At 49.1% G+C, this 42,342-nt stretch carries 39 protein-coding genes (1 of these 39 running past the window's edge); 6 read left to right on the plus strand and 33 right to left on the minus strand.

Annotated features, from left to right (window positions below; translation table 11 throughout):
* The 17 genes from A3849_RS15645 to A3849_RS15725 all read right to left on the minus strand — a co-directional run.
* Positions 1 to 596, minus strand: the 5' end (the start) of a protein-coding gene (locus A3849_RS15645; RefSeq protein WP_074112247.1) for a UDP-N-acetylmuramoyl-tripeptide--D-alanyl-D-alanine ligase. Its footprint begins 820 nt before the window's first position; only the first 596 of its 1,416 coding nucleotides appear in the window; the start codon lies at positions 594 to 596; its stop codon lies off the left edge, out of view.
* Entirely contained in the window at positions 593 to 2,080 is a 1,488-nt protein-coding gene (locus A3849_RS15650; RefSeq protein ID WP_074112248.1) for a UDP-N-acetylmuramoyl-L-alanyl-D-glutamate--2,6-diaminopimelate ligase, read from the minus strand. Before A3849_RS15650 ends, A3849_RS15645 begins: the two co-directional genes overlap by 4 nt.
* Before the next feature lie 47 nt (positions 2,081 to 2,127).
* Positions 2,128 to 4,056: a stage V sporulation protein D gene (locus A3849_RS15655; RefSeq protein WP_074112249.1), complete on the minus strand. Its 1,929-nt coding sequence runs from the start codon at positions 4,054 to 4,056 to the stop codon at positions 2,128 to 2,130.
* 94 nt (positions 4,057 to 4,150) lie between these two features.
* Positions 4,151 to 6,382, minus strand: a complete 2,232-nt coding sequence (locus A3849_RS15660; protein ID WP_074112250.1) for a penicillin-binding transpeptidase domain-containing protein — start codon at positions 6,380 to 6,382, stop codon at positions 4,151 to 4,153.
* Positions 6,383 to 6,429: 47 nt separating this feature from the next.
* On the minus strand, positions 6,430 to 6,822 hold the full coding sequence (locus tag A3849_RS15665; RefSeq protein WP_074112251.1) for a hypothetical protein: 393 nt from the start codon (positions 6,820 to 6,822) through the stop codon (positions 6,430 to 6,432).
* Between the two features lie 23 nt (positions 6,823 to 6,845).
* The gene (gene rsmH / locus A3849_RS15670) at positions 6,846 to 7,799 is read right to left on the minus strand and encodes a 16S rRNA (cytosine(1402)-N(4))-methyltransferase RsmH (protein WP_074112252.1); all 954 of its coding nucleotides are present in this window, start codon (positions 7,797 to 7,799) and stop codon (positions 6,846 to 6,848) included.
* Positions 7,800 to 7,839: 40 nt separating this feature from the next.
* Positions 7,840 to 8,277, minus strand: coding sequence for a division/cell wall cluster transcriptional repressor MraZ (gene mraZ / locus A3849_RS15675; RefSeq protein ID WP_020427850.1), 438 nt, complete (start codon positions 8,275 to 8,277; stop codon positions 7,840 to 7,842).
* A gap of 293 nt (positions 8,278 to 8,570) precedes the next feature.
* Entirely contained in the window at positions 8,571 to 9,842 is a 1,272-nt protein-coding gene (locus A3849_RS15680; RefSeq protein WP_074112253.1) for an adenosylhomocysteinase, read from the minus strand.
* A 108-nt stretch (positions 9,843 to 9,950) separates the two neighbouring features.
* On the minus strand, positions 9,951 to 11,582 hold the full coding sequence (gene bshC, locus A3849_RS15685) for a bacillithiol biosynthesis cysteine-adding enzyme BshC (RefSeq protein WP_074112254.1): 1,632 nt from the start codon (positions 11,580 to 11,582) through the stop codon (positions 9,951 to 9,953).
* Positions 11,583 to 11,830: 248 nt separating this feature from the next.
* Positions 11,831 to 12,751 (minus strand): ABC transporter ATP-binding protein, encoded by a 921-nt coding sequence (locus tag A3849_RS15690; protein WP_074112255.1) that lies wholly within the window; start codon positions 12,749 to 12,751, stop codon positions 11,831 to 11,833.
* Entirely contained in the window at positions 12,748 to 13,743 is a 996-nt protein-coding gene (locus A3849_RS15695) for an ABC transporter ATP-binding protein (protein WP_074112256.1), read from the minus strand. Before A3849_RS15695 ends, A3849_RS15690 begins: the two co-directional genes overlap by 4 nt.
* A 12-nt stretch (positions 13,744 to 13,755) precedes the next feature.
* Positions 13,756 to 14,685: an ABC transporter permease gene (locus tag A3849_RS15700; protein WP_074112288.1), complete on the minus strand. Its 930-nt coding sequence runs from the start codon at positions 14,683 to 14,685 to the stop codon at positions 13,756 to 13,758.
* A 21-nt stretch (positions 14,686 to 14,706) separates the two neighbouring features.
* Positions 14,707 to 15,639, minus strand: a complete 933-nt coding sequence (locus A3849_RS15705) for an ABC transporter permease (RefSeq protein WP_074112289.1) — start codon at positions 15,637 to 15,639, stop codon at positions 14,707 to 14,709.
* A 223-nt stretch (positions 15,640 to 15,862) separates the two neighbouring features.
* Positions 15,863 to 17,584 carry a peptide ABC transporter substrate-binding protein gene (locus tag A3849_RS15710; protein ID WP_074112257.1) on the minus strand — a complete coding sequence of 574 codons (1,722 nt, stop codon included), beginning with the start codon at positions 17,582 to 17,584 and terminating at the stop codon, positions 15,863 to 15,865.
* 150 nt (positions 17,585 to 17,734) lie between these two features.
* Positions 17,735 to 18,121, minus strand: coding sequence for a DUF3397 domain-containing protein (locus A3849_RS15715; RefSeq protein ID WP_074112258.1), 387 nt, complete (start codon positions 18,119 to 18,121; stop codon positions 17,735 to 17,737).
* Positions 18,122 to 18,127: 6 nt separating this feature from the next.
* The gene (locus A3849_RS15720; RefSeq protein WP_074112259.1) at positions 18,128 to 19,144 is read right to left on the minus strand and encodes a ketopantoate reductase family protein; all 1,017 of its coding nucleotides are present in this window, start codon (positions 19,142 to 19,144) and stop codon (positions 18,128 to 18,130) included.
* Between the two features lie 106 nt (positions 19,145 to 19,250).
* Positions 19,251 to 19,901: an RsfA family transcriptional regulator gene (locus A3849_RS15725; protein WP_074112260.1), complete on the minus strand. Its 651-nt coding sequence runs from the start codon at positions 19,899 to 19,901 to the stop codon at positions 19,251 to 19,253.
* A gap of 345 nt (positions 19,902 to 20,246) precedes the next feature.
* Here A3849_RS15725 and A3849_RS15730 point away from each other — a divergent pair, with 345 nt between their 5' ends.
* Positions 20,247 to 20,483, plus strand: a complete 237-nt coding sequence (locus tag A3849_RS15730; protein WP_074112261.1) for a DUF2626 family protein — start codon at positions 20,247 to 20,249, stop codon at positions 20,481 to 20,483.
* 168 nt (positions 20,484 to 20,651) lie between these two features.
* Complete coding sequence (locus tag A3849_RS15735) at positions 20,652 to 21,782, plus strand: coiled-coil domain-containing protein (protein WP_074112262.1); 1,131 nt, start codon at positions 20,652 to 20,654, stop codon at positions 21,780 to 21,782.
* Here the strand turns inward: A3849_RS15735 and A3849_RS15740 are convergent.
* Together A3849_RS15740 and A3849_RS15745 are read right to left on the minus strand one after the other, a co-directional pair.
* Complete coding sequence (locus tag A3849_RS15740; RefSeq protein WP_143191830.1) at positions 21,774 to 23,006, minus strand: extracellular solute-binding protein; 1,233 nt, start codon at positions 23,004 to 23,006, stop codon at positions 21,774 to 21,776. The two genes, A3849_RS15735 and A3849_RS15740, sit on opposite strands and share 9 nt — an antisense overlap.
* A gap of 462 nt (positions 23,007 to 23,468) precedes the next feature.
* Positions 23,469 to 24,800 (minus strand): PhoH family protein, encoded by a 1,332-nt coding sequence (locus A3849_RS15745; protein ID WP_074112264.1) that lies wholly within the window; start codon positions 24,798 to 24,800, stop codon positions 23,469 to 23,471.
* Between the two features lie 105 nt (positions 24,801 to 24,905).
* Between A3849_RS15745 and A3849_RS15750 the strand changes: the two genes are divergently transcribed.
* Complete coding sequence (locus A3849_RS15750; RefSeq protein ID WP_074112265.1) at positions 24,906 to 25,496, plus strand: YhcN/YlaJ family sporulation lipoprotein; 591 nt, start codon at positions 24,906 to 24,908, stop codon at positions 25,494 to 25,496.
* Between the two features lie 48 nt (positions 25,497 to 25,544).
* Here the strand turns inward: A3849_RS15750 and A3849_RS15755 are convergent, their stop codons facing one another.
* From A3849_RS15755 to A3849_RS15780, 6 genes are all read right to left on the minus strand, one after another.
* The gene (locus A3849_RS15755; RefSeq protein WP_074112266.1) at positions 25,545 to 26,000 is read right to left on the minus strand and encodes a PNPOx family protein; all 456 of its coding nucleotides are present in this window, start codon (positions 25,998 to 26,000) and stop codon (positions 25,545 to 25,547) included.
* 70 nt (positions 26,001 to 26,070) lie between these two features.
* Positions 26,071 to 27,144 carry an LCP family protein gene (locus A3849_RS15760; RefSeq protein WP_074112267.1) on the minus strand — a complete coding sequence of 358 codons (1,074 nt, stop codon included), beginning with the start codon at positions 27,142 to 27,144 and terminating at the stop codon, positions 26,071 to 26,073.
* Between the two features lie 84 nt (positions 27,145 to 27,228).
* A complete protein-coding gene (locus A3849_RS15765) occupies positions 27,229 to 27,525 on the minus strand; it encodes a YlaH-like family protein (RefSeq protein ID WP_074085676.1) in 297 nt (98 codons plus the stop codon).
* Between the two features lie 197 nt (positions 27,526 to 27,722).
* Positions 27,723 to 29,567, minus strand: a complete 1,845-nt coding sequence (gene typA / locus A3849_RS15770; protein ID WP_074085677.1) for a translational GTPase TypA — start codon at positions 29,565 to 29,567, stop codon at positions 27,723 to 27,725.
* Between the two features lie 253 nt (positions 29,568 to 29,820).
* A complete protein-coding gene (locus A3849_RS15775; protein ID WP_074112268.1) occupies positions 29,821 to 30,333 on the minus strand; it encodes a hypothetical protein in 513 nt (170 codons plus the stop codon).
* A gap of 304 nt (positions 30,334 to 30,637) precedes the next feature.
* Positions 30,638 to 31,297, minus strand: a complete 660-nt coding sequence (locus A3849_RS15780) for a TerC family protein (RefSeq protein WP_074112269.1) — start codon at positions 31,295 to 31,297, stop codon at positions 30,638 to 30,640.
* A gap of 240 nt (positions 31,298 to 31,537) precedes the next feature.
* Between A3849_RS15780 and A3849_RS15785 the strand changes: the two genes are divergently transcribed.
* The gene (locus A3849_RS15785) at positions 31,538 to 32,233 is read left to right on the plus strand and encodes a TerC family protein (RefSeq protein WP_074112270.1); all 696 of its coding nucleotides are present in this window, start codon (positions 31,538 to 31,540) and stop codon (positions 32,231 to 32,233) included.
* A gap of 88 nt (positions 32,234 to 32,321) precedes the next feature.
* Here A3849_RS15785 and thiI read toward each other — a convergent pair whose 3' ends face one another.
* From thiI to A3849_RS15815, 6 genes are all read right to left on the minus strand, one after another.
* Entirely contained in the window at positions 32,322 to 33,575 is a 1,254-nt protein-coding gene (gene thiI / locus A3849_RS15790; RefSeq protein WP_074112290.1) for a tRNA uracil 4-sulfurtransferase ThiI, read from the minus strand.
* A gap of 48 nt (positions 33,576 to 33,623) precedes the next feature.
* On the minus strand, positions 33,624 to 34,775 hold the full coding sequence (locus A3849_RS15795) for a cysteine desulfurase family protein (RefSeq protein WP_074112271.1): 1,152 nt from the start codon (positions 34,773 to 34,775) through the stop codon (positions 33,624 to 33,626).
* Between the two features lie 130 nt (positions 34,776 to 34,905).
* Entirely contained in the window at positions 34,906 to 35,622 is a 717-nt protein-coding gene (locus A3849_RS15800; protein WP_074112272.1) for a lytic transglycosylase domain-containing protein, read from the minus strand.
* Between the two features lie 186 nt (positions 35,623 to 35,808).
* A complete protein-coding gene (locus A3849_RS15805) occupies positions 35,809 to 36,219 on the minus strand; it encodes a hypothetical protein (RefSeq protein WP_074112273.1) in 411 nt (136 codons plus the stop codon).
* A gap of 12 nt (positions 36,220 to 36,231) precedes the next feature.
* Complete coding sequence (locus tag A3849_RS15810) at positions 36,232 to 36,519, minus strand: DUF1540 domain-containing protein (RefSeq protein WP_372237769.1); 288 nt, start codon at positions 36,517 to 36,519, stop codon at positions 36,232 to 36,234.
* A 143-nt stretch (positions 36,520 to 36,662) separates the two neighbouring features.
* Entirely contained in the window at positions 36,663 to 37,160 is a 498-nt protein-coding gene (locus A3849_RS15815) for a YpuI family protein (RefSeq protein WP_074112274.1), read from the minus strand.
* A gap of 203 nt (positions 37,161 to 37,363) precedes the next feature.
* Here A3849_RS15815 and A3849_RS15820 point away from each other — a divergent pair, with 203 nt between their 5' ends.
* Positions 37,364 to 39,247, plus strand: coding sequence for a S8 family peptidase (locus tag A3849_RS15820; protein ID WP_074112275.1), 1,884 nt, complete (start codon positions 37,364 to 37,366; stop codon positions 39,245 to 39,247).
* Here A3849_RS15820 and pdxR read toward each other — a convergent pair.
* The gene (pdxR, locus tag A3849_RS15825; RefSeq protein WP_074112276.1) at positions 39,244 to 40,683 is read right to left on the minus strand and encodes a MocR-like pyridoxine biosynthesis transcription factor PdxR; all 1,440 of its coding nucleotides are present in this window, start codon (positions 40,681 to 40,683) and stop codon (positions 39,244 to 39,246) included. The genes A3849_RS15820 and pdxR overlap by 4 nt on opposite strands.
* Positions 40,684 to 40,780: 97 nt before the next feature.
* Between pdxR and A3849_RS15830 the strand changes: the two genes are divergently transcribed.
* Positions 40,781 to 42,016, plus strand: a complete 1,236-nt coding sequence (locus A3849_RS15830; RefSeq protein ID WP_074112277.1) for an aminotransferase-like domain-containing protein — start codon at positions 40,781 to 40,783, stop codon at positions 42,014 to 42,016.
* 119 nt (positions 42,017 to 42,135) lie between these two features.
* Here A3849_RS15830 and A3849_RS15835 read toward each other — a convergent pair.
* Positions 42,136 to 42,342 (minus strand): transposase (locus tag A3849_RS15835; protein ID WP_178382711.1); only part of this gene is annotated, 207 nt, incomplete at its 5' end.

Below are 42,342 nucleotides of genomic sequence, written 5' to 3' on the forward strand. Positions count from 1 at the left end.
CCGAGCTGCAGCAAATGGGATTCGCCCACATTGGTAATGACCGCCACATCAGGCGGCGCTAAAGAGGCAAGGAGGGCAATCTCTCCCCGTGAGCTCATCCCCATCTCCAGTACAGCGATCTGAACATCCTCACTCATGGAGAGAATCGTGAGCGGCAGACCGATATGGTTGTTGAAGTTCCCTGCAGTTTTATGGACTTTGTATTGTCCCTCCAGCAGGGCTGTAATCATATCCTTCGTAGTTGTCTTTCCGTTGCTGCCGGTGACGGCGACCACCTGTGGAGCAATTTGGCACAAATATGCGGAAGACAGCTTCTGCAGTGCAGCCAGAGTATCATCCACCAGGATCACACCGTCCCCCGTAGGGGCAACTCCCCTATCCCTCTGCCACAAGGTAGCGGCGGCACCCGCCGCCAAAGATGCCACACTGTAGTCATGTCCGTCAAAATGTTCCCCTACCAGCGGAACGAACAGGCAGGCAGGCGTAATTTTGCGGGAGTCGGTAACGACTCCCGCAATTTTCTTATCCATATCGTAAGCGGAGGACAGTTCCCCCCCGCACATGGCAGCGATGTTTCGCAGCGTTCTTGTAATCAATAGCTTCGGCCCCTTATAACTTCTTTGGCGACGACGCGGTCATCAAAATCATGAACCACTCCGCCGATCAGTTGATAGGTCTCGTGACCTTTCCCCGCAATCAATACTACATCGCTGGGGCTTGCCATTTCAATAGCTTTTCTAATCGCTTCCCTGCGGTCTACAATCATTTCATAGTGGTCCTGTGCCACTCCATCCTCCCGCAACCCTGCTTCAATGTCCTGAAGGATAAGCTGGGGATCCTCAGTGCGTGGATTGTCGGAGGTTACGAAGACATGGTCGCTGTATTTCGCAGCAATTTTACCCATCAGCGGGCGTTTGGTCGTATCTCTGTCGCCACCGCAGCCGAAGACGGTAAGAACCTTGCCGGAAGCAAACTCACATACCGCCCGCAGCACATTTTCCAACCCATCCGGTGTGTGGGCGTAGTCCACGATTACCGCAAAGTCCTGGCCTTCATCCACCGACTCCACACGTCCAGCCACACCTGCTACAGACTCAAGACTAGCTTTAATATCCGTAAGCGGAACATCTTCCAGCAGTGCTGCCGTGATCGCAGCCAGCGCATTGTACACATTAAATTTGCCTACCATACGCAGTGAGATATCAGTCTCTCCCTTAAACGTATCTACATGGAAGAAAGTTCCTTTGGAGGTGATGGAAATTTGCGAAGCCCGGACATTCGCTGGAGTGTCGATGCCGTATGTAATGACCTCTGCGGCAGTCTGTGCAGCAAAATAAGTGCTTGCCTTGTCATCCGCATTCAGTACGGCATATTTGCGTTCTTCCTTCCATGGTGAAATCATATTCCCCATCCGGGAAAAGAACAGCCCTTTAGCCGCCCGGTACTCTTCCATCGTATGATGATAATCCAGATGATCCTGTGTCAGATTGGTAAATATAGCCGTCCGGAAATCCGTCCCCTTTACCCGTCCCTGCTCCAAGGCGTGCGAGGAAACCTCCATCACACAGCACTGCACGCCTTTCTGAACCATATCCTGCAGCGTACGCTGCAGCTCAAGGGACTCCTGCGTCGTACCGGAAGCGGGATAGGTCTGTCCGTCATATCTCAGCTGAATGGTTCCAATCAGTCCTGTCTTAACGCCCTGGTCCTGCATAATACGCTCTATCAGATAGGTGGTCGTTGTTTTTCCGTTCGTACCGGTCACGCCGATCATTCTCATCCGGCTGCTCGGTGAACCGAAAAAGGCATTGGACAATACGGCCATTGCAAACCGGCAGTCATCCACTACAATCTGAGGCAAATCGATATCCAGCTTCCGCTCACAGACCAGGGCAGAAGCGCCGTTCGCGGCAGCCTGAGGAGCGAATTCATGCCCATCCACCGTAAACCCCGGCAGGCAGATGAACAAATCGCCAGACTTGACCCGGCGCGAATCCGCCTGGAGTCCCGTTATTTCCGTCTCTCCATCGCCATACGCCCGCGAAGCCGCGAGACAAGATGATAATTCGTATACTTTCATAGCCATCCCTCACTCTGCATTTTTCGGAAAAGAAGACGTCACCAACATTATTTCCCATCTTCAGCGCCCATATAAATCCGGATCGTCGAACCCTGCTCGACTCTGGCTCCCGCTTTTGGCGCCTGATTAATTACGGTATTGCCTGTTCCGGAACGGGCAAGTGTAAAGTTCATGTTCAGATCCTCATAAATATCCTGAACGGTAGCCCCTGTAAGATCAGGAACCGTCACAATCGGGGTTTCACCGTATTTATAGGTTTTAGGGAGCTGGTCATTACGTTTCGGAACCTTCATGTAATGAAGGGAATCCTCCAGGATATTCTGCACGATTGGAGCTGCCACAACACCACCGAACTGGATGCCCTTAGGATTATCCACTGCTGCGTACACTACGATCTGCGGATCATCCGCAGGCGCAAAGCCGATAAACGATACAATATGCTCTGTAGGAGAATACCGGCCGTTAATTACCTTTTGTGCCGTCCCTGTTTTGCCTCCCACACGGTAGCCGTCAATAAAAGCCGGCCGGCCCGTGCCTTTGGCAACCACGCTCTCAAGGGCAGCACGCACCTTCTTCGAGGTTTCCTCTGAGATGACCTGACGCACCATCTCCGGCTGCACTTCCGAAACGGTCTCCCCGGTATCCGGATTGATCCAGGCCTTGGCTACATGCGGTGTGTATAGCTTGCCGCCGTTGATGGCTGCTGAGACAGCGGCTATCTGCTGAATCGGCGTGACGGACACCCCTTGGCCAAAAGCTGTGGTTGCCAGCTCCACGGGTCCCACCTGTGCAGGCTTAAAGAGGATTCCGCTTGCTTCACCATTCAGATCAATACCAGTCTTGGCGCCAAATCCAAAATCACGGATATATTTGAATAAGGTATCTTTACCGAGCCGCTGTCCCAGCGTTACAAAGCCGGGATTGCAGGAGTTCTCCACCACCTCAAGGAAGGTCTGGCTGCCATGCCCGCCCTTTTTCCAGCAACGCAGCTTAGCCCCACCCACCTCGATATAACCGGGATCGAAAAAATGGTCATTCTGCAAATCCACCTTGCCTTCCTGGAGCGCAGCGGCCAAAGTAATAATTTTGAAGGTGGAACCCGGCTCGTAAGTCATCCAGATGGGCAGATTCCGGTTGTAGACCCCTGCATCATATTCCTTGTAGGCTCCGGGCTCATATCCGGGTCTGCTGGCCATGGCCAGAATTTCGCCATTTTTCGGGTTCATGGCTATAGCCCAACTACCCTGTGCCTGATACTTCACCATAGCCTGATCCAGCTCGCGTTCCATAATGGACTGGATCTGCTTATCTATCGTCAGCTTCAGATTAAGGCCGTCCTGGGGAGCTGAATACTTTTCCGAAGAACCTGGCATCAGCCGGCCTCCGGCATCAGACAAATAGGAAACATCCCCAGCGCTGCCCTGGAGCAGCTTATCGTATATGCTTTCTACCCCGGTGATGCCTTGATTGTCGATACCGGTGAAGCCCAGAATATGCGCAGCCAAATCTCCGTAAGGGTAAAACCGTTTGTTGTCCTCAGCCACAACGATGCCCGGCAGCTGCAAATCACGGATGCTCGCAGCCAGCTCCATCGTAATTTTGCGGCCGCCGGGCTGTAGCTTCACCGATGACTGACTTTTGGACAATAAAGTCACCAGCTTCATCTCGCTCATGCCGAGCAGAGGAGCCAGCGTCTGTGCTGTCTTTTGCTTCTCCTTCACCTGTACGGGAACTGCATACACGGTCGGCGAGCTGATATTATAAGCCAGTGCTTTCCCTTCCCGGTCCAATATTTCACCGCGTTTGGCGGTAAAAGGAATATTACGGCGCCACTGGCTTTCCGCCTTGGCACTCAGTTTTTCTCCTTCGGACAGCTGGACATACGCCAGACGTACAGCCAGCGCGCCGAATAATAAGGCCAGTCCCATCAGCGTCCACAGCATTCTCCGACGAGTTACGACTTTTGAAACCTTCATTCTGTTCCCCCGCTTTCGCTGTTCTAGACATGAGCTCTTATCTTCATGACTATTCAGGACAAACAGGGGTTAGAACAAGCCCATACCAGTGACCTTATTCTTCGGGTGGTTCTTCCTCATCAGGGGGCGGAGGAATATTCTCACCATATTCATTAATGGGTTTGAGCGACAGCGTGACCTGTGTCTTGCCGTTCTTGATCCCTTCTGTTTGCCCGGACACATAACCCTCGCCATCCACTGAAATACCAACCTTGAGCAGGCTGAGCACTTCCAGTGCATCACGAAGCGACTGTCCGCGCAAATCCGGTATCACAGGCTTATCTCCCTGCTGACTCAGCAGATAGATACGCTGACCTGCTGCCAGTGCAGTTCCTTTCTCCGGATACTGGCTGACCACATTAGTGCCTTGACCTACAGCTTCAAAGTCAAAGCCCTGATCAATCAGCAGTTGTCTGGCCGCTTGCACTGTTTTGCCGGTAAGATCCGGTGTGGATCGCAGTGGGGCAGCAACAGTCTTAACGGTTTTGGACGTGTTATCCGCAGAATTCGTGCTCACTTTAGGCACACCCATATAAGGCAGCGCCTGTGACACAATTTCCTGGAACACCGGAGCAGCAATCGCTCCCCCCCCATTACGGCCATCCTCGCCCTGCGGCTCATCAATAAGGACAATCACTGCAATCTTGGGATCATTAACCGGTGCATAGCCGATAAAGGAAGACAGTACCTTGTTACGGTCATAGTCCGTACCGTTGACCTTAATCGCAGTACCCGTTTTACCCGCTACACGATACCCTTCAATATAGGCATGCCGTCCGGTTCCTTTAACCTGATCCGCGACCACCTGCTCCAGGTAGCCGCCGGTTTCACGGGCACTCTCCTTCGAAATCACCTGGCGTACCACTTCAGGCTGGGTAATGGTCTTCTTGCCGGTATTCGGATCGGTGATTTCCTTGACCACATGCGGAACCATCAGCTTGCCGCCATTAGCGATTGCGGACACTGCCGTTAACTGCTGAATCGGTGTAACCAGTACCTTACCATGGCCGTAGGCCAAGGTTGCATTCTCGACAGATTTGTTCTTGTCCGGGTTGACGATACCGACGGTTTCACCCGGCAGGTCGATTCCGGTTTTTTCATTAAAGCCAAAGTCATTAATGTATTTCAGCAATCTCTCCTGACCAAGCATCTCATAACCAAGCTTAACGAATGCTACGTTACTTGAACGCTTAACGCCCTCCAGGAATGAAATTTTCCCCCAGCCTACTCTATTGATGTCATGCAGAGGCTTGCTGTATCCCTTGATATAAATTTGACCGGATTGGAACTTATCATCTGGATTGAATAGTTTCTCCTGTACCACTCCGGCCAACGTAACAATCTTAAAGGTTGAGCCCGGCTCATATCTGGATTTGATTGCGTGGTTATAGAAGCCTGCGGCATTCTGATTAGTATCCCAGTACTCATTGGGATTAAAGGTAGGCATATTCGCCAAACCGAGAATTTCCATCGTATTGGGGTCAGCAGCTATGACACTTATACTCTTGGGCTTGTACTTGTCATATGCCTTCTGCATAGCCTCTTGAATATAATATTGAATCGTGCTGTCTATCGTCAGTTTGATATTACTCCCGTTAACTACAGGCTGATAAGTATCCTTGGAATTCGGAAGCTTGACTCCTTTACCGTCACTTTGATAGAGAAGTTTGCCATCCGTGCCTTTCAGCTGCTTATCAAAATACTTCTCCATGCCCATGATCGCCTTGCCGTCTCTATCGGTATAACCCAATATATGAGCGGCCAGTGTATCCTTCGGATAATAGCGTTTCTGCTCTGTAACATACCCGACACCTGTTTCCCGGATATTATGTTTTTTGCCCAATTCTTCATAAAAGGCAACAACCTTATCCTTAAGCGCCTTATCAATCTTCCAGCCCTCATTGCGGATCTCGCGGTTTTTGAGATACTTACCAGTCTTATCATCCTTGGCCTCGATCAGTGGCTTCAGCTCGTCCACCGGTTTACCCAGCAGCTCGTGCAGACCATCAATCACTTCCTGGCCAATCCCCTGCTCGGCAATGACCTCAGGGTTGACAACAACGGTATATGCAGGTACATCACTGGCGAGAACGTTCCCGTTGCGGTCTTCAATCTCACCGCGGACCGCTTTGATGGTTGCAGAGTGGGCCCACTGCGAGGCCGCCTTATCCTGCCAGTACTCACCGTCCAGAATCTGGAGCCAAAACACCCGGCCAACTAAAACAAGAAAAAAGAGGGTAATACACCCTCCTATAAACAGCGTGCGAAGTTTTATTCTTTTCACCATAAGCCAACCTCACCAACTCTATTATTGCGATTGCCGCCAATCGCTGATTAATGGTCTCCGTCAGTGGCCGTGCTGCTCAGGGGAATATAGATGGTCGAATCCTCGGAAGGCTTGATAAATCCAAGCTTAGCGGCCCTCTGGGCCACTGTCTGTTCAAGGGTCTGCTTCTCCATCTGAAACGTTGCGATATCTTTCTTGGTTGAAGCAATTTTGGCATCCAGTTTCTGCGCCTGCAGATTCAGATCGTAAATATGGACATAACGCCAAATCAGGGTGACAGCCACCAGTACGAACACACCTAGTGTCAGCATGTAGAGAAGTTTCTCCTGCAGCGGAAGCACCATACGTCTTGTGACTACTTTTGTCTTCTCGCGGTAAAGCCTGTCTGCCTCTTCTTTTCTTTTGGGTTGAACTGCTAAGTTGCCGCGGGTATAGGCCATCTCTGACTCTCCTTTATCGTTATTTACAATTTCTCTGCAATCCGCAGCTTCGCTGAACGTGCACGTGTGTTCTGCTCCAGCTCTTCTTCTGATGGAACAAGCGGCTTGCGGTTAATCAGCTTCAGGGTACCTTCGGCACCGCATACGCAATATGGGAAGTCGGGCGGACATGTGCATCTGCTTAAGTAGCTGCTGAAAATCTGCTTGCATATCCGGTCCTCCAAGGAGTGAAAAGTGATCACCGATACTCTTCCTCCGGGTGCCAGACAGCGCACCGCTGCGTGAAGCCCTTCCTCAAACGCACCCAGCTCATCGTTCACCGCAATCCGGAGTCCCTGAAAACTGCGTTTCGCGGGATGTCCACCTGTTCTGCGTGCGGCTGCCGGAATACCTTCCTTGATCAGCTCCGCCAATTCCCCCGTACTCTCCACAGGGTGTTCTTCTCTCCGCTCCACAATCTTGCGGGCAATCCGCCGTGAGAACTTCTCTTCCCCATATTGGAAAAGCACCCGGGCAATCTCCTGCTCAGGCCAGGTATTCACTATTTCGGCTGCAGTCAGCTGAGCGGACTGATCCATCCTCATGTCCAGCGGAGCATCGTGATTATAGCTGAATCCCCGTTCCCCTTCGTCAAACTGGGGCGAGGATACACCAAGATCGTATAGAATTCCATCTACTTGGGGAACGCCATCCTTTTGCGGAACAAAAGGGAGTTCTTTAAGCACTTGCTCCAGATCACGGAAGTTGGTTTTTACCAAAACTACCTTCTCTCCGTACTCAGCGAGCCGCTCCCTAGCATTCTCCAGCGCCCAGTCATCCTGATCCAGACCAATCAATCGGCCTTCGCCGCTGAGCTTCCCGGCAATTAGAGAACTATGTCCCGCTCCGCCAAGTGTGCAGTCCACGTAGATGCCATCCTTCTTGATGTGCAGCCCTTCTGTCGCTTCTTCCTTAAGCACCGTGATGTGGTGAAACAAGCTGCATCCCTCCAGGGCAGTATTCGAATATTTGTATGTGTTATAGATCGAAGTTGAAATCAACCAATTTCTCGGCAATCTCGTTGAACGTTTCCTCTGACTGTTCGAAGTACTGCTCCCATAGCTCTTTGTTCCAGATCTCCACCCGGTTCGAAACGCCCAGAATTACACAGTCCTTGTCCAGCTTGGCATATTGCCGCAAATTCCCCGGCAGATTAACCCTGCCCTGCTTGTCCCATACACATTCGGTCGCTCCCGAGAAAAAAAAGCGGCTGAAGGCACGGGCATCCGATTTCATCAGTGAAAGGCTTTTGAGCTTTTGCTCCATGATTCCCCATTCTTCCATGGGATAAACAAAAAGACAGGTGTCGAGGCCGCGGGTTGCTACAAAGGAGGTTCCGAGCATGTCACGGAACTTGGCCGGAATAATGATACGACCTTTGTCATCAATGCTATGCTGGTATTCCCCCATAAACATGATTATTCCCCACCTCTAACTTCTAATTCCCCACTTTACCCCACTTTACACCACCTAAGCATAATAGATTCGCCATTAAAAATCAAAAACCTTTTTCACAGGTGAGGTAATTTTTTCTTATTTGTCAAGTCAGCAAGTCAAAACGTTTTCGCCTTCCTGTACAAGAGGCAATTTCAGTTACAGCGAGGAATGAAAGATACTTTATTGTACCCAGCACGTACACGACTTACATTTCAAAAAAAAGTGCCCGAACCATTTACATGGCCCGGACACCTTGTATTACGTTCTATAGGTTATGCATCGAGATTCCAGCTGTCGAGATATTCGACCTGTGCCGGGGTCAGGCTGTCAATGGAAATCCCCAGGCTCTCCAACTTGTAGCGGGCCACCTGCTCGTCCAGATCGTAAGGAACACTCTCTACTTTGACGCCAATGCTCTTGTAGTTGTCATTTACATATTTAAGTGAAAGTGCCTGCAACGCAAAGGTGGTGTCCATAATCTCAGCCGGATGACCGTCAGCCGCACCCAGATTCACCAGGCGGCCTTCGGCAAGCAGGTACAGCTTGCGGCCGTCCTTCAATTGGTACTCTTCAATATTCTTGCGTACCGTCCGCTGGGATACGGATCTTTCAGACAGTTCAGGCTTATTCACTTCAACGTCAAAATGGCCCGCATTACACATGATCGCTCCATCCTTCATCACATCGTAATGCTCTCCGCGGATCACATAACGGTTGCCTGTCACGGTAACGAAGAAATCACCGCGCTTTGCGGCTTCCAGCATCGGCATCACGTGAAAGCCATCCATGTGGGCTTCTACTGCTTTTATCGCATCCACTTCAGTAACGATCACGTTGGCTCCGAGGCCCTTGGCCCGCATGGCTACACCTTTGCCGCACCAGCCGTAACCAACCACGACGACTGTTTTGCCGGCAACAATCAGGTTCGTCGTGCGGACAATCCCGTCCCAAGCGGACTGGCCGGTCCCATAACGGTTGTCGAACAAATATTTGCAGTAAGCATCATTGACGGCCACCATCGGGAATTTGAGAATCCCCTGTTTCTGCAATGCTTTGAGCCGGATAATACCGGTAGTGGTCTCTTCTGCGCCTCCCCGGATATTTTCCATCAGGTCAGGACGCTCGGAATGCAGCAACGTGGCAAAATCACCGCCGTCATCAATAATCAAATCCGGTTTGCTCTCCAAAGCTTTGATATTGAGAGCCTTGAATTCTTCAGGTGACGGGTTATATTTGGCGAATACCGTAATGCCATCCTCAACCAATGCTGCACAGACATCATCCTGGGTGGATAATGGATTGGAGCCGGTAATGGTTACCTCAGCACCGCCCGCTTGGACAACCTTTGCCAGATAAGCTGTTTTGGCTTCCAGGTGAAGCGTGATCGACACTTTCAAACCCTTGAACGGCTGTTCGGCTTCGAACTGCTCCCGGATCCGGTTCAATACCGGCATGTGCTGGCGAACCCAGTCGATTTTGAGATGCCCTTCCGGAGCCAGCGACATATCCGTTACAATACTGTTTTCCTTCGACAATGAACTCATTATGATACCTCCTGAAAGTTTTGCGGAAAAACCGCTTTTTTGAATAGCCGTACAGCAAAATTCGCTTCGAATGCATATGTCAAAAGTTTTGGGAGCAGAAGCTCCGTCTTACATATAAATCACGCGGTGGGTTCCGCTGTAATCCGCAGGGATCGACATTAGCTCATCCAGCCAGTCCGGGCCGTAACGGTTCAGATAATACACTACATTATATACTCTTTCCTGCAGCTTACCCAGCGGCATAAGAGACAGTTCAATCCGCTCCCACTGGCGGAGCGCAGCTTCATTCTGCTTAGCCATTGCATCCTGGGCTTTGGCCTGAAGGAATGTAATCTGATCCAGAATCTTGTCTTTATTGTTGGCACCCAATTTCAGAAGTCCCGCCTGAATGGAACCCAGCTGTTCAATCAGAGGCTCGTACATTGCAGTGAACGCAGCCTTTGTATCTTCGAACCGGCGTTCGAGCTCTAGCTCATCCTGCGCGGCGAGCCATTTTTTTCTTTTCTCGTCCAAGCCCTGAAGAACATCGCCAAAGACAAGCTGATACTTGTCCATGTGCTTATGCAGTGTTCCTTCCACGACAGTGAACGACATCCGCGGAATGATTAATGGCATCCGTTCACCCACCACCTCGAACGCGGACTGCGGAATAGCCCAATAGGCGATTTCACCTTGACCAAGCACCGTCGCCAGGACAGGCAGCACATAGTCCTGCATAAGCGGTCTCGTCAGCACATTATTGCTAAACCGTTCAGGATGAGTCTCTAGCTGCTCCAGCAATTCTTCACGGGAAAAGGAGACCACACCCTTCCGGTCGGTGAATCTGCCTTCTTCTTTGTGGAGCAACAGGCGTGCACCTTGATGTATATAGAAAAGATTGGCCCCGCCAGCCGTCACAGCAGCCTGAAGCTCATACCCACTATCCGTAATCCTTCCAGCCGCTGTATGATACGCGGACTCCAATTCATCGTTCTGTTCAATCAAAGATTTGAACATTGGGGCTTCGAGCTTACGCAGCGCGGGATCGGCGGAATCCAGCAGAATCAGACCAAATCTGCCGAATAGCGAACCGATCAGCTTCGCAAAAGCTTCACTCATGCTGTATCCCTCGGCCGAAGATTCGCGGATCACTTCCATAATCTGTGGTTTGAATTCACTTTCCTGCAGCAAGTTATCCAATTGTCCGGTGATTTGCAGCCAGCTTTCTTCCTCGACCTTGATTGCACTGACAGAGGAACGAAGTTCATCTGCCTTATCCAGCTTAAGTCTGGTGATCTCCCCTGTGCGATTCAATACATAGGTATGATTGACCTCATCCCAGTCATGATCCTCACCTGCGATCCAAAATAGCGGAACCACAGGCCGTCCGAGCTGCGCTGCCGCTTCCTTTGCGGCCTGAATCGTAGTAATCGCCTTGTATATCACAAACAACGGACCCGTAAACAAACCGCTCTGCTGGCCGCCGGTAACGACCAAAGTCCCTTGCTGTTCCAGAAGAGCCAGGGAATCCATCACTGCAGGGTGAGGATTCAATTTCAGATTATATTGACGTAAACATTCAGCAATCCCGGCACGGTCAGCGCGGAGCTCTTCAGTGCTGTCCAGCCAGGCTGCACGTTCTGTTCTGCTGTCTACATTACGGAAATCTCCGCCATACAAATGTCCTACCTTTTCATATTGATGTATATAGTCGCGGGCTAATGCCGATCCGCCCGGGAGAGGTTCTGGGTTTACATTCATGTGCAATTGCCTCCTGTTCTACTGTAATGCTATATGTAATCACTAAGTCGGGTAAACTCTTTATGATTGTATCCAAAGTTAGGGATGGCGTCAAAAGAATAACACCCTCCAGCTGCCATTATTACAATACTCTCAAATTTCATATCGGTCCAGCAGTCAGCTGCTGACGAAACAATAGGCGAGAGCTGAACGCTCCCGCCTAAAGTATCTTCGCTAAAATATGTCACAGTAAGACTGCATATATATTCTTAAGCGTATTGCTTGGCTACAAAGTGGCCCTTCGAAACTTCAACCAATTCAAAATCACTGTCATTGGTTTTTTCCCCTGCCGCATAAATGGGGCTACCCAATTCATCCTGCAGATGAATACGTTTCTTGTTCGCTTCAACTTCCGGATCCGGTACTGGAATCGCCGACAACAGCGATTTCGTATACGGGTGGATAGGATTGGCGTACAGTTCTTCGCTCTCTGCGAGCTCAACCATTTTACCCAGGTACATAACAGCTACACGGTCACTGATATGCTTTACCATGGACAGGTCATGCGCGATAAAGAGATACGTTAGTCCAAGGCGGTCCTGCAGTTCTTTCAACAGGTTGACTACCTGTGCCTGAATGGACACATCCAGTGCGGAGATCGGTTCATCGCAGACGATGAATTTAGGATTAACTGCCAGTGAACGGGCGATTCCGATACGCTGACGTTGTCCGCCGGAGAATTCATGCGGATAGCGGGTTGCATGGTCATGGTTGAGACCAACCATATCCAGCAGCTCTTCAATCCGTTTTTTGCGTTCCGCACGGCTTCCGGCCATACCATGGATATCCAGTGCTTCCCCAATGATATCCGAAACCGTAAAGCGCGGATTCAGCGATGCATACGGATCCTGGAAAATCATTTGCATATCACGGCGCATAGCCTTCATTTTGCCCGGAGGCAATTTGTAGATATCCGTACCATTGTATTTCACACTGCCAGCAGTGGGTTCGTAAAGACGAAGCACTGTCCGGCCGGCAGTTGTTTTACCACATCCGGATTCCCCTACCATACCCAGGGTTTCGCCTTCGCGAATCGTGAAATTAATATTATCAACAGCCTTAAGAACTCTGCCCTTGCCTACATTAAAATACTTCTTAAGACCTTCAACTTCAATCAGGTTCTTACTCAAACGAACTGCACCTCCTTGGCCATCGAATGCAGATTCCAGCAACGCGCCATGTGCGTTTCACTGAATTCTGTTGCACCGGGATCGATTTGTTCGCAGACATGCATCGCTTCACTGCAGCGCGCTGTGAACGGACAGCCGACCGGCGGTTTGATCAGATCCGGGGGAGTACCGATGATCGGGATCAACGGCTCGCCCTTCTTTTGGTCCAGACGCGGCATCGACCGCAGCAATCCCTTGGTATACGGATGCTGCGGATTTTTAAAGATTTCCCATCTGGTTCCGGTTTCCACTACTTCACCAGCATACATAACGATGACCCGGTCACACATTCCGGCAACAACGCCGAGGTCATGTGTAATCAGTATGATGGAGGTCCCGAGCTTTTGCTGCATATCTTGCATAACTTCCATGATCTGCGCCTGAATCGTTACGTCAAGCGCCGTTGTCGGCTCGTCTGCAATGAGCAGAGCCGGGCGGCAGGCCAGGGCAATAGCGATCATTACACGCTGGCGCATCCCGCCGGAGAATTCGTGGGGATATTGGTTAAAGCGAGCCTCCGCATTCTTGATGCCTACGAGCTTCAGCATCTCAATACCTTGCTCTTTCGCTTCGGCCGCTGACATTTTCTGATGTTTGATCAAAACTTCGGTTATCTGTTTGCCCACCTTGATCGTTGGGTTCAAAGAAGTCATCGGGTCTTGAAAGATCATGCCAATATCTTTGCCGCGAATCGTTTCCATTTGCTTCATGCTTTTGTCCAGCAGATTCTGTCCTTGAAAAATAATCTCGCCCTTCTTCACCTGGGAAGGCGGGGTAGGAATAAGCCGCATAATCGATTGTGCGGTAACGCTTTTGCCGCTGCCGGATTCACCGACGATAGCTACTGTTTCACCTTTACCTACTTCAAAATTCATACCACGGACAGCTTGTACTTCTCCGCCTTTTACAAAAAAGGAAACATGCAGATCCTTGACTTGCAGAATGGGTTCCATCATATTCACCTCCTATTTCTTCAGCTTAGGATCCAGTGCATCACGTAGACCGTCACCAAAAATGTTAAAGGATAGCATGGTCAAGCTGATCAGGATAGCCGGGAACAGGAAGCGCCACGGATAATACATCCAGCCAGTCAGTGAATCACTGATCATCGAACCCAGGGAAGCGATTGGAGCCTGTACACCAAGACCGAGGAAGCTGAGGAACGCTTCAGCAAAAATGGCATTTGGTACGGACAAAGTAATCGTTACGATAATGGGTCCTACAGCATTTGGCAGCAAATGGCGGAACAAGAGTCTTGTAGAGCCTGCGCCCATTGAACGCGATGCCAGCACAAACTCACGGTTCTTCAGCTGCATAATTTCCCCGCGCACAATCCAGGACATCGTGATCCAGCCCGTAATCGTCAACGCAACGATAATTGTAAACAGGCTTGGTTCCATTACTACGAGCAGCAAGATAACCACCAGCAGATAAGGAATGGAGTATAACACTTCGGAGATCTTGTTCATGATGTTATCCACACGGCCGCCAAAGAAGCCCATGATTCCACCATAAATAACACCAATCAGCAAGTCAATTGCTGCTGCAGCCAACCCGACAATCAGTGAAATACGTGCTCCATACCAGGTACGGACAAAAATATCACGGCCAAGATCATCGGTTCCAAACCAGTGCTTGGTTGAAGGAGGCTTATTGGTGCTGAGCAAATCATTAGAGTAATAATTGTATTTTGAGAACAACGGACCAATCAATGCTGCAAGAACAATTAAGGCAAGAACACCTAGAGCAGTCATCGCCATTTTATTCTGACGCAGCCGTTCCCAGGAATCCCTCCAAGCTGAAAGACTTTCACGTTGAATAACTTCTGCCTGCTTCTCATCAATACCAATCTTCTGAAAATCCTCTGGTTTCAGGTTCGCATCCAGCGAACTCATATTTTTGTCAGATGCCAATCTTTAGCCCTCCTTTCCTCCAGTTAGTTTGATACGCGGATCTACAAATACATAAGCAATGTCTGTAATGAAGCGGGCCAACATGAGCAGCACACCGTAGAAAATAGTGATCCCCATAATTACGGTATAGTCACGGACACCAATCGCTTCTACAAACTGTTTTCCGATACCGCCAATCCCAAAAATCTGCTCGATAACCACAGAACCGGTAACGATGTTGGCTGTCATGGGTCCCATGTATGTAACGACAGGCAGAATTCCGTTGCGGAGAACGTGACGGCTCAAAATAGCGAACCAGCTTAGGCCTTTAGCCTTAGCCGTCTTGATATAGTCTGCATGCAGAACTTCAAGCATGCTGGAACGGGTCAGACGCGCAATAAAGGCTATTGGCTGTGCTGAGAGCGCGGCTACCGGAAGGAAATAATACATAGGGCCCTTAAATCCTGAAACCGGAAACATATGAAACTTATAAGCGAACATATACTGCAAGAGTGACGCGACTACAAAGCTTGGGACTGCAATCCCCAATACTGCCAGAACCATCGCAGCACTATCAATGAACTTCCGGTGATACAATGCTGCCAGCATACCCAATAATACACCGACAATAACCGACACAATAATCGCAAAAATCCCCAGCTTCAAGGATGATGAGAAGGTCTGACCAATCAAATGAGTAACATCCTGATTCAGACGTTTCATGGAAACACCTAGGTCTCCTTGGGCAACTTCACCCAAATACTTAAAATACTGATGATAGAGCGGCTTGTCCAGACCATACTGTTCGTATAAACGCGCTTTAATTTCCGGCGGAACTTTTTTCTCGGCAGTAAACGGATCTCCCGGAATTGCTTTCATCAGAAAAAAAGTCGCTGAAATAAGTACAAACAGCGATACGATCATATAGAAAAACTTATTGGCAACATAACGAACCATCCCCATCAACACCTCCCTCGACATATTTTTTAGACATACAATTGAATTCTATTCAAAAAACGGCCATTTGTCCATTTTCTATTTTTGCAAGCTTGTGAAAAGATTAACAAAAAGCCGTAAATACAAAAAAAAGGGATATATATGGAATTCCACATATATATCCCGAAGTGTACAGCTACCTTCAGACAACTAACTATTTAATTGATTTTCTAAAGGCTGAATCTTAGTGCTCAAGCAGGTAAGCACGAGTGAAGTCAATTGCACCACTGAAGTCAAGAGATACGCCTTTGAGGTATTCTTTAGTCAGGGAGTTGTTTGTGTAGTAGTAGATTGGCATCAGGACCATATCGTCCTGGATCAGCATTTTTTCAGCAGCAGCAAAATCTTCTTGGCGTTTAGCCAGGTCAGAACTTGCTTTTGCATCAGCAATCAGTTTGTCATATTCAGGATTAGCGTAACCAGTATCATTGTTACCGCCGCCTGTTACCCACATATCCAGGAAAGTCATTGGATCATTGTAATCCGCAGTCCAGCCAGCACGTGCAACTTGGTAGTTCAGGTTTTGACGGTTATCGATAAATACAGCCCACTCTTGGTTCACTGTGTTTACAGTAATACCCAGAGCTTGTTTCCACATATCAGCGATAGCCAGGGCAACTTTCTTGTGGCCTTCACTTGTGTTGTAAGACAGTTCTACTGGAGGCAGTGTAGTCAGACCTTCTTCTTTCAGACCTTCAGCAAGCAATGTTTTAGCTTGTTCAATATCTTCTTTGAAGTAATCGTCTTTAACTGCATTACGGAATTCTCCGTCAGCACCAGCGATACCTGGCGGCACATAACCAAATGCTGGAAGCTGACCACCCAGTGTTACATTGTCGATAAGAGCTTGACGGTTAATCGACATTGCGAGTGCTTTACGGATCTTAGCGTTGTTGAATGGTTTTTCAGTAACGTTGAATTCATAGTAATAAGTAGCTGCGATACCTTTGGAGACAAATTCGTTAGGAAGCTCTTTTTTGACGATAGGAAGCTGTTCTTGCGGGATTTCACCATGAGGTGCACCTGCACGATCAAGCTCTCCGTTTTTGTAGCTCAGCAATTCAGTTGCACCACTGTTAACAATGGAGAAATCGATTTTGCTAAGTTTAATGGATGCCGCATCCCAATATTTTTCATTTTTAGTAACTTCGAGAGATTGACCGGTAGTCCATCCAGTCAATGTGAATGCTCCGTCTGTAATCATAGTGTCTTTGTTTGTTGCCCATTTAGGATTACCCTCAACGGATTTGTGTACAGGGTAATACGTATAGAAGGACAGTAATCCAAGGAAGTAAGGTGTTGGTGCTTTCAGCGTAACTTCAAGAGTTTTCGCGTCTACAGCTTTTACACCAACTTGGTTGAAATCTGTGACTTTCTTAGTGTAATATTCTTCTGCATTTTTCAGGTAATACAACTGATATGCATATGGTGCAGTTGGGTCTGTGTTAGGGTCGAGCACGATTTTCCATGCGCGAACGAAGTCTGCTGCTTCTACAGGGTCGCCATTGCTCCACTGAGCATCGCGAAGGTGGAAGGTATATACCAGACCGTCAGGAGAAATGTCCCATTTCTCAGCAATTCCCGGTTCAGCTTGACCAGTTTCGTCATTCATGCGGGTCAAACCTTCATACATAGTTTTCAACAGCGTGTTTGCTTGGCTGTCTTGAGCTTGTGCGGGATTAAAAGTAGGTGGTTCTGCAGTCAGGTTGACTCTAAGTGTCTGGTCAGCGGCCAATTTCTCGTCACCAGTTGCGGTGCCTGTGTTTGTGCTGCCTTCATTGCCTGCTGCGTTTGTTGCCGCAGCGTTGTTGCCCTTATTTGCATTGTTTCCGCCGCAGCCAGCAAGCACTGTGCCGATAACGAGAACCATTGCAATCATGAGCAATAGACTTTTACTCTTCTTCATCTAGCAGTTCCCCCTAAATAGAATGTGGTATATGGTTTATGATTATACAACCAGTGGTCAAAAAAATCTAGAGCAATATTTTCTGAAAACACTTTTTTTTTAAAACTTAAAAGTTTTGTGACGTTGACGCTTCACCGGAGCAATGGAACATTACATGGCTTGTGATATGTAATGGATAAGGCCTACGACCATAAACAGCACATACAGGGTACCCATAAAAAAGAATGAAAGTCTCCAAACTGCCCGAAGTAACCGTTTTCCGTCGACATTTCCTTTTAGGCGGTTTTGAGCACCTCCAATCAGTCCAGCGGATATTAATACAATAAGTAGTATAAGGTAAAACCCGAACCGCGAATTAAAAGTGCTGTTGAACAAGGCTGATACGGAAAAAAATAAAAATACAGTAGTAATATCCATAGCCAGTAATAATGTATTTCTTTTTTCTTTTCTGAGGCCAATTCCTATGAAATATACAATCAAAAAAGGAAGAACCGGAATAACGCTTAATGAAATGAACGAATTCCGCAGCAATTCCAAACAGCCTCACCTCTCCTTCACATTCATGCCTTCTACCATCCGGCAAATCCAGCGGTGTAAAGGGACCGCAATACCAGCGCTATCCGCCATTGCCACAATACTCCCATTGATCCAGCGTATTTCCGTATCCCTGGACGCTAGAACATCAGCGAGCATAGACGAGATGTTACCCGAAGTTGCCCGGCAAACCTCAAGTATCCCCTCCCACGCATGAGCATCAACCTTGATACCGCAGGCATCATATACGCAGATAGCCTCCTGATACAGTTCTTTCATTAACTGTATCCGCTCCCTGGAGGCAGTCAACTCACCGTTCTGAATGCGCCAGATCGCTGTAAGCGGGTTAATCACAGCATTGAATAGCAGCTTCCGGTAAATCATGGTATCCACTTCTTTCGACATCAAAGCCCGGAATCCTGCTGCTGCGAGAGCATCGGTCAAACTAATTGCGGCTGTGTCATCATCCTCTAAGGTGTCTTTTGGGACATTTGAGATTTTGTTTCCTCGCTTCCCTATAAATGTTTCCCCATGCCCCGTATGAATAACCTCTGTTAATGTCTTCCTTTTGGCCGCTTCAGTAGTCACTGCAGCCCAGACTGAAGCCTCCGGCAAAAGCTCCTGAAGAAGTTCCAGATGTCCATTGCCGTTCTGAAAGCAGACCACATGGAGTCTCGTATGCTGAAGAGGCGCCAGAATCTCTGGTAGTGTATCGTGAAACGCATTCTGCTTGAGCATAATGGCTGTCCATTCCCCCGGCTGCTGGAGAATCGTTTCCGAGAACCTGCTTATTGGCCCTGCTTGAAAGCTTGTGCCCGGAAGGTGCTGTTTAGCTCTTCCGTCTTCGTAACTTAAAGTTATTCCAGACCGGGTTAATTCCCCCGCTTGTACCTCGCTTCGGCACCACAGTCTAACCTCTGCCCCAGAGAGAATCAGCTTTCCGGCAAGCAGAAGGCCGAGTGAGCCTGCACCGATAATATCCATTTTCATGCCGACACCTGCCATCTTGTACACATTTTTCCTCATTATATCCTTTCTCCAGTAAAAGAAAAACAATCACTATCAATACAAAAAAACCCGCAAACGCTGGCGGTAAGCCGCTGCATGCGGGATTTGAAGAAGCATATTAGCTTTATTCAATCCGTTCCAAATTGCCGTTGGCGTCCATTTTGAATCTTGTCTTCATTTCTTCTTCTTCTTCATTAAGAAAAGCAAGCCGCCGCGCCCGGTCCATGATCTGAATTAACGCTTTGTAATCATCATTGACTACGCGATAATCACTTTGGGCCAGATTGACCTCTTTGGACAATCTTTCATTTTCCACCCTAAGCTCCGTTAATTCATCTTCCTTCTCGCGCAAATCCCTCTCAAGCATTTTCAACTGGCGGCCGGCTTCCTGAAAACTGCCCTTCCACTGCCTTAAGAAGCGGATGACGGCATCGATGGACAAAGAGTTTTCGCCAAGTCCCTCGCTGCGGCTGTACTCCTCTTCCATGTCTCCGAGAATAAGCCCCGCTACCTGTGCGCCTCTGGCGGAAGGCTGTTTTTTCAAATAGCTCCGCTTCTGGCGTTGGCTCTTGGCAATTCCAATTGCATCTTCATAACTCTTGCGAACACAGCTGTTCCAGCGAAATCCGCATGCCGCCGAGGTTCTGCCGATTTTTTCACCCACCTCTTCAAAAGCTGCAAGCTGTGTGCTGCCTTCACGGATATGACGCAGCGTTATTTCGGCCAATATCAAATCATCTTCCACGCTCCAAGCATCCTGTCTAACGGCTGTCATAAAGCCTAACCCTCCTAACAACATCATGAAATAACCATCTTCATAACCGGCAGCTCCGCCGGATAGTGAATAGGATAAAAGCTGCTTACTCCATTTCTATGCCTCTATTAGAGTTCATAGAATCTATTTGATACTAAATTGTATTTCCATTTTGGCTAAACCTCATACTTGTTATGCTATAAATTCTCTACATTCAAAATAAAATGCCGTGTCTATAACAAAAATCATAATAATTCCAAAAAAACAGCTTTTTTTCAATGAATTCGTTTACACCATTTGTTCCAGCCGTTATAATATAGCTACAAAGAAGAAATTGCCGGATACATACAGGAGGGGGATGTTCTCTTGGACCGCATGTTTCGTGTCTTGGGTTTTTTTACGCTTGTTATCGGACTCATGGCTTTTGCCGGTAATTTAACGGAGATGGCTCTGCTGTTTTTTTTGCAGACCGCTTTTTTCGTGATCCTCGGATATATGAAGTTTACAGAAAAGACCTATATTCTGCTTTTTTGGGGATATATGATTCTGACGTTTACCGGCTTCAGTTACTGGACGATCTTCGAAATGGGTCTGCCGCTGTAAGTTTCTCTAAGTTTATAGAACGGAGGCTGTTCCTTCTTATAAGGAGCGCTTCCGTTTTTTTGTGTATATATAGTAGGTCTTCGAAAGAAAAGAGGGTATGATATTTTAGCAGGGCTAATCATATAAATAGAACATACATATCCTGAATTCCTATAAGGTGGTGAAGTGATGCGATCCCGCAATAATCAAAGCCGTTATACTTGTATTCTCCTTATCCTCCTCTGCTTTACTATCCTGACGCCCCCTGACTTTTTGAGTGCAGATCCGGGAACGGGTCTATCCGGCACCTCTCCTCCCGTCATGCCTGATAATGAGGTCACCCGCAAGCTGCTGGAACAGACGTTATCCTCGGCAGAAATTGAGCAGGAGATATCTCGGATCACCGCTGAGCAGCAAGCTCTTGAGGAAAAGGTATCAACTCTAGAAAAACGGGCTGTTTCACAGCAAAGTGCAATTCAGAATCAGCGGGAACAAGCCGGAGCTATAATACGTTCTTATTATATGGGAGAGAGAGATGGTCTCCTGACTGCTGTACTTTCGGCTAGAAGCATTGGCAGATTATTGGCCTTGTATGATTATTATGAAATCATTATTGGAAGAGACCGGGACATTCTGTCTCAATATGAAGCGGATTATAAGAAATTAAAAACAACGCTTACCGCGGCACAGCGCAGTTCAGAAGAGCTTGAGGCGCTCAAAACAGCTTTGGTGGAGCAGAAGAATCGGATTGAGGCACTACATGAGGATATTAATAAAGGCATTCAGTCCAGCAGTGATCCTGCCAGCATGAGCGCCTTATTAGATGAATTCACGAAATATTGGGAGAATATCGGGGTTCACGAAGTCAAAACCTATTTTAAAGCGTTGTCCTCTGCCATGAAGCAGCTGCCAGCATTCGTCCAAAGCCGGGATGGGCTTTTGACCCGTAAAGGAATGACCTATAATTTGGCCTTAAAGGAAGAGGATCTAAATGAATTCCTGGTGGCGCAAAATGAATTGTTCAAGGATTTTGCCTTCCACTTTAATGATAATGAAGTAACTGCTTCCGGTAAAAGTGGCGGATTATCGCTGACGCTGACCGGCCATTACACTATTCAGGAGGAACCGGTCAATGGATTGATGTTCCATGTCGATCATGTATTATTTAATGGTCTTGAGTTGCCCGATACTACGCGCAAGACTTTGGAGGAAGAATTCGATCTGGGTTTCTATCCGGCAAAAATCGTCTCTTTCCTTCGTGCAACTGAAGTGAGCAGCCGGGACGGTGTGCTACATGTGAAGCTCTCCCTCTCATTCTGATGCCTGTGCGGCTGCGGCTGCATATCCCGCCGGATCAAGCTTTCCTGTCAACAGTTGTGTTACTGCCAGCGATAATGCTGTCCAACCGCTTGCTGATTTACTCTCAAGATTCGTTTCGTCTGCAAGCAGCAGCCGGGTGTCAAAAGGAAGTTTCACGCTCTCCGGCAACCCTGAACGGTATAGCTCATCGAGCGCGGGGAGGCGCCCCGTATTCTCCAGCCAATCGAGCTGTTCCGTGCTGGATGTGACATAGGACAGCCAATTGACGGCTGCCTCAGGATTACCGGATTGTGCGGGGAGTGCGAAGAAGCGGCTGTAGATCGCCTCATACCCTGACCCGTTGCTGGCGGTAAGCGGTGCTTCCGCAGACAGTGTAGAATTCCCGTGCTTCTGCCATTCCGAGAGCGGGAGCGCAGCAACTGCAAGCTTACCATCCTGAAGCATATCCCATAGGTCTGTGTTCGTTCGGCTTGTGAGAAAGAAATAATTGCCTGCGTATTGTGTCCACTCCAGCTGAGCAGGACTGACCGATTCCAGACTTCCGCCCATGCTCTCCAGAACTGCCGAATACCCGTAGGGATTACGTGTATCCATTGCCAGCAGATAGCGATGCTTGTCTGGCTGTTCACGAATTACTTTAAGCAACTCATTCCACTGCTCCAGACTTCTGGGTAACCCTGTAATTCCCAGTTCCGCGAGCCGTTTCGGCGAATATACAAGTACATAGGGGTCAATATCAAGTGGAACTCCCCAATCGTAGCCATTCCATTGCATTTGCGGAATCAGGGTGGTCAGCGGTGCACTTCCCGGAACACTCTGGTAAATATCTACCGGCAGCAAGTAGCCTTGTGTCGCCAAGTCCGTGATACTTCGGCCGTCGGTCATTATAATATCCGGGCTCTGCCCAATCGTCAGATCCCTCTGAAGAATCTCATTAGCTTCATCGCTGTCAACATTGCTCAAGATTACCCGGGTACCGCTGGACAAGCTGTAGTTATTGCTGATCCGTTCCAGTTCATTAAATTCCTCTTTGCTCATAGACACCCGGATGCTCAAGCTTTCGACATTGTCTTTATCGCCAGATTCGGAATGCTCTGATGGGTTAAGCGGCTGCTTCAGCGGATAGGTATCATCACTGGTGTCCAGCTCCATGCTGGGGGACAGGCTTGTCAGCGACAGCAATAAAATAGCAAACAATAGCCAGTAGTTTCTCCTTCTCAGCACGATCCTTTCCCCTCCCGCCTATGACTCGTCACCCCTATTTTACCAGATGCTTCTCCGCTTGTCTGCCGGTTTGAAAACGTTCTCTTTCTATTATATAGGTGTGAACGGCGAGGACCAAAAATTTGCGGCATTTGGTCATTCCGAGAAAGATTTGGACTTCCGATCGCTGTTATCCTCAGATTTCCTGATTTGAATTACCGCCGCTGCGGTAGAAATCCGAGGATAGCATATGCTTTCGAAGCGAGCTTTCCTACGGAAAGCTTTCAGGCGAACGCTGCCGCTTCTCCAGTTCCAAACTTCCTCTCCATTCTTTTGCCACAAAAAAATTTTATCCCCGACCGTTCCTTGGGGGGGCAATGGCAAACAGCCGGGAATGATCTCCCGGCTGTTTGCTGTAAATTGCAGCCCTGCTGCGGCTGGACTGATGAAAGTGTACTAATTAGGCAGGAATAGCTCGAAGCATCAAAGAAGGTCTGCAGCCAACTGGGCCAGGTGTGAACGCTCGCCCTTTTCAAGGGTAATATGTCCGCTGATTCCCTGTTGTTTGAACTTCTCCACGATATAGCTCAGTCCGTTGCTTGCCGCATCCAGATAAGGATGGTCAATCTGCTCGGGGTCACCCATGAGGATGACTTTACTGCCTTCTCCCGCTCGGGAGACGATCGTCTTCACTTCGTGGCGGGACAAGTTCTGTGCCTCATCAATGATAATGAATTGAGACGGGATCGAACGTCCGCGAATATAGGTGAGGGCTTCCACTTGAATACTGCCGAGGCCCATCAAAATTTTATCGATATCACCGGACTTCTTCGTATCGAACAAAAATTCCAGATTATCATAAATGGGCTGCATCCACGGACGCAGCTTTTCGTCCTTCTCACCTGGAAGATAACCGATATCCTTACCCATCGGCACCACCGGACGGGCAATCAGCAGTTTCTTATACTTATGCTCATCTTCTACTTTGAACAGTCCGGCAGCCAGAGCCAGCAAGGTTTTTCCTGTTCCCGCTTTACCAGTGATAGTGACCAGCGGGATATCGTCATTGAGCAGCAGCTCCAGCGCCATCCGTTGTTGAGCATTGCGGGCACTAATTCCCCACACCGCATCATTTCCTAGATAAAGCGGCTCTAGCCGGGATGCATCGCTATTCACTTTGAGCAGGGCCGATTTGCCGGTGCCAATCTCATCCTTCAAAATAACAAATTCATGCGGATACAGCGGATAGGACAAGGATAACTGTTTGACGGATAAGGAACGGTGGCTGTAATATTCATCGATAAGCGAAGGATGGACCATCAGCGATTGATAGCCCGAGTACAGCTCATTCAGATCACCCGTACGGTCGGATAAATAATCCTCCGGTGTTATGCCAAGCACATCCGCCTTGATACGGACGAGCACATCTTTACTCACGAGCACCACAGGACTCGGTTCAGCCTTTTCATTCTCCTCATGGAGATAATTAAGTGCGACAGCCAATATCCGGTTATCATTGGAGACTTCGCCGAACATTTCTTGTACCTTTACGAAGCTGCGGTGGTTAAGTTCTACCTTCAGCGTACCTCCATGCTCCAGTACCACACCGCTATGCAGGTGGCCAAGTTCACGAAGTCCGTCTAATAAGCGTGACACGGTGCGGGCGTTGCGGCCGATTTCATCGGCATTGCGCTTCTTGGAGTCGATTTCTTCCAGGACTACTGCCGGAATGACAACTTCATGCTCCTTGAAAGCAAAAATCGAATTGGGGTCGTGCAAAAGCACGTTGGTGTCTAGTACAAATATCTTTTTCATGTTATCCCCTCCACAGCGCCTGGTTTGATTGGTCATACATAACTCTATTCAGTGAGGGTAAGCTAAGGTAAAGACCTGATTTTTCGCTGAAAGGAGTACGCACATATGAGAAAATCAATGTGTCTGTTGCTGGTACTGCTGCTGCTGACAAGCTGCGGTATCGCTAATAAAGAGTCATCACCCTCTCCTCAGGATAAACAATCGGCAAAATCATTAAGCAGCCAGGGGAATCAGGGAGTGCAAAATTTATCGGGTGAAGGAGCTACTGCCGCCCCACTGTCTTATTCACAACCCGGACAACCTTCTGACGGCAAAGGTGAAAGTGATGTTGCACTCAAAGACCATTTTGAGCGGCTTGCCAAAAGAGTTCCCGGTGTAAAAGGGGCCCACTGTGTCGTTATGAACCATGTCGCTGTTGTCGGTATTGATGTTGATGGATCTCTTACCCGGTCCCGAGTTGGAAGCATTAAATATTCTGTGGCAGAAGCCATCCGCAAGGACCATAGAAGCAAGGATCCAAGAAGTGTAAAAGCGTTCGTCACTGCTGACATGGATATATCCAGCAGACTTGCCGAAATGGGCAAACACATCAGCAAGGGTCATCCGGTGTCCGGTTTCGCCTCTGAGATGGCAGACATTATCGGACGTATTATCCCGCAGCTCCCGGAAGATACCAAGCCCAAAGGCAATCAATAGAAGCGGTCTTGGTTCAAAGAATTGGACAAAAAAAGCCTAGTGACTTGATCACTGGGCTTTTTGCATGGCGGCAAACACCTGTCCGTCCAGCTTATCAGCCGCACGTGCATCGTATACCTTCGCATATTTTGGTGCGGACTCCAATTGTGCGCCATAGAAAAGCGCATTGCGGACCGCTTCAATTTCGACATCAAAACAGCACATCTTGAACGGAACATCGGACAGCGGATCCTGCCTGACGGAAGCACGACCGTTAATGGCATGAACGGTACCCTCGCCAAAAACAGTGATAGTGACCAGCGGATTTACCTTCATGTTGTTCACAAGTCTGGAACGGTGGTCGACGGCAAGTCGCACAATAGAAGGGCTAACTGCATAGATCCAGGAAATCGCGGTGGACGTCGGTCCGCCAGTTTCCGCATCCACAGTGTTCAATAGAACAAAAGTTTCCGACTGCAGCATGGTAAGCAATGTTTCGTTAAGCTGTGCAACGGCTTCGGACATAAGTAGAGGCCCCCTATGCGGCTTGGATGCATTCAATTTATTATATTATAGCACATGCCCGAACTTGCATTCAATTTTGGGATGTTGGTACAATCCCGGCAATACGGTCTTGAAGACTTTTCTTGGCTGCGTCCAGCTCTTCATCGTTAATATATACATATGGACTGCGCCAGGTTCCGGTTACCGGTTTGAATTCAATGTTCTCCTTGGAAATCTTCCAATAGGTAGTGATCATATTCTTGATCTGTTCATTCTCAATATCGGTCTTCATATTGTCATCCACAGCATCGAGAACCTTACCGATCTTCAGAACACCGCCCAGTGACTGCATCTGTCCAACCAATGAATGCAGAACTTCGTTCTGGCGCTTGTTACGGTCAAAATCATCTGAAGCCTTGGTCTTCGGGCTGCAGTTCGACTTGCGGTAGCGCACGTAATCGAGCGCATCATCACCGTTCAGCTTTGCCGGCCCCTTCTTCAAGTCGATATCCGTACCATCTACACTGTCCGTGTAACACATATTTTCACTAATATTGACATCCACTCCGTCCAGCTCATCCACGACATCACGGAAGCCCTGGAAATCAAGGACAGTTACATAATCTACATCAATATCAAGGTATTTGCCCATCATGGTCTTCATCTCGTCTTCAGCAAGAAGGCCTGAGGTCTTCTCCTTGCTTTTGAACCGGGCATAAAATTCATTGATCTTGGTCTTCTTGTACCCGCTAAGCTCCACGTAAGTATCGCGGGGAAGCGAGACTACTGTAGCGGACTGGGTTTTGGGGTTAAGCGACACGACCATAATTACATCTGTCAGATTGGAAGGATGCTTCGGCCGATTGTCTGTCCCCAGCAGCAGCATTGTGATGGGCTTCTTTGAAGCGGAATGTCCCGCCTTTACTGGCTGGTCTATACCGAAGCTGCCTTGATCAAACTTCCAATACAGAAAGCCGCCGTATCCCAGAACGGCGAGAATGACAATGATTAAAATAACCAAAAACATTCTTCCCATTCTCGCCAATGCTCCGCGCTTCTTTACTTTCTTCTTTGGCACGGGTCTAGCCGTGCTGTTCGGCTGCGGTCTGCCACTTCTCTGATTCCCGCTCGATCTTGGAGGCAAACTGCCTTTATTTGTACTCATAATGGAATAAGGTCCTTTTCGTATCAACTGGTATTCGATTGCTCGCTCTCTCTATTAGACGAATTCAAGCGGCAAAAGTTGCGATTACTGTCGTTTGCCCGCTGCTGCAGCCTTACGTCTCTGCCGGGCTTCTACCATGTAACGGACCCGCACAAGCAGCATAAGCCCTACAGCCACCAGCAGGCACTGGATAATAGGGAGCTTGTCGTGCTGGAAGATGAGCAGCATGCCCGAGCCCACCGCCATCATCAGGTATAACACAATTTCCTTGCCGATAGGCAGCTTCTGATTCACGCGGAAAACGCGGTTGTACACATAAGTCAGTAAAATAAAAATGACAATGTAAGCGACAATAGGATGCTCAGCGAACCAGATCTGCAAAGCTCGTCACTCCCTCCGGGAATAAGTTCGCTTACATTATAACATTCAATACGCTTTTATACCGCAAGAATCCTAAGAATTTGAACGATTTGCAATCCACGTATAAAAATTAAAAGCCACCGGAATGATCCGGCGGCTTAGACGAAGAATGGAATGCTCTGCTATGGCAGAACAAACAACCATTCGTTCATAACAACTTAGGCTTGGCTAGCTTGCGCCGCTTTACGCTGTTTTTCTACACGTTCGCGTTCGCCCTTATTCAGGATCTTTTTACGCAAACGGACAGATTTAGGTGTAATTTCGCAATATTCATCATCGTTCAGGTACTCAAGAGCACCTTCCAGTGAGAACAGGCGAGGGGTCTTCATCTTCACCGTTTCATCCTTCGTTGCCGAACGAACGTTGGTCAACTGCTTTTCTTTGCAGATGTTAACGATGATATCGTTATCGCGGGTGTGCTCACCTACGATCATGCCTTCATAAATTTCAGTACCTGGTTCCAGGAAGAGAATACCACGGTCCTCAACGCCCATCATGCCGTAAAGAGTAGTGTTTCCAGTCTCACTGGATACAAGCACACCTTGATGACGTCCGCCAACCTGGCCGCCAATCAGTGGAGCGTAGCTGTCGAAGGCATGGTTCATTACACCATAGCCGCGTGTCAGCGTCAGGAAGTACGTATTATAGCCGATCAATCCGCGTGCAGGAATCAGGAATTCCAGACGAACCTGTCCGGTACCGTGATTGATCATGTTGACCATTTCCGCTTTGCGAGTACCCAGACTCTCCATAACGGCTCCCATGCTTTCTTCAGGAATATCAATCATCAGACGCTCCAGCGGCTCCATTTTGGCACCGTCGATTTCCTTGACAATAACCTCAGGTTTGGATACCTGCATTTCATAACCTTCACGGCGCATATTCTCAATCAGAATCCCCAGGTGAAGCTCACCGCGTCCGGACACGATAAATGCATCCGGGCTGTCAGTTTCCATCACGCGCAAACTCACATCGGTTTCAAGCTCTTTGAAGAGCCGCTCACGCAGCTTACGGGAAGTCACCCATTTACCTTCTCTACCTGCAAAAGGACTGTTGTTCACGAGGAACGTCATTTGCATGGTCGGTTCATCAATCTTCAGGACAGGCAGCGCTTCAGGGTTTGCCGGATCGGCAATCGTCTCACCGATGTTAATATCCTTGATACCGGCAATGGCCACGATGTCGCCAGCGCCCGCTTCTTCTGTTTCTACACGTTTTAGACCCTGGAAGCCGAACAGCTTCTCGATACGGGCTGTTTTGCTCTTGCCGTCACGCATGATGACAGTAACGGATTGGCCTTGCTTAATTATGCCACGGTTCACGCGTCCGATAGCAATACGTCCCAGATATTCATTGTAGTCCATCAATGTTACGAGGAACTGCAGTGGTTCTTCAATTTTTTCAGTTGGAGCCGGGATATGCTGGGTAATGGTTTCGTACAGTGCAAGCATGGTTTCATCCTGCTTCTCAGGGTCCATGCTGGATGTACCGTTAATTGCGGAAGCATAAACAACTGGGAACTCCAATTGGTCGTCACTGGCTTCAAGCTCAATGAACAGATCCAGGACTTCATCAATAACTTCCTTCGGACGTGCAGCCGGGCGGTCAATCTTGTTCACGACAACGATAGGTGTCAGGTGCTGTTCCAGCGCCTTACGCAGAACGAATTTCGTTTGCGGCATGCAGCCTTCATACGCATCGACAACCAGCAGTACGCCGTCAACCATCTTCATGATGCGCTCTACTTCACCGCCGAAGTCGGCGTGTCCAGGGGTATCTACGATGTTGATCAGGAACTCTTTATAGGTAATTGCTGTATTTTTGGCTAGGATGGTAATTCCGCGTTCCCGCTCCAGATCGTTCGAGTCCATGGCCCGTTCTTGCAAGTGCTCGTGAGCGCTGAAAATTCCTGATTGCTGCAGTAGCTGATCGACGAGTGTTGTTTTGCCATGGTCAACGTGGGCAATGATCGCAATATTGCGGATATCTTTTCTTGAATGCATGATTTGTATCCAAATCCTCTCATTTATCAAATTAAAAATGTTTAAATTTATAGCTTGTCGCGGCAGTCTCACAAAAGAAGCGCCAGGCAGAAAGCCGACGCTTCAACATATCCTTAATATTATAGTGAAAGCACTATGAAAAGCAAGTCTTTTTATGAAAAAACGGTTTCCAGCTTCGTTTAATTTTGCTAAAGTTGCATTCGGGCAATTTCCCCGTTCTTTCTTAGATCAAGTTTCGCGGGATATAGCTGTCTTACCAGCCTCCGTTCCACTTTTTACGGCCTCCCGGTTTGCCCCGGCCAAAGATCAGCCAGGCACCTGCCGCAACCAGAATGGCTCCGAGCAAATAGAGTGCTCCTGTTCCCAGCATGCTGAAGATCAGTAGTACAAGACTCAGTAGACCCAGAATGACAGCCGCGGTAGTAAGGCCGCCGTTTCGTCCCGGGGAATAGAGCGAATACTCATACAGTCCGACAGCAATGCCCAGCAGCAGCAACGGCCACAGATGAGACATCAGTCCCCAGCCCCAGGTATTGCAGAGACCCAGCAGCAATCCGTATACGGTCAGAATCCCAGCCGGCAGCAGCACGGATGCCGGAGCCCGGCGGCTGAAGAAAAGCACATGCAGGAACAGGCCGGGAACCAGAATTACAAGTGGCCACAGAGCACGCCCGAGAAAGCCGAATACCCCCAGCTTTCCGAACAGTATCACTATGCCGGCAGCGAATATAAATATACCCAGTTTCGCGTCATTTTTAGAAGACATTTTCCACCCATCCCTTCAAGATTCATGTCTCTTCTCTCAGACCCGCCACTAAGAAACATAAGCATATGACAGGATTCCCTTTATATTTTATCTGAAAAATAAATAAAACACCATCATTCTTCTTGTTATTGGTTCCCATGCTAAGAAGAAACGACTTCGCCATCCTCTGAAAGAGGCGGCAGCCGTTTCTCCAAAAATATAAGGATGATTTATTTCGTGAAACATATAAAATCTTATATTTCAAAAAGACCGGGCCAAAGCTGTTACACAGCTCTGACTCAGCCAAAGAATCATTTCCGGATTTCTACTTTGCCGATAAAGTTCCGCGCTTGAACAAGCCCGATATCACCACAATGATTCCGAGCAGCAGCGGCAGCATCGAGTGGAACGACGGCAGCAGAAAGGAAATTACCGCACCGAATTTGGCATCCTGAAGCAGCATATCTCCCGCCGTATATGCGAGGATATAAGCCCCAATGTAGATCAGCACAGGGAAACGGTGCAGCCAGCCTACAATGATTCCGCTGCCCCAGACTACAATCGGAATGCTTAACGCAATACCGATCACAATCAGCGCAAGATCCCCCTTTGCGACGCCTGCAATGGCCAGTACATTGTCCAGACTCATAATAAAGTCAGCGAGCAGAATGGTGCGGACGGATTTCCATATAGTTGAGCTCTCTTCTACCCGGACATCCTCTTCCTCCTCCAGCAGCAGCTTGAAGGCGATCCACAGCAGCAATATCCCCCCGCCGGCCTCGATATAAGGAATCTTCAGCAGCAGTACTGCGGCAAACGTCAGCAAGCAGCGCAACACGACTGCACCGGCAGCCCCCCACCAAACCGCCAGCCTGCGGTGCTGCTCCGGCAAATTTTTGCTGGCCATTGCAATAACCATTGCATTATCTCCGCTCAGCACGAGATTGATCATCAGTATTTCACCAAGCAGCAATAAAGAATCCATTTAACTTCAGCCTCCCTGAACTACATGTATTTACATGTATGTCCAAGCCGGGCAAGCTATGCTTCTTGGGCAGGCTTTTTTGTAAGTTACGAATGTCCGGGGTTTTTATAGCGTATACAACACTATACGGTTCAGGGCAACTTCCAAAATGTAAACATGTAAACAAATACTCAGGATGAACGTTTTGTACGAATCTGATTCAAAAAGCAATTCAAACAAAACATTAGGAGTGACACGCTCTTGAACACATCCGTTTGGGATTTCATATTGCCGCTGCTCAATATTATCTTTCTGGATCTGATTCTGGCCGGTGACAATGCCATAGTCATTGGACTGGCTGCACGGAATTTACACGGAAAAACACAGAAAAAAGCGATCTTGCTGGGTACAGGCGGAGCTGTAGCACTAAGGATTATCGCCACTATTCTGGTAGTTTGGCTGCTTAAGATTCCCTGGCTGCTGCTGTTCGGGGGTCTTCTGCTCATTCTGATTGCTTATAAGCTGCTGACCGGAGATAACGGGGGGCCGAATATTCAAGCCGGGGGGACACTTTGGTCGGCGGTCCGGACGATCATTATTGCGGATGCTGCCATGGGTCTGGACAATGTGATCGCCATAGCCGGGGCTGCGAATCATAATATTGTGCTTGTTGTGCTGGGACTGCTGATCAGCGTTCCGATTGTCGTCTGGGGCAGTACCCTATTCATTAAGCTGATGGGCCGCTATCCCTGGATCATTTATATCGGCGCTGCCGTACTTGGGCTGACGGCCTCAAGCATGATTACCGAAGAACAGCGGATCGGTCCCTTTGTTGAGGAGCATCCGCTGCTGCGTGTTCTTTTTATTCTGCTGGTAATTACGGGTATCCTTGCATCCGGACACTGGAAGCGGGTCCGGGATCACCGGAAATCGGTACATGGCGGACCCGCTGTCTAAGGAATTCCCAACCCGCAACAGAATAATACCGAATGAATAAAGGAGTGCACCATTGACCATGTGGTTTGGTAGCACTCCTTCTTTTAGACTAGAACCATTCCTCTTGAAGCCCTGCCTCCGCCGGGACCCTATCCCTTGGCTTTTCATCCCCGTAAGGAGTAATGGTAACCGTCTCTGTTCCGGCGACCGCTGCATCCAGGAGGCTACTATAGCCTGGAAGGGTAGCTTCAATTTTGTCCACGATCCGCAAGTTTGGATTGGTCGTCGGCGATTTGGGGACAAATAGTGTGCAGCAATCCTCGTAGGGAAGGATAGAGAGTTCATAGGTGCCGATGGTTTTGGAAATATCCACAATTTCACTCTTGTCCATCATTACGAGAGGGCGCAGCAGCGGAAGAGGGGTCGCACGGCCGATTACATTCATGCTGGAAAGTGTCTGGCTTGCAACTTGTCCGAGGCTTTCTCCTGTAACAAGGGCCAGTGCCCCCTCCTGCTCAGCTAACCGCGATGCAATTTTCAGCATGGCCCGGCGCATCAACGTAACGATCAGGTTATCCTGACCGATACCGGTAAAAGAGGTCTGCACCTCTGTAAATGGAACAAGGTGCAGCTTGATGACTCCCGCATACCTTGACAGCACCCGCGTCAAATCTACGACTTTTTGCCTGGCCAGCTCACTGGTATAGGGGAAGCTGTAGAAATGGACACATTCGACTTCGAGTCCCCGCCGCATGGAGGACCAGCCAGCGACAGGACTGTCGATACCGCCTGAGAGGAGCAGCATGGCTTTCCCATTGGTGCCCAGAGGGAAACCTCCCACACAGGCAATATTTTCACAGAAAATAAACGTTTGGCCTTCCCGGATTTCAATTCTCAGCTCCATCTGCGGCGACTTCACGTCCACCAGCAGACCCGGATAACCTTGCAGCAGCGGTGTTGAAATCAGCTTATTCATTTCTATTGAACCATAAGGAAATTCCTTCCAGACCCGCCGTGCATTCACCTTAAAGGTCGTGCCGGCTGGTGGAGCTGCAATCTGTAAAAAGGTCCGGCTGACGGATAAAATATCCTCAAATTCCGATTGCGAAACTTTAACCGGACTGATCGAAGCAATACCGAAAACGTTGCGCAGCACAGCGATCAGTTCTCCTGCGGGTTCACCGTTTAAGTGTACGTAAATGCGTCCGAATTCCTTGCTTAAGCTCACTTTAGGAAAAGGTTTGACCATTTCCTTCACATGACGGAGCACAGTTTTCTCAAACCGGGAGCGGTTTTTCCCTTTTAAAATAAACTCTCCGAACCGCAGCATCAGCATATCTGCATATTCACTACTTCTTACCATCCCTGCCCAGGATTCAGTTCCGTATCCATTCTCTATCTCATTCATGTGTTATTTCATGCCTCCTTGAGCTTTCTTCAATGACTGTACCGCATCCAGCAGCGCTTGTTCAAGCTTGGCAACATCAGCTTCCGTATGACTATCCCCAAGGCTGATCCGGATACCGCCCAGTGCTTCCGGGACCTCTCTGCCCATCGACAGCAAAATCCGGCTCGGTTCGGCAAGACGCGAAGAGCAGGCGGAACGGGTTGAGACGGTCATCCCCAGCTCCTCCAGCTTGCGGGCGAGAACTTCCCCCATCATACCCGGGTAGGAAAAGTGCACAATATGAGGGGCACCATCCTCTCTGCTGTTCAGAATTAGCTCGGGTATACCTGAGATAAAATGCATCAGCCGGTTACGAAGCGGAATCAGACGTCTGCTGAGCTCCTCCCGCTTCTCACCGCTCATTCGCACAGCCTTGGCTGAAGCCACAATTCCCGCTACATTCTCGGTTCCGGCACGGTTTCCATTCTCATGTGAGCCTCCCGTCAGGAGCGGAAACAGTGTTACCCCTTCTCTGGCAAACAGGATACCTGTACCGCGGGGTCCGCGAATTTTATGCGGGGATAAGCTGTACAGATCAGCCTGCCACTCCTTCAGCTGAGTTTCAAGCTTACCGTATCCCTGCACCCCGTCAACATGGAACAAGGTCCGCCGATTCATAGCTTTGATTCCCTCGCCAATCTCCCGCAGCGGCTGTACCGTTCCAATCTCATTATTGACATGCATGACACTGACAAGCACCGTATCCGGGCGAACAGCAGCGGAAATATCTGCCGGATCCACGATTCCCGAGCTTTTTGGCGCGACAAAAGTTACCTCCCAGCCTAGACCTTGCAGCTGCAGGCAGCTCTCAAACACGGAAGGGTGTTCCAACTGTGTTGTAACGATATGACGCCCCCTGCCCTGGTACTGCAGGGCGGCACCTTTTATGGCCAGGTTATTGCTCTCGGTTGCCCCCGAGGTAAACAATATTTCATTCGGCTGTACACCAAGTGAAGCTGCGCACACTTCCCGCGCACGTGTGATAAGCCGCTCTGCTTCCACCCCTGCCCGGTGCAGGGAAGAGGGGTTGGCATAATGCAGCCTCATGATTTGTTCTACGGTCTGCACTACCTCCTCGTAAGGAGGTGCAGCCGCTGCGTAATCCCAGTAAAGCATATATTGAAGATCTCCTTTGTGTCTTTCTTGGCAGCGTGCAGGAATCACCCGCATCCCACTATGGCGAAAAAGGATCAAACGGCCCTTTTCCACCTCTGTGGTCTAAGGGTAACCCGTTTGATCCTTTTTATTATACCGCGTATTTCGCGCGGGCGCGTTCTATTTTGGCGATGTAAGCCTGGGTTTCCTTTGGAAGCTGCGACAGATTGGCCAACAGCTCCAGGTCATTGCTGACACCAAGCTTGTTCACACGGCCCGGACCGGCATTATAAGCAGCAAGCGCCATGTTCTCCTGCCCGTTATACCGTTTCAATTGATAGGATAAATAGCGCACCCCACCGTCGATGCTCTGAGCCGGGTCAAAGGGATCCGATACACCCAGTCCATTTGCCGTTCCATCCATTAGCTGCATCAGCCCTTTGGCTCCGGCTGAAGATACAACATTGGGATTAAAAGAGGACTCTGTATCAATAACCGCTTTGATCAGATCAACAGGAACACCGTATTTCGCACTCGCCGTTTGAATCAGGTCTTCATAATCCGTAGGTTTCGTCTCCGTTATTTCCCCGGAAATGGAGTCATAAGCTTCTCCTCCCCCGCCGCCAATCTGCTGCCACAACAGCCCGCTTAAGGATGAGCTGTCCATGGAGGCCAGCGCACTACTGGTATCCCCACCACTGCTGTTCTGGAGTGCAATTCCTTGTAGGAGGGCCGCAAACTCTGCTGACGAGCTTCCCGGAGCCTCCGCCTTATTTTTGACCATCACATTCTTCACCTGGGAAGAGCTTCGTAAATCAATCCATTTCAGCTGGCCGATTCCGCTTCCAGCTATGGCATTAATCCCCATTCTGAGCATTCCTTCTTTCAAGGTCATTTTATATATTAAGGTTCTCATTTCAAATTTAAAATACGCCTTTATTTTACAATTTCTCAGCAGGAATTGCTATATGCCGACACCAAAAAACAGACTTCAGACCTGCATAGATAGGTCTTAAAGCCTGTTTCGATTTCCTGCTTACATTAGATTGTACGGCTAACGGGCAAAAGGAATCATAATAAAATAGCTGAGTGTAGATACAATTCCCAGCCCCATGGCCCATGCCCCTGCAGTTTTTTGTCCTCTGGCATAGGCAAAATACCCAAGCACTGCTGCAATGGGTCCCAAAATAATGGACCAGATAAACAAGGAGACGACCCCAAACCCCAAGCCAACATATCCCATGGTCCGGCTATCCGTGTTTGTATCGTCTTCCTTTGCGGCTTCTCCTGCATCTGCTCCGTTAATATGCCCTCTGTGCACATGAGCCGGCAACGGGTTGATCTCGGCGGCATATTCCTCATTTAGGGCTCTGTCCCGCCGGGGATAATCGATCCTCCGCGGACGCAGAATTATTTTTCGGCGGGAATCACGGTCCAGACTGGAATCATCACTGCGCTTGTCCATGGCGGTGTCCTCCTAATCCTTCGGCTTGAACGTCAGACAACAGGTGGCAGAAGAAGTAGCCGCATGATCATGATGGCCCTTGTCAGTCATTTCTTCGGCATACTCTTCCAGATAAGCACTACCGGAATGTTTGTCGATTTCGATCACAATTTGATCTGCACGGCACAGGTTCTGCTCTCCCCAATAATTACAGTTGCTCACACTGCATTTCACAAGTGGTTTGGCGGTTGTCATCGTTATCACCTCGACTTCATTATGTCCCCAGAAGGCTGCCCCTATCCTGAAAAAGCCACTTTCCAATTGAACACACACCTTCCCAGCTTCCGCCAACAATCAAGGGGAAACCGCATAGAAATTCTTATAAGAACGGTAAATTGAAAAAGACCGCATCTGCCATATCCATGGCAAATGCGGTCCAGTGTACCGGAACTATTCAGCTCAGGCTACACCTGATTCTGCATGCGCTTCTCGGTCAAATAATCATTCTCATAGTAGCTTAGATCATCCCGAAGTTCTTCGTAAACCTTGGTGATATCCATGATAATATCGCGGGCCGGACGTACCGGCTTTTTGCGGAACCGGATGGCATCTTGGCCTGTATAGGCATAACGACCATCTTCGGAATAGCTTTCATTCTTGGGATAAAAGAAGTTGTTCACCCCAAAATGATATACGTTATATAGCGCTTTTTGCGCAAAGGCTTCATCGAATGTGGCACGCCGCAAAGCAACCCCAAGCTTCTCATATGACATTTCCGAGAACACCAGCAAATGGCGGAGATCGGACAAAAAGCCTTGATAAAAGAGCAGCGTTTCCTCATCTTCCTCTGTAGCCAGTTGCGGCAGCGCATGCTGATTCAGGAATAATTCCATTTTTCCGATTACGGATTTAAGCTTTTCTCTCGTCGATTCACACAATTTCTGCACGTTGGCTGATGACATGGCGATTGCTCCCCCTTATTATTCCTGGCTCATGAAAGTTGAATTAAATGAAGCGAGGTTTTTCCAAGTGTTTTACTTAGTAAGCACTTACTTTCTGATATTAACATAAATCCTTGGACGACGGTATCCTTTTCTGTGATGCATAAAACCTGTGTTCACTCCTAAACCTACAGCTATTACGATTCCATGAAGGAGCGGAAAATATGTCACGCAAAAATGTAATGCTTGCCGGTCTGGTCACCGCCGCTTTTACCATAGCCGTTCTAACCTTCACATTTCGTTCCGATGGAGAGCCTAAGCCGGGGCAAGCCTCTGTGCCTAGTCCTTCACAGGAAAAGACGATTAAGAAGGCCGCACTTACTCAAGATGTCAGCGCTACTGACCGCTTGAACCGGATAGATGTCAGCAAACACCTGAGAACGATGCTCTTCGAGGCGAATGGTAAAACGCCCGAGGATATTTCAGCATATGCCAAACGTCTACAGCAGGGACACGGCCATATCACCATGCTGATGTGGATTGATTTCCGCACGCAGCAGACCAGTACCTTCAAATCATCCCTTCCGGAAGGAAGCGACCAGGAGAACAAACAGCTGCTGAAGTACCTGAATACTGCAAAAGCGGCAATCAAGGGGCATCAGGCTTATGAATCCCCTTCTTTTATTATCGGCAATAAAAAATATTATTTCACCGCCCAGCGCGATCAGCAAGGCCATTATGGGGTCATCGCCTTGATTCATCAAAAGATTCTGGATAAAGTGGCTGAGCACCAGCTCAAAAATCTGCGGCTAATCCCCTATCCGAAGGAAGGCAAGTACCGCGTCGAATCGGTCCATGCCGATACTCTGAAGGATCTCACCGTCAAAACCGGCCATGACAACGAGAATGCCAGCCATTATTACGAAAATGAGATTGTCGTCCGCTTCAAAAATGGACACCCTACCGCAGGACAGCTGCAGACCATTGCCGCCGATATCCGCTGTATGGAGCCGCGCAAACTCGGGTACGCCTACATTTTCCGCTCCGGGAAGATGAACTATACCCAGCTAAAAACCTATTTTAACGACAAATGGCATCCGCAATATACGGAACCTCACTATTTGTATTTAACCAATGATACCGTCAGCGAAAATAAAGCCACAGTAATTACACCGAATGATTTACTTTTTTCCGCATACCAGTGGAATCTGCCGGCTATTGAAACCGAACAGGGCTGGAATCTGTCCAAAGGCAGCAAAGATGTCATTGTCGCGGTGGTAGATACCGGGGTGCAGGCGAATCATCCGGATCTTAAAGGGCAACTACTTGCCGGATATAATGCCATAACGAAAACTGCCCCCCCTGACGATGATGTGGGTCACGGCACACATGTTGCGGGTATTATAGGGGCATTAACTAATAACGAAGAAGGCGTGGCCGGTATTAGCTGGTACAATAAGATTCTCCCGGTAAAAGCACTAGACAACTCGGGTGCAGGCACTACCTATTCCGTAGCCGAAGGGATCATCTGGGCTGCAGACAAGGGCGCCAAAGTGATTAACCTCAGTCTGGGCAATTATGCCGATTCTCAATTTCTGCATGATGCGATTAAATATGCCTACGACCGCGATGTGGTAATTGTATCCGCTGCAGGAAATGACAATACTGAACGCCCAGGTTTCCCTGCCGCCTATCCCGAGGTTCTTGCCGTTGCTGCAACCAATGCTACAGGTGAAAGAGCTTCCTTCTCCAATTACGGGGAATATATTGATGTCGCCGCCCCCGGGGAGAGCATTGCGAGCACTTATCCCGATAACCAGTATGCGGCACTGTCCGGAACCTCAATGGCCAGCCCGCATGTTGCGGCACTCGCCGGACTGGTGCGTTCCCTGAACCCGGCTCTGACCAATAAGGAGGTCATGGAAATGATGACTTCAAACGCCGTAGATCTGGGTGATCCCGGCCATGACAAATATTACGGCTCAGGTCAGGTGGATATCTACAGGACTCTTCAGGCAGCTGCAGGAGGCGAGGTTCCGCTTCAGCTGTTCCCGCAACGTATCGGCCGCCAGCTCAACAGTCTCCGGCAGAGTCTCGAAAATCATTAATCCGAGGAGCGGAGATGCTTGTCCAGCAAAATAAGGAACAGCTTCAGGCCACGTTCCATATCCGCTTCCTTCATTTGCGAATAGCACAAGCGGATATGTCTTGAAGGCTGATCCCCGGCATAACACACATCACCGGGCAGGAAAGAAATGCCCTCCTGCTCCGCCAGCTCATGGAGCTTCTTAATACCGGATGCGGAAGGAAGCTGCAGCCAAAGATTCAATCCTCCTTCGGGAAGAACCCATGTCACGCCCGGTGGGGAATATTGCTTCAGCAGCTTGGCAGCATTCTCCATTCGTCTACGGAGGGCAAGCCGGAGCTTGCGGGCATAATCCTCATATTTATGGGCAATGAACGGGAGTATAGCCCCCTGCGTAAGCAGAGGACTCCCCAGATCACTTGCCGACTTGGCAGCGATCAGCCTGGACAGGATGTTCCCCTCAGCGGCCACACAGGCGATCCGGCAACCCGGGGCTATGACTTTGCTGAAGCTTTTCATATATACTACATGCCCGTCCTCATCCATTGACTTGATTGAAGGGGGAGGCGGTGTGCGGAAATATAGGTCGCTGAACGGATCGTCCTCTACAATGAGACAGCGGTAGCTGCGGGCAAGCTCCAGCAGCCGCTGTCTTCTTGTTATGCTCATAGTGACACCGCTAGGATTCTGAAAGGTAGGGTTGGTATAGATCAGTTTGGGCGGCCTGGCATCACACAGCCGGGTCAGCACATCCACCCGCATCCCCTCATGGTCCATAGGTACAAAGATCATCTCCGCTCCTCTTCCGGCAAAAACATCTATAGCCCCGGTATAACTAGGCGCTTCCAGATATACAGTATCCCCCGGACCCACAAAGGTCCGTGCTACAAGATCGATCCCCTGTTGTGTTCCACTGGTAATCATTAGATCGGCGGAACTGATGTGTATGCCGCGCGGCTGCAAATGCCTGCGCATGATCTCACGCAGCTCCGGGTCGCCCTGAAAATTGCCGTAGGAAGCCATCAGTTCAGGCTGGCCCGTTACCAATGCTGCCATGATCGAACCAATCGGCTCGAGAGGAAGCAGTTCACTATGAATCGCAGCCAGATGGAATGGAAACTCCACCTCGGTGTAGTCAAAATTGCGCCACAGCTGTGCACGCGGCAAATAATCATCATATCTGTCCTGCCAGCCTGCCCCGTCCCCTGTTCCGCTTGGCTCATGCTCCGCTACAAAGCAGCCTTTGCCCTGGCTGCATACAATATGTCCCCTCTTCTCCAAATCAGCGTAGGCTTTGCTCACCGTAACCTGGCTTACTTTCAGTGTAACTGCCAGTCTCCTGACGGAGGGAAGCCGGGTTCCCGGCTGCAAGAGCCCGGAAGTGATCCGCTGAGCCAGCGTATCACTGATTTGCTGCGGCAAGGCTTTGCTGCCGCTTCGGAGCAAATCGATATGCATTATTCCGTCCTCCCAACTGTTATATTCATCGCTTTACTGTTATACCGCTATGCCGTTATGATACAACAAAATCAAAGCAGCGGGGGCGTATTTTTTTATGAAGATTAATTTTTCAACTGCGGCAGAACACCTGGGTTCTTCGGCAGTCCGTGAAATATTAAAGGTAACCCAAGGTAAAGATATTATATCGCTGGCCGGAGGATTGCCCGGAGAAGAATTATTTCCGATGCAAGCGGTCTGGGATGCTTACAACAGGGCGCTAGCTGCGGATACTTCAGCCCTTCAGTATGGCTTGACCGAAGGCTATCTGCCGCTGCGCGAACAAATCGCGGCAAGACTCACAGGACAGGGAATTGCTGTGTCTGCTTCTGACATGATTCTGACTACAGGCTCACAGCAGGCTCTGGATCTGCTCTGCAAAATTATGCTTAACCCCGGCGACAGTGTGCTTGTAGAGGCACCAACTTATCTGGCTGCGCTTCAGGTGCTTGGCTCTTACCGTGCGGACATCCACACTGTCAAGAGTGATGAACACGGTATGCTCCCGGATCATCTGGAAGAGCAGCTTCGCATCCAGCGTCCCAAGCTGTTGTATGCCGTTCCTACCTTTAATAATCCCTCAGGAGCCACCTGGAGCAGAGAACGCCGCGAACAGACAGTAGAATTATGCCGGCGCTACAATGTTCTTATTCTTGAAGACAATCCGTATGGTGAAATTACCTTCGAGGATGCTCAGGGCGCATACCCTCCTACCCTTGCAGCAATCGATCGAAGCGGTGAGGGCGAATCCTGTGTAGTCTACACAGGAACCTTCTCCAAGATTGTCGCCCCCGGGCTGCGCACCGGCTGGATCATCGGGCCCCCTGAATTGATCCAAGTGATCACCAAAGCCAAACAGGCTGCAGATTTGCATTCAAGCGCTATTGACCAGCGGGCGCTGTCCGAACTGCTGCATACCTTTGACCTTGAGGAGCATATCCGCCTGATTTCGCGCGAATACCATTCGCGTATGAAGCTGCTCTCCAGTGAACTGGTGTCCCGTAGCTGGGAAGGCACTCATTTTCTAGAGCCGCGGGGCGGCATGTTCCTGTGGCTTACATTGGCCGAACACATTAACACCGCTAAGCTGCTTCCTTATGCCGTCCGGCAAGGCGTAGCTTTTGTACCCGGCGAGGTATTCTATTCCGATCAGCCTCACGGGAATACAATGCGGCTCAATTTCACCCATACGCCGCCTGAGCTTATGCAAATTGCCGTGCAGCGGCTGGATGAAGCGCTGAACATATACGGGCAAAGTGCAGAAGCCTCTCAGCCGATTGCTCAAGCAGATTAAATAACAGTCCTAGATCTATACAAATAAGGGGCTGTCCCAAAAGTAGTTTTCTACGAGTAGAGACAAACCCTTCTCATTTTCAAAACCGTAAAAAGGTCAAAAGAGCAACATTTCTCCCGTCACTGGAGAAATGTTGCTCTTTGTTTTTGGTCATTTGCAGCTTGCTTCAAGAGATTGTGGGCAAGGCAAAGCCAACCGACCTCAAGCGTCACTTTTTCCATGCCGCGAAGCAGAAAGCGCCGGAAGCCCCGGTTATTTTTCAGTTGTCCAAATACACTTTCTGGTTCCGTCATTCGGCGTACGGCCAGGCCGTAACCTTCCTTACT

The sequence above is a fragment of the Paenibacillus sp. P46E genome (genome assembly GCF_001909095.1).
Taxonomy (GTDB): Bacteria; Bacillota; Bacilli; order Paenibacillales; family Paenibacillaceae; genus Paenibacillus_AQ; species Paenibacillus_AQ helianthi.

Excerpts from the sequence above, each read along its gene's own strand:
- A3849_RS15725 (WP_074112260.1), bottom strand. The coding sequence starts at position 19,901 with ATGACAGCCGTTAGACAGGATGCTTGGAGCGTGGAAGATGATTTGATA.
- A3849_RS15665 (WP_074112251.1), bottom strand. The coding sequence starts at position 6,822 with ATGGCCTATACCCGCGGCAACTTAGCAGTTCAACCCAAAAGAAAAGAA.
- A3849_RS15705 (WP_074112289.1), bottom strand. The coding sequence starts at position 15,639 with ATGGTTCGTTATGTTGCCAATAAGTTTTTCTATATGATCGTATCGCTG.
- A3849_RS15650 (WP_074112248.1), bottom strand. The coding sequence starts at position 2,080 with ATGAAAGTATACGAATTATCATCTTGTCTCGCGGCTTCGCGGGCGTAT.
- A3849_RS15830 (WP_074112277.1), top strand. The coding sequence starts at position 40,781 with ATGAAGATTAATTTTTCAACTGCGGCAGAACACCTGGGTTCTTCGGCA.
- A3849_RS15695 (WP_074112256.1), bottom strand. The coding sequence starts at position 13,743 with ATGGAACCCATTCTGCAAGTCAAGGATCTGCATGTTTCCTTTTTTGTA.
- A3849_RS15815 (WP_074112274.1), bottom strand. The coding sequence starts at position 37,160 with ATGTCATCAGCCAACGTGCAGAAATTGTGTGAATCGACGAGAGAAAAG.
- A3849_RS15800 (WP_074112272.1), bottom strand. The coding sequence starts at position 35,622 with ATGGGGATTAATGCCATAGCTGGAAGCGGAATCGGCCAGCTGAAATGG.
- A3849_RS15820 (WP_074112275.1), top strand. The coding sequence starts at position 37,364 with ATGTCACGCAAAAATGTAATGCTTGCCGGTCTGGTCACCGCCGCTTTT.
- A3849_RS15660 (WP_074112250.1), bottom strand. The coding sequence starts at position 6,382 with ATGGTGAAAAGAATAAAACTTCGCACGCTGTTTATAGGAGGGTGTATT.
- A3849_RS15745 (WP_074112264.1), bottom strand. The coding sequence starts at position 24,800 with ATGAAAAAGATATTTGTACTAGACACCAACGTGCTTTTGCACGACCCC.
- A3849_RS15780 (WP_074112269.1), bottom strand. The coding sequence starts at position 31,297 with ATGGATTCTTTATTGCTGCTTGGTGAAATACTGATGATCAATCTCGTG.
- mraZ (WP_020427850.1), bottom strand. The coding sequence starts at position 8,277 with ATGTTTATGGGGGAATACCAGCATAGCATTGATGACAAAGGTCGTATC.
- pdxR (WP_074112276.1), bottom strand. The coding sequence starts at position 40,683 with ATGCATATCGATTTGCTCCGAAGCGGCAGCAAAGCCTTGCCGCAGCAA.
- A3849_RS15795 (WP_074112271.1), bottom strand. The coding sequence starts at position 34,775 with ATGCTTTACTGGGATTACGCAGCGGCTGCACCTCCTTACGAGGAGGTA.
- A3849_RS15760 (WP_074112267.1), bottom strand. The coding sequence starts at position 27,144 with ATGAGTACAAATAAAGGCAGTTTGCCTCCAAGATCGAGCGGGAATCAG.
- A3849_RS15805 (WP_074112273.1), bottom strand. The coding sequence starts at position 36,219 with ATGGACAAGCGCAGTGATGATTCCAGTCTGGACCGTGATTCCCGCCGA.
- A3849_RS15680 (WP_074112253.1), bottom strand. The coding sequence starts at position 9,842 with ATGAGTTCATTGTCGAAGGAAAACAGTATTGTAACGGATATGTCGCTG.
- A3849_RS15775 (WP_074112268.1), bottom strand. The coding sequence starts at position 30,333 with ATGTCTTCTAAAAATGACGCGAAACTGGGTATATTTATATTCGCTGCC.
- A3849_RS15700 (WP_074112288.1), bottom strand. The coding sequence starts at position 14,685 with ATGAGTTCGCTGGATGCGAACCTGAAACCAGAGGATTTTCAGAAGATT.
- A3849_RS15755 (WP_074112266.1), bottom strand. The coding sequence starts at position 26,000 with ATGTCCGAAGCCGTTGCACAGCTTAACGAAACATTGCTTACCATGCTG.
- bshC (WP_074112254.1), bottom strand. The coding sequence starts at position 11,582 with ATGAATGTAAACCCAGAACCTCTCCCGGGCGGATCGGCATTAGCCCGC.
- A3849_RS15735 (WP_074112262.1), top strand. The coding sequence starts at position 20,652 with ATGCGATCCCGCAATAATCAAAGCCGTTATACTTGTATTCTCCTTATC.
- thiI (WP_074112290.1), bottom strand. The coding sequence starts at position 33,575 with ATGGTAAGAAGTAGTGAATATGCAGATATGCTGATGCTGCGGTTCGGA.
- A3849_RS15750 (WP_074112265.1), top strand. The coding sequence starts at position 24,906 with ATGAGAAAATCAATGTGTCTGTTGCTGGTACTGCTGCTGCTGACAAGC.
- typA (WP_074085677.1), bottom strand. The coding sequence starts at position 29,567 with ATGCATTCAAGAAAAGATATCCGCAATATTGCGATCATTGCCCACGTT.
- A3849_RS15720 (WP_074112259.1), bottom strand. The coding sequence starts at position 19,144 with ATGAGGAAAAATGTGTACAAGATGGCAGGTGTCGGCATGAAAATGGAT.
- A3849_RS15710 (WP_074112257.1), bottom strand. The coding sequence starts at position 17,584 with ATGAAGAAGAGTAAAAGTCTATTGCTCATGATTGCAATGGTTCTCGTT.
- A3849_RS15655 (WP_074112249.1), bottom strand. The coding sequence starts at position 4,056 with ATGAAGGTTTCAAAAGTCGTAACTCGTCGGAGAATGCTGTGGACGCTG.